Below are 57,671 nucleotides of genomic sequence, written 5' to 3' on the forward strand. Positions count from 1 at the left end.
AAGCGCAGCCAGCGTCTCCTTCACCTCGGGAAACAGCAGGCTGCCGCTATCTACCGTGCGGGCATAGTACTTATCAAACAGCGAACGGGTATCCTGAATCTGCTGGCTCGTTGGCTCTACCCCCGCCCAGCGTAACGCCCGCTCCATCAATACATCGGCACCGTTACCAATCCAGGTGGATACTCGCTCTTCGCCCGCACGTGGCAGCGACAATGCGCCTAATGCCATATCCACCGCTTCGGCCAACCCTGGCGCACTGTTGACCAGCGTACCATCCAGATCAAACGCCAGCCCGCGAATCGCAGCAAAATCAGTCATGCCGTACCGTCTCCAACTCCTGACGCATCTTATCAATCACCGCACGGTAATCCGGCTGGCCAAAAATCGCCGAACCGGCGACGAACATATCCGCACCGGCTGCCGCAATCTGCGCGATGTTATCGACTTTGACGCCACCATCGACCTCAAGACGGATATCATAGCCGCTTTCATCAATCCGCTGACGTACCTGGCGTAATTTATCCAGCGTAGAAGGAATGAATGACTGACCGCCGAAGCCTGGATTCACGGACATCAGCAAAATGATATCCAGCTTATCCATCACATAATCAAGATAACTCAGTGAGGTGGCAGGGTTAAACACCAGACCTGCCTTACAGCCATGACTCTTGATCAGTTGCAGCGTCCGGTCGACATGTTCGGATGCCTCGGGATGAAACGTAATGAAGCTGGCACCCGCCTCGGCAAAATCAGGTATCAGCCTGTCCACCGGTTTTACCATCAGATGCACATCGACCGGTGCGGTAATGCCGTAGTTGCGCAAGGATTTCAACACCAGCGGGCCAATAGTCAAATTGGGGACATAGTGGTTATCCATCACATCAAAGTGGACGACATCGGCTCCGGCAGCCAGAACACGTGCGGTATCCTCGCCAAGACGGGCAAAATCAGCCGACAAAATAGACGGGGCGATTAAAAACGGTTTCATGCGTTTCTCCAAACCATCAAGTCTGCATTCCGCTGCCGGGTACGCCCACTGATGACACACCTTCGCAGCCACTCTGTTAGGGGAACAAGGGTGAGGCTTTTCTCACCGTTATTCCCCCTGCCCACCGCCTCTCGTCACACTCAAGACGCCCGGCAGTACAACGCCAGCAGTTCATTGACCTTACTGCGGCCCGAAATATTGCGGCTGATGGTGCGACGCGCCTTGACCACATACAACGATGACGCATCACGATACCACTCGCGAGTCAGTACCGTATCATGGTTGGAAATCAGCACCGGGATCTGGTTCTGCGATGACAACTGCTGTGCCAACTGCGCCAGATTTTGCTGATCCTGATGGTTAAAGTTGTTGGTGTGGTACGCCGTGAAATTGGCCGTAGCCGACAGCGGCGCATAAGGCGGATCGCAATACACCACCGAGCCTGAGGTCGCATTGGTCAACGTCTGCTGATAATGCTCGCAAACGAACGTGGCATTTCGCGCCTTTTCCGCAAACCAGTAAAGTTCTTCTTCCGGAAAATAGGGCTTTTTATAACGCCCGAACGGCACATTGAATTCACCCCGCATGTTATAGCGGCACAAGCCGTTATAACAATGTCGGTTCAGATACAGAAACAGCAACGCGCGGCGATAATCATCGGTGCAGACGTTAAATTCCGTTCTCAACTGATAAAAAACATCCGAGGTATTCACCTCATCGATAAACAACTCGCGGGCATCGCTAATGAATGTATCGGTCTCAGTTTTGACAATTTTATAAAGATTAATGAGATCGCTGTTAATATCCGCCAGAATATAGCTGTCGTAGTCGGTATTGAGAAACACAGAACCCGCACCCACGAAAGGCTCGATTAATCGCTCTCCCGCTGGCAGATATCGGCGAATCTCCTCCACCAGCGGATATTTCCCACCGGCCCATTTTAAGAACGCGCGGTTTTTCTTCATGCCGTCGTTAGTTACTCACACAGTTCAGAGCCACGGATTGTACTCTGTTAAGACAGCACATCAGGGCCAATTTGGTCTTACTTGGTCGAGTCCTGCTTCACCTGACGGATCGGCCTGACCCATGGTTTTTTCGCCTGAACATCAGCAGGCAGGGACGCAATAGCACGCTTGGCATCTTCCGGTGTGGCGTAAACACCATTCACCAGCACATACCAGGGCCGCCCGTCACGTTTCGTTTCATACACCCAGTAGTTCGCCAGTCGCTGTTCCCGAGCATAAGCCTTGAGAGAATCTTCGCGGGACGCACTGCTGAGCTGCAAGGTAAAGTGGCTGGCAGGCGCACTCTGGATAGCTGTACTGCTCTGGCTTGCGGCTGACGCCGCAGGTTTACCTACTGCAACTGGTCTGCTCGATGGTGCGGGCATCACAGCGGTCGTAGGGGCACGATGTGTATTCGTAGCGGGTTTCGCCGCTTCTTTAGCTTCTGCGACCCTTTTATGGGATGGCGTAGTTTCATGGAATGGCACAGTAGAAGGCTGCTTTTCAGCCTGCACACGCGAAGGCGCCTTCTCTACAAGCTGCGTGCGCCCACCTTTGGTCGTCGGCGAGAATACAGTAGCCGGTTCGGTCGGCAATCCCGCCGACAAGGCATTTACCCTGTCTTGCTGCAGAGGCTGAGACAAGGCATCGGTGATATTACCCGGCAGCTCAATGCGCTGCTGGTTGTTACTCTGTGCGGACAAGGGTGCCTGCGTAGGGGTGCCGGAAACCGGCTGGCCGCTTAACGCCTGCGGAGCACCACTTCTTCCTGCATTCGGGTTATTGCTTACCGGTACAGGGGAAGAAGGCTGAGATACCGCCGGTGATGCACTCTGGGTCTGGCTGGAAGACATCGACGATGACAGATCGATATTCTTACCAGAACCTGCTGCGGGTGACGACGCTGAAGGCGTATTCTGGCTGGGTGACTGCAAGGCAGAGCCGATACCAATGATCAGCAGCACCAATACCACAATACCGATACCAATCATGGTGTGTTGTCTGGATAGCGAAACACTCGGAGCAGATAAACTTTTGCTTCTTCTCTGCTGACGCACGGGGCGTCGATCACTGGCATCCGGTTTCAACTCTTCTTCCGGGTTGAACTCATCCATTTTACCCTCCCACTGAAAGGCTAGCTTTCGCACACATCCGACGCTGCGAAAGTCTAAATCATAAGGCATTGTATTTTAAACGTAAACCACCGCGACTCCACCTGCTGGCTATTCAGCCAGCTCAGTGAAGGGTTTAGGGAAGGCAGTCGGCGATGGATGCCAGCACCAGTTCGTGCGATACACCCGACCGGACTTCAGACTGACCAATTGCCGTAGGCAGAACCAGACGCAACTCTCCGGCCAGAACCTTCTTATCCCTCATCATGTGCGGTAAATACGCTTGCGGGACCATTTCGCGCGGTCCGGTAACAGGCAAACCAGCCCGCAGCAACAGCGCCTTGATACGCTCAACATCGTCAGCGCTCAACTGCCCGAGCCGACGAGCCGCATGAGCCGCCATCACCATTCCAGCCGCTACGGCTTCGCCATGCAGCCAGTTACCGTACCCCATCTCCGCTTCAATGGCATGTCCATAAGTGTGGCCTAAATTCAGCAAGGCGCGCAGCCCGGACTCACGTTCATCTGCGGCCACTACCTCTGCCTTAAGCTCACAACAACGACGGATGCAGTAGGCCAGCGGCACACCCTCCAGTCGACGAATCTCGTCGATATGCGCTTCCAGCCATTCAAAAAAGACGCGATCGAGGATAACGCCATACTTGATCACTTCGGCAAGCCCGGAGGAGAGCTCGCGTGCAGGCAATGTTCGCAGGCAATCCAAATCGACAACCACCGAGGCGGGCTGATAAAACGCGCCAATCATGTTTTTGCCAAGCGGATGATTGACTGCCGTTTTACCACCGACAGAGGAGTCAACCTGTGACAACAGCGTGGTGGGAACCTGAATGAAGCGAACACCGCGTTGATAACAGGCGGCAGCAAAGCCGGTCAAATCACCGATGACACCGCCGCCCAACGCTACCAGCGTGGTATCACGACCATGCGGTTTAGCCAGTAATGCGGAAAAGACCTGCTCCAGCACCGCTAACGACTTGAACTGCTCGCCATCAGGCAAAATAACCTGATCCACCCGCACACCGCTGTTCTCCAGCAGGCTACGTACTCTGTCCAGATACAGCGGAGCCAACGTTTCATTGGTCACCAGCATGGCCTGATCACCAGCCTTCAGCGGCATAAAAGAAGCCGCGTCGTTGAAAAGATCGGCGGCGATCGTAATGGGGTAACTGCGTTCCCCGAGAGTTACGGTGACTCTTTCCATGCTCGTTCCATTGATCTGTCAGAGACCTGCGGTATACAGGAGATTACACAAAATCAGTTGTTTTCCAGCATGCTGATAATCTGGTTGGCAACGACTTTGGCGCTTTGTTCATCGGTGCGAATCGTAACATCGGCGATCTCTTCATACAGCGGATTACGTTCTCTCGCCAATGCCTCCAGCACTTCGCGTGGTGGGGCTTCAACCTGAAGCAACGGACGTTTTTTATCTCGTTGAGTACGGGCCAACTGTTTTTCAATCGTGGTTTCCAGATACACCACCACGCCACGTGCTGACAGGCGATTGCGAGTTTCGCGTGATTTTACCGAACCACCGCCGGTTGCCAGCACAATGCCCTGCTTTTCCGTCAATTCATTAATGACTTTCTCTTCGCGCTCGCGGAAGCCTTCCTCGCCTTCCACATCAAATACCCAGCCCACATCAGCCCCGGTACGACGCTCAATTTCTTGATCGGAGTCGAAGAATTCCATATTGAGCTGCTGAGCTAACTGACGGCCAATAGTGCTTTTGCCGGCACCCATAGGCCCAACCAGAAAGATATTGCGTTTCTCTGCCATTTTTTTGGTATTACTAAGAAATTCGTTAATGATAACCCGCCCCGCCATGTAACCTGCGGCGGAACCTAAACTGAAACCTCATGAGCGATAGTGCGAGAATCAGACAAAAAATTATCTCAATACTCAGGGTGGTTTGGCAACCGAATAAAACGCCACACAAACCAGGTCGTCATAAACCGTGCGTTTTATCTACACTGCTGATGTAACACCACTTCCGTGCTCAAGCCGCTATCCTTGTATGCTAAAACGACGGTATCGTCAAACAATGAAGGACACTATTTCACAAAGCGAGTGTATAAAGCAGGCTGACACATCGCACCCCACCGTTTTGAGATAATCAGGCTGCTGGTGCGCGTTTAGCCGCCTGAATCAGTGTAGGCGTGATAAAGATGACCAGCTCGCGGCGCGTATGCTGCTGACTTGTGGCGCGAAACCACTGACCAATGCCCGGTAACGACCCCAAGCCCGGCACCTGACGCTCCCCTTGATTTTTTTGTTGTTGGAAAATCCCACCCAGCACAATGGTTTCGCCATCCTGCACGGTGACCTGAGTCTGGATCTCCTGTTTATCGATCGCCAGGATTTCGCCCCCTTCCCCCTGCTTGATAGCCCGTCCCGGCATATTCTGGCTAATTAGCAGGTTGAGCGTAATCTGCCCACCATGCAGAATCCTGGGGGTGACTTCCATGCCCAACACCGCTTCCTTGAACTCGATCGATGTCGAACCGCTGGCACCGCTGGATACCTGATACGGGATTTCCGTGCCTTGCTTGATGCTGGCTGTTTGTTGATGCGCAGTAAACAGGCGCGGACTGGCGATAATCTCCACCTCGTTTTCCTGCTCCAGCGCCATTAGTTCCAGGTCAAGCAATCGTCCATTGAGCTTTGCCAGATGAAACCCGGCGTTAACAGCGGGCGATTCAACCGGGAGGCTAACCGTGAAGTTATTCATCTGCATCGCCTGCCCTGCAATGGAAGCGTCCCCCAGCCCCCAGTTAACGCCCAACGCTTTCAAATGCTCGCTGCTGATGGTGACGATGTGCGCTGCCAGTTGCACCTGCGACAATGGCTTATCCAACGCGTCAATCCAGGGCCGAATTTGTTCCAGCGCGGAAGCGACATCCCGAATCAGCAGCGTGTTGGTGCGTTTATCGACGGTGACGTTACCGCGTTCTGTCAGCAACGTACCGCGCTGGCTTTGCAGATTCGCCACCACCTCAGTCGCTTCCGCGTACTGCAAGGTGACGGACAGATTTTGCAACGGCAGTTGCAAACGCTGCTTAGCCGCTTGTTCCTCCTGTTTCTGCTGGCGGTCTTTCACATAGGTATCGGGGTAAACCATCATGACGCTATTTTGCTGTTCAACCGTCAATTGCCCCATTCGCAGAATAATATCCAGCGCCTGCTGCCAGGGAACCTGCTGTAAATTCAGGCTAATGTTACCGGCTACCCCCGGTGCCACCACCAGATTAAGTTGCTGGTGGTCTGCCAGCGCCTGCAAAACTCGCTGCACGGGCACATCGTCAAAGACCAGTGAAACCGGCTCACCACTACCTGCTTTGGCCAGCATGCTGCCGCATAACATCATCAACCAGCCGTACCGGTAAAACCGTCTACCGGGAAAACATCCTGTCTTCATCCTTCATTCCTTGTTGTGATGAAAAGGCGGCCCAAGGCGTATTTCCGCCACTCCACAGATCACTTTCCCACCCGTTTGACGCAACGTTGCACCGCCACGGTCAAGCTGGGTAATCTGCCAGTCACCGGGGGGAATAACATCGCCATCACGAACACGTAGCCAGCCGATTTGCGGCTGCACCAGCCAGGCAATCCACCGCGACGATGACCCCACCATTCCTTTGAGTTGCCATTTCTGCTGATCCTGCCCGCTATTACACGACATCTCCGACAGGGGCTGGAACGGGTCGCGCATAGCGGATTCGCGTATTACTGAATCACGTATTACTGAATCACATAGCGCCGCTGTACTCACCAAGCCAAGCAGCCCTCCGACAAACAGTGCACAACCTTGCCAGTAATTCATTGCCCCACCTTCACTGATGGCGCTTGCGGCAACGAGAGTCGCAGTTCGGTACGCAGCCCAACAGACGCCTTTCGGATAGTAATGTGGTCGATGCGCAGCACCACTGGCAGCGATTGAAAACGCGACAGGAAATTCAGGGTCGCACCGTACTGCGCACTAAAAACCAGTAACCAGGCAGACGGCTCACCATTCGCGCTCTGCGCCGGTAATGGATGCCAGCTTTCAAGTTGAACACTACTATCACGTAGTAGCTCATCCAGTAACGACGCGATGCGATTTACCGACCTGTCTTCAGCCAGAGAAGGCTGCTCAGCAAGCCAGCGTTGTAAGACGTGTAACGCCGGTAACGCGGCCATTTTCTCTCGCCACTGTCTGATGACCTGTTCACTGTCACGGACTTGCTGTTCGAGTTGCGCTAATTGCCGTTGTTGCGTCTGCATCCATATTCCACCGATGACCACCGTCGCCAACATGACCAGCATTGGCGGTGCCAGCAGCCACAACCATAGCGGCGCGGTCAGCCAATGTGCGACCCGGAGATAAAACCAGTGCATCATCCTTTCGCTCCCACGCCGTCTACAGCCTGCCAGTGCAGACGTAACGAAAAACTCAGCCGGGCGCTATTCTTAGGATCGCGATCGGCCTGTTGCACGCTGGCGTGGGCTATTTGTGGTAACGCCGACATCGCCTTCGCCAACGTGACGATAGCCGAATAGTGATTACTCACTCCGGACAGTGATAAGCGCACACCGTTGTCGCCAATTTCTGTCAGCCAGAGTGCGTCGGGCATCAGGGTCGGTAGTTGGGCCAGTAAGGTCTGATAACGCTGGTTCTGTCGCTGGCTCTGCTCTTGTGCCGCCAGTTGTACCAATTGGGCTTCACGTCGCTGCCAGGCAGCGAACGTCTGATGGTAGCGCTGCGCATAGCTCGCCTGTTGCGACTGCGCCAGTCCAACCTGCAACTGCCACCACACCCGTTGTTGACGGTAGTTCACGCAGGTGATAACTGCCGCATAACCGACAGCCACCATGACGATACTGGTCAGCAACAGGCTTAACCGTATACGCCGGTGCAACAGGCGAGGTCGCCATGCCAGAAGATTCACCGTCAGCATGGTGAATCCTCCGGGCGAATCGCCAACCCACCCGCAATAGCAAAAGCGGCCGGAAACCCCGGTAATGGCGGTTGTTGTTGAGCAAATGCGGTCAGAGGCGACCAGGAAATCAGCCCGGCAGACGTTTGCTGCAGCGTCACAGGAACAGATGCACTGAGGTAGGCAGCAGGCGGGATCTCTTTTTGATAGCAAGTGCTCACGTACTTTAATAGTTCGTGCTCGGCTCCTGTACCCGTCGGGTCGTCTGCTATCTCATCCGGATGAAACGTACCGAATGCCAAAGGCGCGTCCAGCGGTGACACCCACAGCCAGTGATCATCAAACCGGTGCAACAGCAGACGATCGCCAGCCAACCCGGCCCGTGCCGCCATACACCGCAATGCGCAAGGGGTAATATCCACCACATCGGGTTGCAGGCCGGCATCACGCAGGCAATGCAGCCAGACATCCAGCTCCGTCTGACGCGCCGCGGTAACCAGCAACTTATTGGGGGTCTGCGGATCAGGACGATAATCCAGCGCCAGATCGTCGCCACTCACCGGCAGCACTTTGGCCGCCATTTTACGAATATATTCGCCACGTTGCGGTTCACGCAGACGATAGTCTGGCATCGGCAGCCGTTGTTGCAGTACACGCGGGGCGGGGAACCCCAACCGTAGTGAAACAAATCGTGGCAATTCATGCCGCCATTGACGAAGAACCGTACAAAGTGCAGCGGGATGATGTAGACTACCGCCGCGTAATATGTCGTCTGGTAACGGCAATTGCCACCAATGGCGTAATTGCCAGCTATGTCGGCGACGTTGTACGGCCAGAGCGCGCATTACGCCGTTCTGAATGTCCAACCCAACCTGCCAGATGGGATAAGCCATGAATGTTCGATCTCCTTATCGTTTCATACAGAACAGATACCCGATGGACATCGCGGTGCAGGTAAGGCGGTCATAGAGTCATACCCGGTTTACGGCGCCCCGCAAGGGAAGAGGACCATAAAAAAGCCGGGTACAGCGGGTCGCCATGCGCCTGTAACCTGAAAGACGACGGGTATATCCACCTTGCTGGCTTCCCTTTATACTAGCGCCCGTCTGTTTATAAACTATTCAATTGCTACTGAATGGAAAATCTCCGGTGAAGTTCGTAAAGTATCTATTCATCCTTGCAGTGAGTTGCATTCTGCTGGGAGTCGCTTCGCTCTATGGCCTCTATCGCTATATCGAGCCACAGTTACCCGATGTCGCTACGCTGAAAGACGTCCGCCTGCAAACGCCGATGCAGGTTTACAGTGCTGACGGCGAGTTGATCGCCCAGTTTGGCGAGAAGCGTCGTATCCCGCTGAAGCTGGACCAGATCCCGCCGATGCTGGTTAACGCGTTTATCGCCACGGAAGACAGCCGCTTCTTTGAACACCACGGTGTTGACCCACAGGGGATCGTCCGCGCGGCGGTCATTGCCCTGACATCAGGTCATGCATCGCAGGGGGCCAGTACCATCACCCAGCAGCTGGCGCGTAATTTCTTCCTGAGTCCTGAGCGCACGCTGTTGCGTAAGATTAAGGAAGTGTTTCTGGCTATCCGCATCGAACAAACACTGACCAAAGACGAAATCCTGGAACTGTATCTGAACAAGATCTACCTGGGGTACCGTGCTTACGGCGTGGGTGCCGCCGCTCAGGTCTATTTCGGACAACCGGTCGACCAGTTGACGCTGGCGCAAATGGCAATGATTGCCGGCCTGCCGAAAGCACCGTCCACCTTTAACCCGCTTTACTCTTACGATCGCGCCGTGGCGCGCCGTAACGTGGTGCTGTCGCGCATGCTGGACGAGAACTACATTACGCGGGCGCAGTACGATCAGGCCCGTAACGAAAAGCTGGTGGCGGACTATCACGCACCGGAAATCGCCTTCTCCGCCCCTTATCTGGCTGAAATGGTTCGCCAGGAAATGGTGAAACGCTATGGTGAAGATGCGTATAGCGATGGTTATCAGGTCTACACCACTATCACCCGCAAACTGCAGTTAGCAGCGGAAGACGCGGTACACAACAATGTCATCGCCTATGATATGCGCCACGGCTACCGCGGCCCGGACCAGGTGCTTTGGAAAGTCGGCACCCCAGCGTTGACGCAGGACAAGATTGTCGAGGCATTGAAAAAACTACCGGTTTACGGGCCGTTGTTCCCGGCGGTTGTTACCGATGCCAGCGCCGATAAAGCCCACGCCGTGATGGCTAACGGCGATAAGATAGAACTGCCAATGCTGGGGGTACGCTGGGCGCGCGCCTATCGTTCAGATGACCAGCAAGGCCCCACGCCAAAACGCGTCACCGATGTGCTGGCTGCCGGTCAACAAATTTGGGTACGCAAAGTCGACAACGACTGGTGGCTGGCTCAGGTCCCTGACGTCAACTCGGCGCTGGTATCCCTCAATCCGCAAAACGGCGCGATACTGGCGCTGGTTGGCGGGTTCGATTTCAATCAGAGCAAGTTCAACCGTGCTACGCAGGCGCTGCGGCAGGTAGGGTCAAATATCAAGCCATTCCTGTACACCGCCGCGATGGATAAAGGTCTGACGCTCGCGACTATCCTCAACGATGCCCCGATTACACGCTGGGACCCCGGTGCCGGTTCCGACTGGAGCCCGAAAAACTCACCGCCGGTGTACGACGGCCCAATCCGTTTACGTCAGGGTCTGGGGCAGTCGAAAAACGTGGTGATGGTGCGGGCAATGCGTGCAATGGGTGTGGATTACGCCGCTAATTATCTGGAACGCTTCGGCTTCCCGGAACAGAACATCGTACATACAGAATCACTGGCATTGGGTGCAGCATCGTTTACGCCGTTGCAGGTGGTGCGTGGTTACTCGGTAATGGCTAACGGCGGCTATCTGGTCGACCCTTACTTCATCACCAAAATCGACAATGCCGCCGGTAACACCGTTTTCAGTGCTACACCGAAAATCGTGTGCGATACCTGCAATCTGCCCGTCATTTACGGCGATACCCAACGTTCCGCCGTCTTGTCGGATGACAGCATGGAAAACGTGGCGACATCGCAGGAAAATCCGGTGCAGGCTGCCCCGCAGGTTGACCCGATTACACCGTCGGAAGTCGCTAAACAGGCCGCCGCTCAACCGTACGCCCCGCATGTTATCAGCACGCCATTGGCCTTCCTGATCAAAGATGCACTTAACAGTAACGTGTTTGGCGAACCGGGCTGGATGGGTACCGGCTGGCGCGCGGGTAAAGTACTGCAACGCCATGATATTGGTGGTAAAACTGGTACTACCAACAACTCGAAAGACGCCTGGTTCTCCGGTTATGGCGCGAATATTGTTGCTTCGGTGTGGATTGGTTTTGACGATCACCGCCGTGACCTTGGCCGTACGTCAGCATCCGGTGTCATTCGCGACCAGATTTCCGGTTATGAAGGCGGAGCGAAAAGTGCTGAACCTGCCTGGGATGACTATATGAAGGTGGCGCTGGCAGGCGTACCAGAACAACCGAAGACACCGCCACAGGGTGTCGTGACAGTTACTATCGATCGCAGCACCGGCAAACTGTCGGATGGCGGCGGGAATAGTCGTCAGGAGTATTTCATCGACGGTACGCAACCCACCGAGCGGGCAGTACATGACGCCGGTACCACGCTGTACAACACCAGTAGCGGTCAGGCAGAAGAGTTATTCTGATGCGAACATGCGGTGCAGCACTGATTGGGGCTGCACCACGACTGCGATAACAACGCAGCAAAAAGGCGCGATATTCGCGCCTTTTTCTTTATCTGGATCGACTGCTTTATCTGGGCTGTGATAAAGCGATTGTTTTGACAAGTCGTGTTTTGATCATTAGCCCTGCTGCGCTAAAAACTGTTGTGCTAAGAACTGTTGCGCTAAGAACAACGCACTCACATTACGCGCCTCACGAAAATCCGGCTCCTTCAGTAGCGACATCATGTCTGCCTGCGGCCAGCGCACCAACTGCAATGGTTCTGGCTCGTCGCCTTGTAAGTGTTTCGGATAGAGACCACTCGCCACCACAATATTCATGCTACTGGAAAAATACGACGGTGCCATCGTCAGGGTGGATAACAACTCAAACCGTTCCGCGCCAAACCCGACCTCTTCCATCAGTTCACGGTTAGCCGCTTCAAACACGGTCTCGCCCGAATCAATCAGCCCTTTGGGGAACCCCAATTCATACTGCTCAATCCCCACCGCATATTCACGAATCAGCAACAGTTCATCGCCGATGACCGGCACTATCATCACCGCTTCACGGCCTGACGGACGCATACGTTCATAGATGCGGCGCTCACCGTTGCTAAACTCCAGATCAACGGCCTCCACATTGAACAAATGTGAACGTGCTACGGTCTCAACCTTGAGGATTTTAGGTTTTTGCAGGTTATTATCCATCGTGGCCTCGATGAGGAAACCGCAACCGGCTTTCCCCGTTCAGGCCAGTGTCGGCACGGAACACAAACTGGTAGAGCCGCGATTTCCTGCAGAATATTCAGTAAGTCATATTGTGCGTTAACATTAACAGTCGCTGCAACTCCATCATGGTGAATTTACATATTCGCAACAATATTTACACATTAATTTTTTTTATACAAGAACGACCGTATGAAGATGTCTCTCCACCCTAACCCCACCAGAAAAAATTCAGATTTTCCTCATTTTCGCGCCCACATTCGCTTGCTACCATGCACTGTTAAACAAGTAATAGTTGGTTAATTCAGTTATTAACTGTACGACGTGGGTTAACATCGTTCGTGTAGTTTTGTTACTATCCGGGAATAACAGGGGGAACCTTACGCTGTTGGCTGGAGATAATATGCGCACAATACTCATCATATTGGCTGTATTGTTTGCCTGTCTAATTGTCGTGGGGGGGATCATTGGCTATCTCATGTATCGTCGTCTTCTATTCGCCAAACGTTTGCCGGTTACACCATCGGGACATCGCCAGCTGACAGCGTCGGAACGTATTGCCGTCGAACGCTATCTGGCTATGGCCCGTATAGACAGTCCGGTTTCTGCGTCTGTTCCGGCCACCTTGACCCGTCTGCTACCGGGCAATCGGGTGTATCCCATAACCCATAGCATTACCCGCTATGGGCTGAGTACTGACGCGCCCAACAAATGGCGCTATTACATCGATACTCAGGAAATCCACCTGCCCGCACGCTGGGAACAATACATTACTCAGAACAATGAAATCGAACTGATCAAAACCCGTTCGATCCCTCTGGTGATTTCGTTGAATGGCCATTCATTGACGGAAGTGGTTACCGAAATGGATTCGTTCGCCGGTTCAGACATCCCTGGCGAACAGGCATACATTCGCCCGGAAAGCCATGAACACACCGAACTGGTCGCTATCCGCAAGGAAACGCCGGAAGAACATGCCGTACACCGTTCACGCGGTCTGCGTGAAACCGGAGTGCTGAGTCTGGCATTTCTGCTGCTGGTGTTTAGCCTGACCAGCCCGCTGACGATGCTGCCCTGGCTGGCCGGTGCCGCTTGCCTGCTGTCTGCCTGGGGATGCTGGCAACTGTTTCGACCTCCATCGCAAAAAGAGTTGCGCGAAGTGCATTGTCTGCACGGCACACCACAGTGCATGGGGTTATTCAGCGACACCACACAAAGCCAGATCAGCAATGTCTCGCTTGGCAATATCGACCTTCTCTATCCCCTTCACTGGCAACCTTATATTGGTTACGACCTCGGCAAAAAAACCGATGTGGATATTTATCTGACCCGTCAGGTCGTGCGCCAGGGCAACTATCTGTCCTTACATAACGAAGTCAAATTCTTCCCGCTACAGCAATGGGGCAAAAACGCCATACTGGCTGCCGGTACCCTGCTCAGCCTTATCCTACTGTTGACCTCGGTACCGCTTGATCTCCCCTTAAAGCTCAGCCTGGCCTGGGTTCAGGGTGCCAGCAGCATCAAAGTAAACCAGGTTGAAGAGCTGGAGCGCATGCCGCTGCACATTGGCGATAAACTACAGGTTCGCGGCAGCGGGATGTGTTACATGCCGCCGATTAGTCTCAACCCAACAGCATCCAAAGCCTCACCTTTCGCCCCGTTTGATTGCGCCGCCATTTACTGGAATAAAGCGGCACCGCTGCCATTACCTGAATCAGATACCATCGAGAAAACCGCCGCCTTACAAAAAACGGTGAACGAACAGTTGCACCCTGCTGCCAGCGACAATCAGGTCAGCTCCCAGTTGGCAGATGCTATTCAGAAATCCGGCATGATTCTGTTAAATAACTTCTCCGATATCGTGCTGAAAACCGATGCCTTATGTGAGAAAGAAGAAGATTGTATCCGGCTCAAAAATGCGCTGATCAATTTGGGTAATGCCAAAAACTGGGATCTGTTGGTTAAACGAGCACGCTCCGGGGCGCTAAAAGGCATGAGCGTGGTATTACGTCCGGTCAGTGCTGAATCACTGGATGGATTGGTGAAAAACGCTACCGACGAGTTCTACAGCCGCGAAATCATTACCGCCTCCAATTCACTGAATAGCCCGCCACCGGGCGGTTTTCTGATTCGCAGTGACGAAGGCCGGCAATTCGTTAATCATCAGGCACCGGTCGCGCCGCTACGCGATCTCCCGCCGCAGGAGCAATGGCAGGAACTTGAACGCCTGTCCTCGCAGTTGCTGCATACGCCGTTTGAAGCCAGCGGCGTGATAACCCAGATCAGTATCGACGCCAATGGTACCCGCCATATTTCGCTGCATAGCGAACCTGATGCCGTTACCATGTGGCGCTCACTGGGTGCCTGCCTGTTGTTGCTGACCTTTAGCGTCATTCTGGTGCTGAATCTGGTGCTGCTGCTGGTCAAACGCCGCCGGAGCCAGCAGCGTATCGCCAATATTCAGCAGTACTATGCGCGCCATCTGGTGCCGGAAGCGCCGACCACCAGTACCTTGTACGGCAATGCGGTTCACTCCTAACCCTCCTCAATCGATACGTGCTATCAGCCGCGTTTAGCGGTTATGCTACGCGAATAATATCGACTACCTTGTTTCCGGTTGAACCGGAAACAAGGCATTGTCCTGGAGTATGTATGAATCCCGAACTGAACTGGAATGAGATCGATACCGTCCTGCTGGATATGGACGGTACGCTGCTCGACCTTGCGTTCGATAGTTATTTCTGGCTGCAATTGGTACCGGAATCCCTGAGTCGTCAGCGTGATATCAGCCTGGATCAGGCACAGCAGTTGATCGCGGTGGAATACCAGGCGGTACGTCATACCCTGAACTGGTACTGCTTCGATTACTGGAGTGAACGGCTGGGGCTGGATATTTACCAGATGACCAGTGACATCGGTTACCGCGCCCGCTTGCGGGATGACACCACGCCATTTTTGCACGCACTGCGTAAAAGCGGTCGCCGGTCGGTTTTGCTGACCAACGCCCACCCGCATAGCCTGTCAGTCAAGGTGGCCCATACCGGGCTGGATAGACACCTTGATTTATTGCTTTCCACCCATACTTATGGGTATCCCAAGGAAGATCAGCGATTATGGCAGGCGGTGCAGGAAGACATCGGGTTTAACCCGGAACGAACCCTGTTTGTGGATGACAGCGAGCCAATACTGGATGCCGCCAGAACCTTCGGTATCCGCTACTGTCTGGGTGTCCGCAATCCTGACTCGACCAGCCAGCAGGAAAACCGCTTCCGGCAACACCCATCGATGAACGACTATCTGGCCTTTCTGTCGGACATTCATCAGTCGATTCGCGTCGGCAATCAGGAGTGTTCATGAGTAAAGACTATCAACACGATGACAACAACGCCGTCCGGTTAGATAAGTGGCTATGGGCTGCGCGTTTTTACAAAACCCGAGCCATGGCGCGTGAGATGATAGACGGCGGCAAAGTGCACTATAACGGCCAGCGCAGTAAACCGGGCAAACTGGTGGAATTAGATGCCGAAATTACGCTGCGCCAGGGCAACGATACGCGCACGGTGATGGTTCGCGCCATCAGCGATCAGCGCCGCCCGGCTGCACAAGCGCAGGCGTTATATGAAGAAACGCCGCAGAGCATTGAAAAACGCGAAAAACTGGCCCAAGCCAGAAAGCTGAATGCCCTGTCGATGCCGCATCCGGACCGGCGACCGGATAAAAAAGAGCGTCGGGATTTAATCAAATTCAAATATAGTGACGCGGAATAAGCCGTCGTCACCACGAGAGAACATTATGGCCAATCATGACCAATTGCATCGTTACCTGTTCGAGAATCACGCTGTTCGCGGCGAACTGGTCACGGTAAGCGACACTTTCCAGCACATGCTGGCAAATCACGACTACCCGGTGCCGGTAAAAAACCTGCTGGGCGAGATGCTGGTAGCGACCAGCCTGTTGACCGCAACGCTGAAATTCAGCGGCGATATCACGGTTCAGTTACAGGGCGACGGCCCACTGAAACTGGCGGTAATTAACGGCAACCATCAGCAGCAAATGCGTGGCGTAGCGCGTTTGCAGGGCGACATTGCCGCCGACAGTTCACTGCGCGACATGGTCGGCAACGGTTATGTGGTGATAACCATAACCCCGACGGAAGGGGAACGCTATCAGGGCGTAGTGGGGCTGGATGGCGACGACGTGGCCGCCTGTCTGGAAAATTACTTCCAGCAATCCGAGCAGTTACCGACGCGCCTGTTCATTCGCACCGGTGAGCATGATGGTCGCCAGTGCGCTGCCGGTATGCTGCTACAGGTGCTACCCGCACAGCACGGTAACCGCGAGGACTTTGACCATCTCACACAGTTAACCGCCACGGTGAAAGCGGAAGAACTGTTTGGTCTGCCGGCCAACGATGTGTTGTATCGTTTATACCATCAGGAAAACGTCACGCTGTATGAGCCACAGCCGGTCGAGTTCCAATGCCACTGTTCACGGGAACGTTGTGCTGACGCGCTGATGACGCTGCCAGCGGATGAGGTTAGCGATATTCTGGCGCAAGACGGGCAAATCGATATGCACTGCGACTATTGTGGCAGCCATTATCTGTTTAATGCTCAGGACATCGATAACATTCGCCAGTCCAGCGCCACCCCAACCTTACATTAATCACGCTAATTATTTGCGCGCCATCTCACGGCGTGTCAATCCATTCATAGATAGCCCGCTTGCGGGCTATCTGTGCTTTTCAGATTCATCAGTAGATAAACAGGTCAGTACATAAGAGATCAGTACATAAACAGGCCGCTGGTGTTTTTATCACACCATTCTGCTTACATACCAACCATTCGCTTACTTTTCATTCACATGAATAAGCAAAGTTATTAATGAATTTATTTAATTTTTTGATTGGTATCGCGGTTAAAATAAGCTCAGCTTCTAGACTTACTATGTAGTACAACTATAACGATCTAGGAGTAGCAACATGCAGATGAAAGGCATTACGCCAGAGGCACTGACGGCTTATGGTATTCATGATGTCCACGAAATTATCTACAACCCAAGCTACGATTTACTGTTTACTGAAGAGACATCCCCTACCCTGCAAGGCTATGAGCGCGGTATCGAAACCCAACTGGGGGCCGTTGCTGTGGATACTGGCATTTTCACTGGCCGTTCGCCGAAGGATAAGTACATCGTCCGCGATGATGTGACCCGTAATACCGTCTGGTGGTCAGATCAAGGCAAAGGCAAAAACGACAACCATCCGCTTAGCCAGGAAACCTGGCAGCACCTGAAACAGCTGGTCACCAACCAGTTGTCAGGCAAACGCGTGTTTGTCGTTGATGCTTTCTGTGGTGCTAATGCCGATACTCGCCTGAAGGTCCGTTTTGTCACCGAGGTGGCCTGGCAGGCTCACTTCGTGAAAAACATGTTTATTCGCCCCAGCGAGGAAGAGTTGCAGGGTTTCGAGCCTGATTTCATCGTGATGAACGGTGCAAAATGCACGAACCCACAGTGGCAGGAACAGGGGCTGAACTCAGAGAACTTCGTGGCATTCAACCTGACGGAGCGCATCCAGCTCATCGGCGGTACCTGGTACGGTGGAGAGATGAAGAAAGGGTTGTTCTCCATCATGAACTACCTGCTGCCACTCAAAGGCATCGCCTCCATGCATTGCTCGGCCAACGTTGGCGAGAAAGGCGATGTCGCGGTGTTCTTCGGCTTGTCCGGTACCGGCAAAACCACACTGTCCACCGACCCGAAACGCCAGTTGATCGGCGATGACGAGCACGGCTGGGATGATGACGGCGTGTTCAACTTCGAGGGCGGTTGCTATGCGAAAACCATCAACCTCTCCGCCGAAGCCGAACCGGACATTTACCACGCTATCCGGCGCGATGCGCTGCTGGAAAACGTGACGGTGCTGGCTGATGGCAGCGTTGATTTCAGCGACGGTTCTAAAACCGAAAACACCCGCGTGTCTTACCCTATCTATCACATCGATAATATCGTGAAGCCGGTGTCCAAAGCCGGGCACGCCACCAAGGTGATATTCCTGACGGCGGATGCTTTCGGCGTGCTGCCGCCGGTCTCCCGCCTGACAGCGGACCAGACCCAGTACCACTTCCTGTCCGGTTTTACCGCCAAACTGGCGGGAACCGAGCGCGGCGTCACCGAACCGACCCCCACCTTCTCCGCCTGCTTTGGCGCAGCGTTCCTGACGCTGCACCCGACGCAGTACGCTGAAGTTCTGGTGAAACGCATGCAGGCAGCAGGTGCAAAAGCCTATCTGGTCAACACCGGCTGGAACGGCACCGGCAAGCGTATCTCTATTAAGGACACACGCGGCATTATCGACGCGATCCTCAATGGCAGCATCGATGACGCCGAAACCCAGACGTTGCCGATCTTCGATCTGGCGATCCCGACGGCTCTGCCGGGTGTCGATCCGGCGATTCTGGATCCTCGCGACACCTACGCTTCTGTCGAACAGTGGGAAGAGAAAGCGCACGATCTGGCGCAGCGTTTTATCACCAACTTCGATAAATACACCGACACCCCAGCCGGTGCGGCACTGGTATCCGCTGGGCCGAAACGCTAACCAAACAACCGCCGCCGCTCACCCGGCGGCGTTGTCCCGACAGCAGTTTTCTCGACAGCAAAAAGGCGCAGATAACCGCGCCTTTTCTTTGCTATTTTGACCACTTTCACCGATTTCACCTCGGTGGGTCGACATTATTCTTTGTCTTGCCGGTTGCGACCTGCCTGCGTCGGGCTACGTCGATGGCCCTCACGCGCACGGACTGAAGCTGTGCCGGATGGGTTCGGGAACGCCAGTGGCAAATAAGCCCGCACGCGCAGTCCACCGCGTTCACTGCTCCCCACATCCAACGATCCGTTGTGTGCGTCAATGATACGCTGCACGATCGCCAGGCCTAACCCGGTACCGCTGGTGCTGCGAGCGCTATCACCGCGAACAAACGGCTGAAACAGGTGCGCCAACTGTGATGGATCGATACCCGGGCCATCATCTTCCACCTGGAACCAGGCACGCTGTAATTCCCGGCCGCTACTGACACGAATCCAGCCATTACCATAACGCGCGGCGTTCACGACCAGATTCGCTACCGCCCGTTTAATCGACAAGGGGCTGACCTTCATGGGCAGTTCGCCCAGAGTCAGTTCACTGTCGATTTCCCGCTCATAACCGCTTTCAGACGCAACCACTTCACCCAGAATCGCATTGAGGTCAGCGACCTCCATCTGCATTTCCTGACCAGTACGCAGGTAGTCGATGAACTGCTCGATGATGGCGTTACACTCTTCAATATCTTTATTGATAGATTCCGCCAGATATTCGTCTTCCTGGCCCATCATCTCGGTTGCCAGACGAATGCGGGTCAACGGCGTGCGCAAATCATGGCTGACGCCAGCCATCAGCAACGTTCGGTCGTCCGCCAGTAGCTTGACCCCGGATGCCATCTGGTTGAAGGCACGTGTCACCGAACGCACCTCCGAGGCACCATATTCACGTAACGGTGGCGGAATAATGCCTTTCCCCACCTGAATGGCGGCATGCTCCAGTTCCACCAAGGGTCGATTCTGCACCCGAATAAATAACCAGGCGCCACCTATCACCAGCAGCATGATAGCCAGGGTATAGCGAAACAGTGGCGAGAAGTCGCCCTGATGGATTTCCGTTAGCGGCACCCGTACCCAGATATCGGGCGATAACCAGGTTTTCAGCCACACCACCGGCGTATTCTTGCTGACCTCAACCCGCACTTCGGTCGGCCCACCCAGTTGCTGAGCCATCTGTTGGCTCAGAAACTTGTAGTGCTGCGCCCAGCGCAGACCGCTCTCTTCGGCTGCGGCGTTGGTGTAGAGCGAAATACCCAGCTCGCGATAAATCTCACGCCGGAACGCCGGGGGGACGTCCAGCGTGGAACCATCTTCCAGTTGCAGCTTGTCCGTCATCAACATTCTGACCTCATAGGCCAGAACTTTGTTGAACTGTTGCAGACTGGGCAGAATCGCGAAGTTAAGCACCACCAGATAGGTGGTGACAAGGCTAACGAATAGCAGAGTAACAATCAGCAACAGCGTGCGGGCGAAGGCGCTGCGTGGTGAGAAGCGCCATCGAATCATGCTTTACTGCCGTCCGGCACAAAAACGTAACCCAGTCCCCACACGGTCTGGATATAACGCGGATGAGCCGGGTCCTCCTCAACCATGCGGCGCAAGCGGGAAATCTGCACGTCAATGGAACGTTCCATGGCACTGTACTCACGGCCACGAGCCAGATTCATCAGTTTGTCGCGGGACAGCGGCTCACGCGGGTGGCTCACCAGCGCTTTGAGTACCGCAAACTCGCCACTGGTCAGCGGCATGGGCTCATCGTCACGGAACATCTCGCGTGTGCCCAGATTCAGTTTAAATTTGCCGAACGCGATGACAGCTTCTTCCTGCGACGGCGCACCGGGTAATTCATTCGCCTGACGGCGCAGTACCGCACGAATACGGGCCAGCAGTTCGCGTGGGTTAAACGGTTTGGGAATATAATCGTCGGCACCGATTTCCAGCCCGACGATCCTGTCCACTTCTTCGCCTTTCGCCGTCACCATGATGATCGGCATCGGGTTGCTTTGACTACGCAGACGACGGCAGATGGACAACCCATCCTCGCCCGGCAACATCAAATCCAACACCATCAGATGGAAAGATTCGCGTGTCAGCAAGCGATCCATCTGTTCGGCATTGGCAACACTGCGTACCTGAAAACCCTGTTCGGTCAGATAGCGTTCCAATAACGCTCGCAGGCGCATATCGTCATCCACAACCAGAATTTTATAATTCTCTTGCATCTCTCTTCTCCAAAGACATGATAGCCGCCAGCGCTTGGTTCCATCACGAAACACAATCTAGTATTGTTCAGAAACCCGCAACGAACTGATAGCCGTTTCTGGTATACATTCTAGGCAAAATTGTTACAAAGGATATAAAAATACGTTGTAATCAAGCCGTTCCCGCCATAATTCACCGTAAGCCACGCACAAATGACGATTTATCCGCTATGTTATCCCACAGTCGTCGATTATAACGATTTTATGATCTTCACATTTTAGAAAAGCGTATGAAAACCGATCTGATCACTCGCGAAGGCTATGAAGCCCTGCATCAGGAACTGAACTATCTGTGGAAAGAGCGTCGCCCGGAAATCACAGAGAAGGTGGCCTGGGCGGCCAGTTTGGGCGATCGCAGCGAAAACGCCGATTACCTCTACAACAAACGCCTGCTGCGTGAAATAGACCGCCGGGTACGTTATTTGCGCAAACGCCTGCAGGTGGTGCGGGTGGTAGATTACTCCCCCCAGCAGGACGGTAAGGTCTTTTTTGGTGCCTGGGTCGAGGTGGAAAACGAAGAAGGTGAGGTGAAACGCTTTCGTATCGTCGGGCCAGATGAAATCTATGGTCGTAAGGATTACATCTCGATTGACGCGCCAATGGCCCGCGCCTTGCTGAAAAAAGCGGTGGACGAAGAAGCCGTGGTCACGACACCCGCTGGTCCCAGGGTCTGGTACGTCAATAAAATTGACTATCAGCACCCGATTGACTGATGGTGAAACAGGCAACACCGAACACAACGGCAGACCCCGATCTGCCGCTCATACTTTCTTTCATCTTCCTGACATGTTCCTGAGATTTTTCTGCAATAACTCCGTATCATTCCCGCACTAATAACATCCCAAGAATAAAAATGGATAACTACCAACAGCATGCCCGCACCCTGTTGAAAACCCTGTGGTGCCAGATTCTATTATTGAGCCTGTTGTTGTCCGGCGCCCGTCTGACCATGTTTGCCGTGTTTGCCGACACTCAGCAATTACACTATTACGACGCAGCCGTGAGGCTAATGTGGCTAACCGGGCTACGTTACGATTTACGTGCAGTGTCCATCCTGCTGGCGCCACTGCTGGTCATCGGCCTGGTGATGAGCCTGCATCGCACCGGCTGGCGCTGGGTGCAACGTATCACACCTTGGTATCTGGGGGGATGCGCGTTTCTGGTCAGCACTATCGCCACCATCAACTATTTTTATTACCAGACCTACCATACCTACATCGATATTTTCGCTTTCGGGCTCATTGACGATGGCCCGCTCGCTGTCATGACCACCATCTGGCAGGACTATCCGGTTGTCAGATCACTACTGCTGGTGGTGCTGTTTGTTTGGCTGAGCAACCGACTGGGCAGGAAAGTTCTCTTTCCACAGACTCAACAGACACTGTTTTCACAAACAAGGTGGTCAACACGTCGGCCACGTTTGCTACCCAACCCGGTGTTTGTGGTGTACCTGCTGATTAGCCTGCTGGTGTTTTTCACCATGATCCGCGGCAGCCTGAGCACCTTCCCGTTGCGGCGTAACGATTCACAAATATCCACCGTCACTATCCTCAATAAGCTGGTACCTAATGGTTTAATGGCATCGGCCTGGGCAATGGGCGACAGGGATGACGATATCCACTTCGAGCCGGTAACACGCACAGCGGGAGAGCAGTTGCGAACCCAAAGTGGGTTGGCCACATTGGAAAGCCGTACACCGGCTAGCACCTGGCTGGCACAGCATCGTCCCAACGTGGTGGTGGCGCTGATGGAAAGCATGGGGAGTAATATGCTGGTATATGACCACCTGCCAGATAACGACATGCTGGGCGCACTGCGGCCTCATTTCGCGTCGGATTTCGTTTTCCGTCGCTTCGTATCAGAAGGCAATGGTACGGCACCGTCGTTCGCTGCCCTGTTTTTCCAAAGCCCTATCCAGAACCTCAGCCATTCATCCGCACAATATAAATCGCTGGATGACACTCCTTATGCCACGTACAAAAAAGCGGGCTACAAAGTGATATTCATCACGTCAGGAAGCCGTATGTGGCGTAACTTAGGCAACTATTTGCCACGACTTGGTGTGGATGAGATTTACGACCAAAGCTCCCTGATGGAACGCTACCCCGAATCACGCGCTATGCTGACCGACTGGGGCGTACCGGATGAGTTTGCGTTTCGCCTGGCGCAACGTTTGCTGAAAGAAGCGCACCAGCCGCTCTTCATCAGTATTCTGACCGTCACCAACCATCCTCCTTATAAGGTTCCTGCCAGCTATCGCCCACAACCGGTGCATGCCGGGCCGGAAATGATGGCGCATGCCGAAGTAAGTCAGCAGGAACAAGAATCCATCGCGGCCACCTACCAGTACGCCACCAACGCGCTGGGAGAATTTATCGCTGCGGTAAAATCCTCCCCGGTGGGAGAATCCACCCTGATTGCAGCAACCGGCGACCACCAGATGCGCCGTTTGAAGGCACAGTATCCGCATGAGCAATTCCTGGATCGGGCTGTCCCTTTTTATCTGTACGTGCCAAAAACCATTCTGGCGAACACCGCCTGGCGTTTTGACCCATCACGCCCCGGTTCGCACAAGGATATATTCCCAACGCTCTACACTTACAGCCTCGCCGATACCCCCTATTACGCACTCGGCGGGCGCAATATGCTGGCGGAACAGGACGATACCTCGCGTGCGTTTGGCTACAATCAGGCTTTGTGGATCGACGAACAAGGCGTGACTCCTGTCGGTAGTACCGGACGTTATTCCTGGGATGCCGCCAACCCGATGCTCACCCAGACAACCGCTCACCCCCTCAGCACCGAGCAGCAACAACGAATCGCGGCTTTCCCTGCCTTGCTACATTGGCAGATTAACGCCCGCGAGCAGGGCTTCACCGAGAAGTGACCACTTACGATGCCTGCAGCCGCAGGCATCGTTACGCTCACTTGCTTTTGCTTTACCTCAATTACATTAAGAAAAATTTATTCTAAGGCTGAAATAAAGATGTCATTTCCCTCCCTTACCGTGACAACGGTGATTACGGAGGCCAATCTATGTTCAGCCTGGATACCATTCTGCAAGATCTTGCACCGCATCGTCCCACGCCGAAGTGGCAGCGCTCCATTCTGCGCACGATGTTATTCGAAACCGAAATACAGGATTTTGCCCAGCGCTACCCACACCTGAAAGGGTTGGATCTGGTAGAGCAGATCCTGGATCACTTCAGCCTTAACTGCGAAATGGTAGAGGGCGACCTGGAAAACATCCCCAGCCAGGGGCCGGTGGTACTGGTGGCTAACCACCCAATCGGTTCGCTGGATGGGCTCGCCTTACTGCGTACCGTTGCCAGCGTGCGCCCTGATGTCCGTGTCGTCGCCAGTCAATTACTGTCCTATATCGGGCCACTGAAAAACCTGTTTTTCTCGGTAGATAACTTCAGCAACCGAACCCGACGCAACCAGCTCGCTGCCATTCAGGAACATCTGGCCGCTGAGGGTGCGATCATTATGTTCCCGGCCGGTGAAGTCTCCCGCATGAGCCTGAAAGGCATCCGCGATGGTCACTGGCATAGTGGCTTTATTCGCATGGCAGCCAAAGCGCGTGCGCCGATAGTCCCGATTCACATCAGTGGCCGTAACAGCAACCTGTTCTATCTCTCCTCGCTGATTTACCGCCCGTTATCCACCCTGTTGCTGGTGCGGGAAATGTTCCGCCAGCACGGCAACCGACTGCGCTTTCGCATTGGTGCGCAGATCCCCTACTCGACCTGGAGTCAGGGCGAGTGGCAGCCCAATGACCTGGCCGCCCGTTTCCGTCGTCATGTCTACCGCCTGGGCCACGGTAAGCCCGGCTGTTTCTCTGGTGAAAAGCCGATTGCGCTTCCCGAAGAGCGCTCGCTGCTTAAACGCGCGTTAGAAAGCTGCGAAACGCTCGGTACCACGCCGGACGGCAAGAAAATTTATCTCTACCGTCGCGGCAGTGAAGATTATGTGCCTATCTTGCGTGAGCTGGGACGCCTGCGGGAAATCGCCTTTCGCGCCGTGGGTGAAGGTACCGGCAAACGCCGTGATCTCGATAGCTTCGATGACGACTACCTGCATCTGGTGCTATGGGATGAGCGTGAGCTGGAAATCGTTGGCGCTTACCGGTTCACGCCAACCGCACGTCTGCTGGCGGAAAAAGACATCGGTAGCCTGTACAGTCACAGCCTGTTCCACTATGGCGAAGAGATGGCACCGGTGTTAGCCAGCGGTATCGAACTGGGCCGCAGCTTTATCCAACCCAAGTACTGGGGAAAACGCGGTCTGGATTATCTGTGGCTGGGCATAGGCGCCTATCTGGCCCGCTACCCGGAATACCGTTATCTGTTTGGCCCGGTTTCCTTGTCCAGCACCTTGCCGTCTACCGCGCGCGACCTGCTGATTGCCTTCTACCGCCTGCATTTCGCGCCCAGTCAGATGCTGGCCCGTTCGCGTCGGCCTTACCCGGCGTCGTTGCCGGACGTATTGCGACAGTTCGAAGGGGAAGACTACCAGCAGGATCTGACCCGGCTCAAAAGCATGCTCAGCAACATGGGATGTTCCATTCCTACCTTGTACAAACAGTACTCGGAAGTGTGCGAGCCAGGCGGCGTACAGTTTATCGACTTTGGTGTCGACCCCGATTTCAACAACTGTGTTGATGGCCTGGTACTGGTGGACTTACAGCAACTGAAACCTTCACGCTATCAGCGCTATATCGCACCGTTTCGCGACAACGCGTAACCCGTTTGCGGGTCGGCATCCGTCGACCCGCCACAAACCCTCCATTTGTCTGACTGGCATTTTATGCCGTCAATCCGTATAACTGTCCCCCAGTTGTCTATCCTTACAACATTCATTATCTCGCTAATTACACTATCTTGTTGATAACACTATTTTGTTGATAACACTATGACGAATGCATTAAGCCAGATTATTGCCAGCGAATTGCAGGCGCGTACCGAGCAGGTGAGCGCGGCCATTCAACTGCTGGACGAGGGCAACACAGTCCCGTTTATCGCTCGCTACCGTAAAGAAGTAACCGGCGGGCTGGATGACACCCAACTGCGTCAGTTGGAAAGCCGCCTGTCTTACTTGCGCGAGCTGGAAGAACGCCGCCAGACTATCCTCAAATCGATTGAAGAACAGGGCAAGCTGACCGATGCGCTGGCCGCCTCCATCAACGGTACGCTGAGCAAAACCGAGCTGGAAGACCTCTACCTGCCTTACAAACCGAAACGCCGTACCCGTGGACAAATCGCCATTGAGGCCGGGCTGGAGCCGCTGGCAGACACCCTGTGGAACGACCCAACGCAAACACCGGAACAGGTGGCAGAGGCTTACATCAACGCCGAAAACGGGGTAGCTGACGTCAAAGCGGCGCTCGACGGTGCACGTTACATTCTGATGGAACGCTTTGCCGAGGACGCCGCGCTGCTGGCCAAGGTGCGTGATTATTTGTGGAAAAACGCCCATCTGGTGTCTCGTGTGGTGGAAGGCAAAGAGGAAGACGGTGCCAAATTCCGCGACTATTTCGACCACCATGAGCCGCTATCGCAAGTGCCGTCGCACCGTGCGCTGGCGATGTTCCGTGGCCGCAACGAGGGGGTGTTGCAACTCGCATTGAATGCCGACCCGCAGTTTGACGAGCCACCCAAAGAGAGCCACTGCGAGCAGATCATCATCGACCACCTGGGTCTACGCCTTGGTCATGCACCGGCAGACAGTTGGCGACGTGCCGTGGTGAACTGGACCTGGCGTATCAAGGTGCTGCTGCATCTGGAAACCGAATTGATGGGCAGCGTGCGTGAGAAAGCCGAAGACGAAGCCATTAACGTCTTCGCCCGCAACCTGCACGACCTGCTGATGGCAGCACCTGCCGGTATGCGCGCCACGATGGGGCTGGACCCCGGTCTTCGCACCGGTGTGAAAGTAGCCGTGGTGGATGCGACCGGTAAACTGGTAGCCACCGACACTATCTATCCGCACACCGGTCAGGCAGCCAAAGCCGCCGCCATCGTCGCCGCGTTATGCATCAAGCATCAGGTCGAGCTGGTTGCTATCGGCAATGGCACCGCATCGCGTGAAACCGAACGCTTCTTCCTTGATACCCAGAAGCAGTTCCCGGAAGTGAAAGCGCAGAAGGTAATCGTCAGCGAAGCGGGGGCTTCTGTCTATTCGGCCTCGGAACTGGCGGCGCTGGAGTTCCCGGGTCTGGACGTATCGCTGCGCGGCGCGGTATCTATCGCTCGCCGCCTGCAAGACCCGTTGTCCGAACTGGTTAAGATCGACCCGAAATCCATCGGTGTCGGCCAGTACCAGCATGACGTCAGCCAGACTCAACTGGCGAAAAAACTCGATGCGGTGGTGGAAGACTGCGTGAACGCCGTCGGCGTCGATCTGAACACCGCCTCAGTGCCGCTGTTGACCCGTGTGGCGGGCCTCACCCGGATGATGGCGCAAAACATCGTCAATTGGCGTGATGAAAATGGCCGTTTCAACAACCGTGCGCAGTTGCTGAAAGTCAGCCGCCTCGGCCCGAAAGCCTTCGAGCAATGCGCTGGCTTCCTGCGTATCAACCACGGCGATAACCCGCTCGATGCCTCCACCGTCCACCCGGAAGCCTACCCGGTGGTGGAGCGTATTCTGGCGGCAACCGAGCAGAAATTGCAGGATCTGATGGGCAACGCCAGCGCGCTGCGTAGCCTGAAACCGGCCAGCTTCACCGACGATCGCTTCGGTGTGCCGACGGTGACCGACATCATCAAAGAGCTGGAAAAACCGGGTCGCGACCCGCGCCCGGAATTCAAAACCGCCAGCTTCGCCGACGGGGTGGAAACCCTCAACGACCTGACGCCGGGCATGATTCTGGAAGGTGCTGTCACCAACGTCACCAACTTTGGTGCGTTTGTGGATATCGGCGTACATCAGGATGGGTTGGTGCACATCTCTTCACTGTCGGATCGCTTCGTGGAAGACCCGCATCAGGTGGTGAAAGCCGGTGACATCGTTAAGGTGAAAGTGCTGGAGGTCGACCTGCAACGCAAGCGCATTGCGCTGACCATGCGGCTGGACGAACAACCGGGCGAAGGCAATAGCCGTCGTGGCGGCGGACGCGAGCGTGACAACGCGAATACCACCCGCCCATCGTCGCAGGCGGGCAACAAGGCACGCCCACGCCAGACCAGCAGCACCCCAGCCGGTAACAGCGCCATGAGCGACGCACTGGCGGCGGCGTTTAAGAAACGGTGATCGCCCTTGTCAGGGTTCAGGCTAGCGGGCCTGAACCCTGTGCACCCACCCTGTGCACGTAGAAGCGACGATTGACGTAGTCAGTGCTTCACATTAGCGACCTTACTTCACCGTTACTTCAACACGCTATCCCCCACAAACCCCACCACATGCTCCACAAACGCCTCCGGGTGGGAAATAAACGGGGCGTGGGAGGCTTTCGGTATCACGACCGAAGTGGAGTGCGGGTACAGTTCGTCCATCAGCGCAGCAACTTTACGCGGCACCAGCCCATCGAGTGCGCCATACACGCGCAGGAATGGCGTCGTCAGCCCGGCCAGTTCCTGGCGTAAATCCACCCGACGTAGAATCTCCAGCCCGCCATCCAGCACTTCCACGGTGGGTGACGGTTGCGTCGTGACGACCGCCTTCAATAGACGCGCGTCTTTTCTGGCGCTTTCGGTACCCAGCGTTTGCAACGCCAGAAACCGCTCGATAGTGCCGGAAAAATCCTCGTTCAGTAGTTGCTGGAAACCAGACAGCACCAGCGGTTTGATTCCGGGCCATTCATCTGCGGCCTCAAAACGGGGTGAAGAGGCCACGGTAATCAACGCGCTGACCCGCTCAGGCGCGCGGATCGCCGCCAGACTTGCGACCAGTCCGCCCAGCGACCACCCCAGCCAGACAGCTCGCGCGGGTGCGCCTGCCAGTACCGTCTCGGTCATCTCCTCCAGCGACATCGCGGGGAACCGCTGACTCTGACCATAACCCGGTAAATCCACACAATGCAGGCGAAAATGCGGAGCCAGCCGCACAACGATGTTGTTCCACACTTTAGAATTCATTCCCCAGCCATGCAGCATCACAAGTTCGCATGCGCCTTCTCCTTGCGTGTACCAGTGCAATGATTCCATGAGTTATTGTGTCCTCCGTCAGAAGTAGAGTAGAGCGTTCAGGCCATGCTGCCCGCGGCCTGATAACTCAGGGAACGAGACAATGTTGACGATCATGGCCCAGTGCTGGCTTTGCCAGCAGCCGCTCTATCATAGTCATCACGGAATTTGCAGTCACTGCCGCTGTCATCTGCCCCAACCACTTGTCTGTTGCCCACGATGCGGATTGCCTTCGGCCTCAGATATCCTGCCGTGTGGACGTTGTCTGCAACAGCCGCCACCATGGCAGTCGCTCCTGTTTGTCAGCGACTACCAGCCACCGCTCAGCCGCCTGATTACACGGTTCAAATTTCAGGGACGTATTGAGCTGGCTCCAACGCTGGCACGGCTGGTACTGCTGCGCTGGCAGGGATGTCGCCGGGCCACGGCTCTGCGCCTTCCCGACGCTTACCCCCGCCCTGACGCTATCGTCACCGTTCCGCTACACCGACGGCGTCACTGGCGTCGGGGGTTCAACCAAACCGACCTGATCGCGCGCTGGCTGGCACACTGGCTGGGGTGTGCCTATGACCCTGATACCTTGATTCGCGTGCGCTATACCGTTCCCCAGCAATCGCTGGGAGCCCGTTCACGGCGTCGCAACCTACGCGGCGCGTTTCGATGCCGACAGGATGTCATCAGCCAGCGCGTCGCTGGCAAACGGTTAGTGTTACTGGACGATGTGGTGACCACCGGCAGCACGGTGGCAGAGGTCAGCCGCACGCTATTGCGTGCCGGTGCGCAACACGTTCAGGTATGGTGTGTATGTCGCACCTTGTCGTAACCGCCGGGATGGGCGTATTATAACCAACTAGCGTAGTCAACTATTGAGTTAACATTATGATTCGTATTACCGACGCTGCTCAGGAGCATTTTGCCAAACTGCTGGCAAAACAGGAGGAAGGCACCCAGATTCGTGTCTTCGTTATCAATCCCGGTACACCTAATGCCGAGTGTGGGGTGTCTTACTGCCCGCCCGATGCCGTCGAGCCGAACGATACCGTGCTGAAGTTTGAGAAATTGTCCGCGTATGTGGATGAACTCAGTGCGCCGTATCTGGAAGACGCCGAGATCGACTTTGTGACCGATCAGTTGGGTTCGCAACTGACCTTAAAAGCGCCGAACGCCAAGATGCGCAAAGTCGGTGATGATGCTCCGCTGATGGAACGGGTGGAATATGTGTTGCAGTCTCAGATTAACCCACAGTTGGCAGGACACGGCGGCCGCGTATCACTGATGGAAATCACCGAAGAAGGCTACGCCATTTTGCAGTTCGGTGGCGGTTGCAACGGCTGTTCGATGGTGGATTACACGCTGAAAGAAGGCATCGAGAAAGAGTTGCTGGAAAAATTCCCGGAACTGAAAGGGGTTCGCGACCTGACCGAGCATCAGCGCGGCGAGCACTCCTATTATTAAGCTATTAAGCGGGTGTCATTGACACGAATACCGTTTACGCGAATATCGTTTTGAATGTCACGAGCGGTCAGTCACCTGGCCGCTCGTTGTTTGTGGTTATCCCGTCGACACGAACTCGCGTCACTCAGGCTTTTTTGCCTCTTTCGGCTTTCCCTGCTTTGCATTATCCACCGGTTGATCCGCTGCTTTGGTCGTCTTTTTGGTTCGAGATGGCACGGGGCCGCCCCGGCGCAAATCAATATCCCGAATCAGCCGTTCCAGATAGCGGTCAGTAAAAATAGAATCCAGCGGACGACTCAGCTTACGTCGCCAGTTGGGGTATTCCTGATCGGTACCCGGTACATTCACCGGCGTTGCCATGTCCAGCCAGTCTTCAAGCTGCAAGCCCAACAACGCGCTGGCGCTGTCTGCCAGATAACGCTGCACCCCCCGGTTAAGCTGAGCGCTCATGGTGGTCAGCGACGCATTACGCCCGACGCGTTGGGGCAGCAACCCCTGTTCATGTAGCGCATCCAGCAGCCCTTGCTTGGCGCGTTCACGTGCATCGTACTGCTGCTTCAACAACGCCTCTGACGGGTACAACCCAAGATCTTTGCCCAGCGTCAGATCGACCCCCTGCCAGTAGCCGCGTAACGTCGCCAGGTCGTGTGTGGTGATGGTTGCCATCGAACGGGCCGGGTACTCATCCGGGGTGCGAAAACGATCGTGCTGATCCTTTTCAAAAAACAAGACTTTATAAGAGTAGATACTGTTGTCAGGCAACTTGTCGACGATCTCCTCCGGTACTGTACCCAGATCTTCGCCGATCACCAGACAGCGGTGGCGATGGCTTTCCAACGCCAGGATCCCCAGCAAGTCATCCACCGGATAAAGCACGTAGGCACCACAGTTCGCCGTGCCGCCATTGAGGATCCACCACAGACGCAGCAACCCCATTACGTGGTCGATACGCAATGCGCCACTGTGCGCCATATTGCTGCGCAGCAAATCGATAAACGGCTGATACCCACGCTGGCGCAGCCGTGCCGGGTGCATCGGCGTGAGGTTCCAGTTTTGCCCGCCGGGCCCCAGCGGATCAGGCGGTGCACCGATGGTTACCGACAGGCAATGCAACTGCTGGTCGCCCCAGGTATCGACGCCCCCCTGCGCGACGCCCACCGCCAAATCACGATAGAGTCCTATCGGCATACCTAGCTGTTTACTATGGGAAAAACAGGCGGCCAGTTGTTCATGTGCCAGCCACTGCAACCAGCAATAGAACTGCACATCATCGGCGTGTTCCTGCCGAAAGCGCAGCGTCGCATCGCTGTGGGCATCATGGTATTCCTGCGGCCACTGCAGCCAGTCAGCAGCCGGTTTGCCCTGCAATTTCATCCACGCCTGCAACGCATCATAGGTGGCCTGCTGTAGCAGACTTTCATCGTGAGTTTTCAGGAACTGTAGAAAAGCGGTTTTGCGCGGGTCCAGCGCGCTACGACCAGTGAAGTGACCAAATGCCAGGCGTAATGCCGTCAGTTTCAGGTGGGTCACCGCGGTGTAATCCACCCATCGACTGGCGCGGGCCGCCGTCAGTTGTCGTTGGATGTCGTCTTGCATCCACCAGGCCTGAGCCGCCTGACTCTGATGAAAATCATCCACCTGATTCACATCAATATAGATAATATTCAGCCAGTTACGTGAAGAGGGGCTATACGGGCTGGCCGCTTCCGGCTCTGCCGGATACAGCGCATGCAGCGGGTTAAGGCCGACAAAAGCGCCCCCACGGCGCGCTACCTGTTCCACCAGCGTCTTCAGATCGCCAAAGTCGCCAACCCCCCAGTTATCCGACGAGCGCAGGGTATACAGTTGTACCATGACGCCCCACCAACGCTTCCCCTGTGTCAGCGGGTCCGGTTCGTAGCAACGTGTCGGCGCGACAATCACCCGGCAAGACCACTGTTGCTCACCCTGCGTGAGCATTAACTGGTGGTAGCCGAGCGGCAGATTGTCAGGCAATAGCAACGTTGCCTGACCACCTGAACGGCCTTCGATAACGCCGCCTTTTTCAAACATGAGCGTCCAGATATAGTCGCCCTCGCCATGTAACGGCAGCCTGTGCTGCTGCCCCTGACGAAACACATAGACTGAAGGCAAGGGGGCTGCAGCCGGTTCCGCCACATCCAGCAATTGCAGCAACGCTTTACGGGTGTCGCTATCGATTGCCTGTTCATTACCGTAAGCATCTTTATAGGTATCAGCGATCCCCTGATGGTGGGGTACAGATTTTTTTGCTTTCAACGCCATGGTATTGATTCCTTAATCACGCATCGTCCAGATGCGTTTCTGATAATCATGAATTGCCCGATCAGCACTGAACATGCCCATATGAGCCGTGTTCAGAATGCAGCGACGCGTCCATTCATCAGGTTCACGATACAGTTCATCCACACGCTGTTGAGCCTGGCAGTAAGGGGCGAAATCAGCCAACACCAGATAAGGATCCCCCAGTTTTAGCAGGCTATCGAGCAAAGGGGCGAACGCCGTTTTATCTCCATGACTGAACTTTCCTTTTCCCAGTTCAGTCAGGATTTCCTTTAATAGTGGATTCTCGGCAATGTAACGGGTGGGTTTATAGCCGTCGGCAATCAACGTTTTTACCTGCTCGACGGTATGACCGAAGATGAACAGATTCTCCGCACCGACTTCCTGCGCCATCTCCACATTGGCGCCATCCAGCGTCCCCACCGTCAAGGCGCCATTCAACGCCAGTTTCATATTCCCCGTCCCAGACGCTTCCTTGCCTGCGGTGGAAATCTGCTCTGATACATCGGCTGCCGGAATAATCCGCTCCGCCAGCGAGACGCGGTAATCCGGTAAAAAAACCACTTTCAGGCGATCGTTGACCCGTTTGTCCCGGTTGATGTGTTCCGCCACACAGTTGATGGCGTAAATAATATTTTTGGCCAGAACATAGCCCGGTGCCGCCTTGGCACCAAACAGGAAAAGGCGCGGCACGATATCCAATCCAGGGTCGGTAAGCAATCGCTTATATAACGATAAAATATGCAGTAAATTCAGATGTTGCCGCTTATATTCATGCAACCGTTTGATTTGCACATCAAACAACGCGTTCGGATCGATATGGATGCCGTAATCGCGCCGTAAAAATTGAGCCAGTTGCGTTTTATTGTCCTGCTTGATGCGGCGATAGCGCGCCTGAAACCCACTATCCTGCGCGTAGGGAGCCAGCCCTTCCAATAACGTGAGCCGGTTACCCCATTCGGTTCGCAAGGTGTCATCTATCAATGAAGACAGCGCCGGATTGCACTGCCTGAGCCAACGGCGCGGCGTAATACCGTTGGTGACGTTATGAAATTTCGTCGGCCACAACTGGTGATATTCCGGGAACAAGTCGCGTACCACCAGATCCGAGTGCATCTGGGCGACGCCGTTCACCGCAAAACACGCCACCACGCACAGGTTCGCCATTCTCACCTGACGGCGATACACCACCGCCAGCCGCGCCCAGACACCCTTATCACCCGGCCAGCGAGCATCCACCTGCTGGCGCAGATGCGCATTAATGGTTTTGATTATCGACAGATGACGCGGTAATAACCGACCGAACAGCCGTTCATCCCAGCACTCCAGCGCTTCCGGCATCAGAGTATGGTTGGTGTAGGCAAATAAGCGCCCGGTCAGTTGCCAGGCTTGCTCCCACGGTAATTCATAGTCGTCCAGTAACAGGCGCAGGGTTTCGGGAATCGCCAGCGTCGGGTGGGTATCGTTTAGTTGCACCACCTCATAATCGGGTAATGTCGCCAGCGGCCGTCCGGCACGTTCATGCCGCCGGAAGATATCCGCGACCGCGCAGGCACATTGGAAATATTGCTGCATCAAACGCAGTCTTTTACCTGCCGCATGATTGTCGTTCGGGTAAAGCACTTTGGTCAGGCTGGCAGCAGCGATACCCTGCTGCTCGGCTTTCAGATAATGGCCCGCATTAAACTGTTCAAGATCAAATGGCTCGCTGTGGGTAGCCTGCCATAGCCGCAATGGCTGTACACGACCATTGAGATAGCCGATAACCGGGATATCGGTGGCTTCGCCGATGACAACCTGATCCGGAATCCAACGCTCGCGGCCATCCGGCTGGATGACCAACTCACCGCCGAAACCGACTTCTACCGCCAGTTCCGGGCGGGGACGCGCCCAGGGGTAAACATCGCGCAACCAGTCATCCGGGGTTTCACGCTGGAAACCGGCGTCAAAATGCTGGCGGAACAAGCCGTACTGGTAATGCAGGCCGTAGCCTATCGCTGGTTGTCCCACTGTCGCCATCGCGTCCAGATAACAAGAGGCCAATCGCCCCAACCCACCATTACCCAGCGCCGGGTCCGTTTCCTGCTCCAGCACGTCACTCAACACCAGTCCGTGCCCGGCCAGCACCTCCGCCACTGCGTCATACCACCCCAGATTGAGCAGATTGTTGCCAGTCAGGCGACCCGGCAGGAACTCCATCGACAGGTAGTTCACATGCCGCGATACCGACGTGGCGTCATCAGGTGGAGACGACTCGGCAGCTGTCAACACATCCAGTTGCTCCGTCAGCGCCGCACTCACCAACTGCCAGCACTGGCGTAACGACAGCGCCTGTAACGACGGCTGAGCGAGAGCCTGCAACTGGCGTTGCAACGCCACAGTAAACTGGGAAGGATTGAATAAGGGTGACATCGTGCCTCTCTCCTTTGCGGGTGATGGAAAAAGGCACGTCGGGATCAGCACAACTCCAACTGTACCTTATGTTGTTCGATGATTTTCAGCACACTGGGTGGCGGTAACTGATCGGTAAAAAGATAGTCGATCAAATCCATGTTGCCCAAATTGACCATCGCATTGCGGCCAAACTTGGAATGGTCCGTCACCAGCATCACGCAACGGGAGTTTTCGATGATTGCACGCTTGGTGCGAACCTCGTGGTAGTCAAACTCCAGCAACGAGCCATCCATATCAATGCCACTGATACCCAAAATGCCGAAATCGAGCCTGAACTGAGAAATAAAATCCAGCGTGGCCTCGCCAATGATGCCACCATCGCGGCTGCGCACCTCGCCTCCCGCCAGTATCAGGCGGAAGTCTTCTTTGGCGGTCAGTAACGTTGCCACATTCAGGTTATTGGTGACCACGCGTAAATCCTTATGATTCATCAGCGCATGAGCCACCGCTTCCGGTGTCGTACCGATATCTATAAAAAGCGTAGCACCATCCGGAATTTGACTGGCGACCTGCCTCGCAATCCTGGCTTTTTCATCAGACCACATCATTTTTCGATCATGGTAAGCCGTATTCACTGAACTGGAGGGCAACGCTGCGCCACCGTGGTGACGATGGATCTTGTTTTGTTCCGCCAGATCGTTCAGATCACGGCGAATGGTCTGTGGGCTGACTGCAAAATGTTCCACCAGCTCTTCGGTACTGACGTATCCCTGCCGACGCACCAGATCGATAATGGCGTCGTGCCGCTGTGTTTGCTTCACATTAATCCCCTCAAACGCCGACATGACCTCATGTCGGCCAACTAAGAAACCGCGCTCATTGTAAAATGCACACGGCAGTAGCCACGCGGCTCTACACCACGTATCAGGCTGCGATAACGGTATGATAGCGTTAACGGCGGTGCTGGCGCGTATCCCACCATGCCATCAACACGCCAATGACTAACCCCGAGACATGCGCTGCATTCGCGATAGACATGCCCAAAATATCGAAATACCCGGCCACCAGCCACACCAGCGCAAACGCCATCAGGCCGCGTTGAAGGTGCAGCGGCCCGCCCGGCTCACGCTCGCCACGTAACCAGACATACCCCATCAGGGCGTATACCACGCCGGACAAACCGCCAAAATAGACGCCGCTAAACCAGGACTGCACCCACCCGCTAATCGCGGATGACAGCAGTAAAATCACACACAATCGCCGGGTACCCAAGACACGTTCCACCGGACCGCCGAGATACCACCACCACATCAGATTAAACAGCAGGTGCAACAGCGAAAAATGCAACAACGCATGGCTGAACCAGCGCCAGAGCTGCAGGGTCTGGGTGCTGTCCGGAAAGGCCAGCAGCGTCATCATGCGATTAACACCATACACCTGCATCAACAGGTAAACCGCAATGGCGACCACCAGCACGCCCAGTGTCAGTGGCCCGGCACGCTGACGTAAGGTTTGCAGATAGGAATACGACGGGTAACGCAGCCCGCTGTTGGTGGTGCCGCTCTGCCAGCTGGCGGCCTGATAGCGTTCATGCCACGGCTCTTGCAGGAAGCGCTCCAGCTCCTGCTTTACCCGCGCTTGCTGGCTTTCGTCCGGCAGCCAGATATCCACTTCGTTCCCGTTAATACGGGCCACCAGCCGGATCTGCTGCGTGTGCATATAGTCGACAAACGCCTGCGCCAGACGCGGATTGGATAGCGCAACAATTCGAATCATGACAATAGCCCAACGCTTCCCGCCAATGAATTTATGTTTTCGATTCTAAAACATTTGCAACCCGGAACGCAGCGTAATAACCGCTGATTATCTTGCCTATTTCAATATCAGTGTGACGGCTTTCACATCTCGCCACCCTGCGTACTGACAGCCTCCCGTGCTGCCCGGTAGATGTAGTGAGGATTTTTGTTTACTTCCGTTTTATCCGACATCCTATGATCACGGTCACTTTTCAACCAGGGCAGCTCCATTACTCTCATTCAAGAGGTGTTAACGGTATGTTTCTTGAAGAACGCAGAAACAAGATTCTGGACTATCTGGATCAACATGATCGCGTCAGCGTGGAGTATCTGGCCGAGTTTTTTTCTGTCACCAGAGAAACCATCCGCAGTGATCTGAATGCGCTGGCCCGACAGCGATTAGTTCAACGCTGTCACGGTGGTGCCATTATGATTCGGCGCAGTTTGCAATCTCAGCTGATTACCGAAACCGGGAAAGACTTCGAAGTCCTGTTAAAAAAAATAAAGAATCAGGTCAGAAATAGAAGTACCCGCAAAAAGGATAAAACCATGAAAGGTAAAGTCTGTATTCTTGGTTCGTTTAATGTGGATATTGTTGCCAGGGTTGCCCGTTTTCCTAAAGGCGGAGAGTCATTACTGGCGCAAGGCAGTGCATTGGGGCCGGGTGGGAAAGGCGCGAATCAGGCGATGGCAGCCAGCATGGCCGGTGCAAAAGTGCATTTCGTATCTAAAGTGGGAAAAGACCAATTCAGTCACTTCGCCTATGAGCATTTGTCAAAATCCCCTATTCACTCCTTTAAATTATACCAGTCAGAAACAGAACCTACCGGTAATGCGATTATTTATGTCTCGCAACAAAACGGCGAAAATATGATTGCCATTTATTCCGGGGCGAATAAAACACTGACCGATGAAGAAATCGCTGAGATTATGCCCGACCTGGAAGACGCAGATGTGTTATTGCTGCAAATGGAAAATAACTTCCCGGCGACCTTGAGCGCCATGAAATTAGCTAAAGCGCTCGACACCCGAATTATCCTCAATCCAGCACCCTATTCCGATGACGTCGTCTCCTGTCTCGATTATGTGGATATCATCACCCCAAATGAAACGGAAGCGTCGCTCTTATCCGGTATTGAAATCAGTAACCTTGAGAGCGCCAGACAAGCCGCGCAAAAAATCCATGCGCTTGGTGCGGCGAGGGTGATAATCACCATGGGTGCCAATGGCGCCCTGCTATTTGACGGCCAGCAATTTCAGCATATCCCGGCCTTTCCTGCTGTCAGCGTGGATACCACCGGCGCTGGCGATGCGTTCAACGGCGCCTTCGCGGCTGCCGTCGCCGCCGGTCAGAGCGTGGCGCAGGCCGCCACGTACGCAAATGCGTTTGCCTCTCTGGCGGTCGAACGGGAAGGTGCGGCCAATATGCCAACGCATCAGCAAGTGACGAACCGGCTGGCACAACGCTAATCCCCCCCCCTATTTTAAACACCCCGAAGCGGTTTTCGGGCAAGGAGAAAGAGAATGAAAAGCATCGAAGGCATCGTTCCCGTCATGCTGACCCCGTTTAACACCAGAAACGAAATAGACTACCCCGGTCTGGCAACGCTTATCGACTGGTATCTGGACAAAGGCGTGGACGCACTGTTCGCCGTCTGTCAGTCCAGCGAAATGCTGTTTCTCAGCCTGGAGGAGCGCGTGAATCTGGCGCGTTTCGTGGTAGAACAGGTTGCAGGGCGCATACCGGTTATCGCATCCGGTCACATCAGCGACGACATCAATGACCAGATAGCCGAATTACAGGCGATGGCGGACACCGGCATCGACGCACTGGTGTTGGTCACCAACCATCTGGACCCGAAAAACCAGGGTTCAGAGACGTTCTTTGAGACGCTGGAGACCTTGCTGGCATCCCTGCCTGCGACGTTGCCGCTCGGCCTGTACGAATGCCCGGCACCGTATCGCCGCCTGTTAACCGATGACGAGTTGATGCACTGCGCCAACAGCGGCCGTTTTGTGGTACTCAAAGACGTGAGCTGCGACCTGCCAACGGTAGAACGTCGGGTGAAACTCACGGCTGGCACACCGCTGAACATCATCAACGCCAACGCCGCCATCGCGTTTCCGGCAATGCGCGCTGGTTCCAAGGGCTTTAGCGGCGTGTTCACCAATTTCCACCCGGAGCTCTATCAGTGGCTTTATTCCCAAAGCCAGCAGCAACCAGAACTGGCGCAGGAACTGGCGACGTTCCTGTCACTGGCGGCCGTGACCGAAACGTTGGGCTACCCCAAAAACGCCAAGATTTACCACCAGCGTCTGGGGACTTTCGAGCACGATAACTGCCGGGTCACCAGCGATAATGTGCTGGAAAAATTCTGGGCCTTGTCGGTGATCCTCGATCAGATCCGCCAGGGAACCGAGCATTACCAACAAAAAATCCAATAACGATAACGTCACTTTTTTTACCGGCGTATTGTCCGGCAGGTGGAAATATTCCCCCTGCCGGTTTAATGACACAACCTTGTCGCTCACCAGGAATAACCCACTATGATTATTTGCGATCAACAAGACTGGGCTCTGGAAAAATACGCGTTACATCCGATTATTCACCAGGCCATCGATTATATCTCTACCACCGACTTCGCCGTTATGGCGACCGGTAAATATGACATTATCCCCGGAAAGATGTTCTGTCTATTACAGGAGTTCACCACCGAACCAGCCGCGGACAGGCTGGCAGAATCGCATTTCCAGTATGTCGATATTCAATATTTATTACAGGGAGAAGAAACTATCGGCGTTGCGCGAGGTAGCCATCGTAATAGCGTGATTGAAGATAAACGCGAGCAGCATGATATTTTTTTTTATCGTGATACTCAAAACGAAAGTTTTATTTCACTAACACCCGGCATGTTTGCCATTTTCTTTCCAGAAGATCTACATCGGCCATGTTGCCAAAGCAATGGCCCCTCTTTTATTCGAAAAGCAGTTATTAAAATTCACATCAGTTTATTTACGGATTGCTGATTATTATGAAAAATACCACTTCTGCCTTACAAGACAATAGGGTTATCCCTGCCTCGCCGATTACCCGCTTACGCTGGGGGATCATTTTCATTCTGTTGATGGCGGCGGTTATCAATTACCTCGACCGCGCCAACTTAAGTATTGCCAATACCACCATCGCCAAAGAATTCGGTTTTAGCGCCACCCAGATGGGGATGCTGCTGTCCGCCTTCCTGTGGCCTTACGCACTGGCTAACCTGCCGGCCGGCTGGTTGGTGGATAAACTGGGGCCGAAAAAGATGTTCTCCGGCGCGGTAGGGTTATGGTCAGCCTTTACCGTACTGGCCGGGTTCATCAACGGCTATTCCATGTTTTATGGACTGCGCATGTTGCTGGGGATAGCCGAGTCGCCCTTCTTTACCTCAGGCATTAAAATCACCCATCGCTGGTTTTCCGCCCGCGAACGCGGCCTGCCGACCGCCATCATCAATACCGGCTCGCAAATTGCCAACGCCATTGCACCGCCGATCCTGACTGTACTGCTACTGACACTGGGTTGGCGTGGCATGTTTATCGCCATTGGTCTGGCTGGCATTCCGTTACTGTTGGTCTGGCTGAAGTTTTATCGCGAACCGACCGCGGCCGAAGAGCGCGACATCCACGCCGACACCGCAGCGACAGCCGCATCCAGCCATGAAGTGGCAAAAAACCAGCAAGGCTGGGGTGCCCTGTTCCGCCATAAAACCACCTGGTTCATGATTCTGGGTAATTTCTCCATCATGTTCACCATTTGGGTTTACCTGACCTGGCTGCCGGGTTATCTGGAAAAATCCCTTGGCTTTACGCTGAAACAAACCGGTTGGATCGCCTCGATTCCGTTCCTCGCCGGTATTCTCGGTGTGCTGTGCGGCGGGGCTATCTCTGATCGTCTGATTCGTCGCGGCGTCAACACCATTACCGCCCGTAAAATTCCGATCGTCATGGGGGCGGCACTGGCGGCCTGCTTTGTTGCACCGATCCCGTTTGTCAGCAACACCTCGCTGTCTATCCTGCTGCTGTCATTGGGGTATTTCTGCTCGCAGTTGCCTTCCGGCGTTATCTGGACACTGGCGACCGACATCGCGCCTAAAGAGCAGGTGGCATCACTCGGGGCCATTCAGAACTTCGGCGGTTTTCTCGGCGCGGCCAGTGCTCCCATCATCACCGGCGTGATTTTGGATGCCACAGGGGTGTTCACCAATGTTTTCTTCCTCGGTGCAGGCTTGCTGATGCTGGGTGCGTTGAGCTACGGCTTGTTCGTTAAGAAACCGATAACCGTTTGAAACCTGAAAGTTTATAGACCGTCGGGTTTATAAACCGATGACAACAACCGGTATGGCGCGTCAGGCGCCATACCGGTTCAGGATTACCCTGCCGCGACATCCTGCGGGAAGCGTTTTTGCCAGGCATCGAAACCACCATCCACGCTGTATACCGCCTCAAAACCCAGGCTTATCAGGTAATTCGCCGCATTACGGCTACTGATGCCGTGATAGCACATCACCATCACCGGCTGTTCAAAATCCGCACCGCTCACAAAATCTGACAAGGTTTCATTGGTCAGGTGGGTTGACCCCGGTACATGCGCTGCACCGAAACTCTGCGGATCACGAATATCAACCAACGACTGGCCTTGCTGCCAGCGCTGATACGCCTGCTCAATATCGATTGCCTCAAACTGCTCCATTGCCTGCCTCATCGTTCGTGGTGAAAATTCGTGGTTAAAAAAAGGTTATCAACGGCTTTGCCTGACATTATCGGCATTGTAACCCACCCACCACACGGATAGACCGGACAAAACACAGGGATATAACACGCTCACGCAGGTATCGTGACGGCATAAGCCGACGCAGAAGGACTATTCTCAATGAAATCAGGCGCGAAACTGTTAGCTGTATCACGCGCAAATGTTTTTAATTGGTTAACGCTTGGCTAACATGTTTGTTTTCGATTAATATCGTGAGCGAAAACGAACATTTTAACTTTCAACGGCCGACCATGGCGGCGTTTGACGTAGCGGAGGAGAAAACGTGGAAACCCAAGATCTGATCGTGATCGGCGGAGGCATTAACGGCACGGGCATCGCAGCAGATGCCGCCGGGCGCGGGCTGTCCGTCCTGCTGCTCGAAGCGCAGGATCTGGCCTGTGCGACCTCTTCCGCCAGTTCCAAGCTGATTCACGGCGGCCTGCGCTATCTGGAGCACTATGAGTTCCGGCTGGTGGGGGAAGCGTTGTCCGAACGCGAAGTGTTGCTGAAAATGGCACCGCACATCATTTTCCCGATGCGTTTTCGCCTGCCGCACCAGCCGCATTTGCGCCCAGCCTGGATGATCCGCGCCGGTCTGTTCATGTATGACCATCTGGGCAAACGTGTCAGCCTGCCGTCCAGCCACGGGCTGCGATTCGGCCGTGAATCGGTGTTAAAACCCGAGCTGACGCGCGGTTTCGAATATTCCGATTGCTGGGTGGACGATGCCCGTCTGGTGGTGCTGAACGCGCAGGAAGTGGTGCGCCGTGGCGGCGAGGTGAAAACCCGCATGAAAGTCACCCGCGCTCATCGCGAAAACGGCCTGTGGATCGTCGAAGCCGAAGATGCCCTCAGTGGTGAAACCCACCGCTGGCAGGCGAAAGGCCTGGTTAACGCAACCGGCCCGTGGGTACGCCAGTTCTTCGATGACGGTCTGGCGCTGCCATCACCGTATGGCATTCGTTTGATTAAAGGCAGTCATATCGTTGTGCCGCGCGTCCATCAGGAAGAGCAGGCCTACATTCTACAAAATAAAGACAACCGTATTGTGTTTGTGATTCCGTGGCAGGATGAATTCTCCATCATCGGCACCACCGATGTGGAATACCACGGCGATCCGCATCAGGTGAAGATCGATGACAACGAAATTCGTTACCTGCTGGATGTGTATAACGACCATTTCAAAAAGCAGCTGACACGTGACGATATCGTCTGGACGTATTCGGGTGTACGCCCGTTGTGCGACGACGAATCCGATTCGCCGCAGGCTATCACCCGCGACTACACCTTGTCGGTTGCCGATGAAAACGGTAAGGCACCGCTGCTGTCCGTATTCGGCGGCAAGCTGACCACCTACCGTAAGTTAGCGGAACACGCACTGGAAAAGCTGGTGAAATACTACCCGCAAGCCGGACAAGCGTGGACCCGTAACGCCATTCTGCCCGGTGGTGATATCAGCGGCAGCCGCGAAGATTACGCCGCGACATTGCGCCGCCGTTACAATCTGCCGGAAGCGCTGGCACGTCGTTACAGCCGCACTTACGGTAGCCAGAGCGAGAAAATCCTCGGCAACGCCCAATCCTTAAGCGACCTGGGCGAACATTTCGGCCATAACCTGTACGAAGCCGAGTTACGTTATCTGGTAGAGCATGAGTGGGTTGTCACGCTGGAAGACGCTATCTGGCGTCGTACCAAGCTCGGCATGTGGCTGGACGACGCACAACGCCAGCGTGTCGCCGACTGGCTGGTCAGCTACCGCAGCCAATTAGCCAAAGCGGGTTAATACTAAAAGTTGGTTAATACTAAAAGCTGGCTAATCTAAAGAAAAACGGCTTCCGTGAGGAAGCCGTTTTACTGTCACTGCCTATCCCATTTGGATAAGCGACCTACAACCGTATTGGCTTGATGTGCCAAATCTCGTCGGCGTACTCCTGAATCGTACGATCGGAAGAGAAATAGCCCATATTGGCGATATTGTGCAATGTGCGACGCGTCCATTCATCTTCATCGCAATATATCTCATCCACTTTATCCTGGCTGTCCACATAACTGCGGTAATCCGCCAGCAACTGATAGTGATCGCCGAAATTGACCAGTGAGTCGAACAGGTCAGCATAACGACGGGGATCATCCGGGCTGAATACCCCGGTCGCTATCTGCGTCAGTACCCGGTGCAACTCCTCATCCTGATTATAGAACTCGCGTGGGTTGTAACCGTTGCGACGTAATTCCTCTACCTGCTCCGTCGTATTACCGAAGATAAAGATATTCTCTTCCCCAACCCGCTCACGCATTTCGACGTTGGCACCATCCAGCGTACCGATGGTCAGTGCACCGTTGAGCGCAAACTTCATGTTACTGGTGCCAGAGGCCTCGGTACCGGCCAGCGAGATCTGCTCCGACAGGTCTGCCGCCGGAATAATGATTTGCGCCAGGCTAACGCCGTAATTCGGGATGAACACAATCTTCAGTTTGTCTTTTACCGCCGGATCGTTGTTAACCACGCTAGCCACATCATTGATCAAATGAATAATGTGTTTAGCCATGTAGTACGCGGAGGCTGCCTTACCGGCGAAAATGGCGACGCGCGGTACGCGGTCCAAATCCGGGTCATCCTTGATGCGGTTATAGAGCGTTATCAGGTGCAAGACGTTGAGTAGCTGGCGTTTATACTCATGAATACGCTTGATCTGCACATCAAACAGCGCGTTAGGATCAACCACAATATCCAGATGCTGGGCAATGTAGACCGCCAGCCGTAATTTATTTTCCTGCTTGGCTTTACGCACTTTCTGCAGGAAAGCCGGGTAATCGATGTGCGGTTTCAGGTCGGCCAGTTGGCTCAAATCGGTACGCCAGGTCTTACCGATGGTTTCATCCAGCACCTTCGACAGTGGGCGGTTTGCCAGCGCCAGCCAGCGCCGTGGCGTCACGCCGTTGGTTTTGTTGCAAAAGCGCTCCGGATAAACCCGGGCGAAATCAGCGAACAGCGACTGCACCATCAGGTCGGTGTGCAACTGGGACACCCCATTCACCTTGTGGCTACAGATCACCGCCAGCCACGCCATGCGCACTTTACGCCCGTGCTCTTCATCGATGATCGATACCCGCTTGAGCAGGTCGACATCATTGGGAAAACGCTCTTGCACCTCGTCCAGGAAACGGTCATTGATTTCGAAAATCAGTTGCAGATGGCGCGGCAGGATTTTGCCCATCATGTCGACCGGCCAGGTTTCCAGCGCTTCCCCCATCAGGGTATGGTTGGTGTAGGAGAACACCTTGGTGACCACATCCCAGGCGACATCCCACTTGAACTTGTGCTCATCGATCAACAGCCGCATTAACTCAGGGATCGCCAACACCGGATGGGTATCGTTAAGGTGAATGGCAAATTTCTCCGCCAGATTGGCGTAGGTTTTATGCATCGTCCAGTGACGGCTGAGGATATCCTGTACCGTGGCAGACACCAAAAAGTATTCCTGACGTAAACGCAGTTCGCGGCCGGAATAGGTGGAATCATCAGGGTAAAGCACGCGCGACACGTTTTCGGAGTGGTTTTTATCTTCTACCGCCGCGAAATAGTCGCCCTGATTAAATTTACCGAGATTGATTTCGTTACTGGCCTGCGCCGCCCACAGCCGCAAGGTGTTGGTGGCGTCGGTATCAAAGCCAGGGATTATCTGGTCATAGGCGCAGGCGATGATTTCTTCCGTTTCCAGCCAGCGGGTTTTGCTCCCCTCTTGCTGGATACGGCCGCCAAACCGCACCTTATAGCGAGTGCTGTGACGCACAAATTCCCACGGATTACCGTATTCCAGCCAGTAATCCGGCGACTCCGCCTGCTTGCCATCGACGATATTTTGCCGGAACATACCGTATTCATAACGAATACCGTAACCCCGGCCCGGCAGCGCCATGGTGGCGAGCGAGTCGAGGAAACAGGCGGCCAGACGACCAAGCCCCCCGTTGCCCAATGCCGGGTCGTCTTCTTCTTCCAGCAATTCGTTCAGGTCCAGCCCCATCGCTTCCAGCGCATCACGCAGGTCATCAAACATACCCATCGCCAGCAACGCGTTGGACAGTGTGCGCCCCAGCAGGAATTCCATCGACAGGTAATAAACCTGTCGGACATCCTGTGATAACTGTGCACGATTAGAACGCAGCCAGCGCTCGACCATACGGTCCCGCACCGCCAGTACCGCGGCATTCAGCCAGTCATGTTTGCTGGCGATGCTGGGATCCTTGCCGACGGTAAACATCAGCTTATAAGCGATGGAGTGTTTCAACGCGTCTACGCTGAGCGTAGGTGAGTTGTAGATAAATGGAGAGTTCATAATGTCATTCCCACTGATGCGTACTACCAAAGACGTTGATAAAGCGCACGATAGGCCTGGGCAGCGACCTGCCAACTAAAATCCATTGCCATTGCCTGACGTTGTACATAACGCCAAAGCGAAGGGCGCGACCACAACACAAAGACCCGACGAATCGCCCGCGACAGCGACGCGGTATTACAATCGCTGAACACAAAACCGCTCGCCAGGCCATCAGCCAGATTTTCCAGCGAGCAATCTGCCACGGTATCCGCCAGTCCACCGGTGCGTCTGACCAGCGGTAACGTGCCGTATTTCAGGCCGTACAACTGGGTCAACCCGCAGGGTTCGAACCGACTAGGAACCATAATCACATCCGCGCCGCCAATGATGCGGTGCGAAAACGCTTCGTGATAACCAATCTGAACGCCGACGCGGCCGTGATACTCCGCCGCCGCCGCCAGAAAACCTTCCTGTAAGGTGGCATCGCCTGCTCCCAACACCACCAGTTGTCCACCTTGCTCCAGCAAATCCGGCACGGCTTGCAAGGCGATATCCAGCCCTTTCTGGCTGGTCAGGCGACTGACGATGGCGAACACCGGCACACGGTCATCCACCTTAAGTCCCATCGCCGTTTGCAAATGCCGCTTGTTTTCCGCTTTGCGCGCCAGCTCATCGCGGCTATAGGTGGCGGTCAGCAAGGCATCGTGTGACGGGTTCCAGATCTCATCATCCACCCCGTTGAGGATGCCAGACAAACGCCCCTGTTCTTCACGCGACTTGAGCAGCCCCTCCAGCCCATAACCATACTCAGCCTGTGTAATTTCATGGGCATAGGTCGGGCTGACGGTGGTGACATGATCCGCATAATACAGCCCGGCCTTGAGGTACGAGATTTGGCCGTAAAACTCCAGCCCGTACATGTGGAAGTACTCCGGCGGCAGGCGCAACTCCGACATGTGACGGGCATCAAATAATCCCTGATAAGCCAGATTATGGACGGTAAATACCGATTTTGCCGGTCGACCTTTCGCCGCCAGATACGCACAGGCAAGACCGGCATGCCAGTCATGGGCATGAACGATGTCTGGCCGCCAGAACGGATCCACGCCGTTGGCCATTTCCGCCCCCATCCAGCCCAGCAAGCCAAAGCGCAATACGTTATCCGTATAGGCGAATAACGACGTATCGTGATACGGGCTGCCTGCCCGCTCATACAGGTGTGGGACATCGATCAGATAGATGCCCACCCCGTTGTAATGGCCGTAACGCAGCGTGACATGGCCGCCAAACGTATCCAGCTCCCTCACTACCTGCGCGTCCGGGATACCTTTTTTCAGGTCGGGAAATGCCGGCAACAGCACGCGGACATCCATCCCCGCCGCTATCTGCGCACCGGGCAACGCGCCCACCACATCCGCCAGTCCCCCGGTTTTCAGCAAAGGGAATAGCTCTGAACACACGTGTAATACCCGCATCTTGTCTCCCATTCCACCACCCACGCCCCACACGTGGGCAGCATCAATCCGCCAGCCCATTACGGCCGGGTACACAATCAGGTCAGGACGTAAGCTTCGCCAACATGGCTCGCGTCACCAGCACAATGCCTTCTTCGGAACGATAAAAACGACGGCTGTCATCCTCAGCGTTCTCGCCAATCACCATGCCTTCCGGAATGTCGCAGGCGCGATCGACAATGCAACGATGCAAGCGGCATGAGCGTCCGACGTTGACATCCGGTAACAACACCGATGAATCGATGCTGCAAAAGGAGTTGATACGTACCCGAGGGAACAGCACCGAATGCGTGACCACTGAGCCGGATACAATACTTCCACCGGACACCAGCGAATTCATGGTTAAGCCATGACTGCCGGAGCGGTCCTGGACGAACTTGGCGGGCGGTAACGCCGCCATCGCCGAGCGAATCGGCCAGTTATGGTCGTACATGTCCAGTTCCGGCATCACCGAGGCCAGGTCGAGGTTGGCGCGCCAGTAGGCTTCCAGCGTGCCCACATCGCGCCAGTACGGCGGCGCATTTTCCGAAGACGTCACGCAGGAGAGGGTGAAGGGATGCGCCCAGGCATTCCCTTCCGCCACGATTTTTGGGATCAAGTCCTTGCCGAAATCATGGCTGGAATCCGAGGTGCACACATCCTCCTCCAGCCGCCGGTACAGGTATTTGGCGTTGAAGACGTAGATCCCCATACTGGCCAGCGCCATATCGGGGTTATCCGGCATCGGTGACGGGTTGTCGGGCTTCTCGTCGAAACTGATAATGCGGTTGTCTTTATCCACGCTCATCACGCCAAAGGCGTGTGCTTCTTTGATAGGCACCGGAATACACGCGACCGAACACTCCGCGCCATTCTCCACGTGGTCCAGCAGCATGCGGGAATAGTCCATTTTATAGATATGGTCACCGGCCAGAATCACCACGTATTCCGCCCCGTAGCGCCGGATGATATCCAGGTTGTGGCATACGGCATCGGCAGTGCCGCGATACCAGTGATCATTTTCATCATGCCGTTGCTGGGCTGGCAGCAAATCGACAAATTCATTCATCTCAATATTCAGGAATGACCAGCCGCGCTGGATATGTTGCACCAGTGTGTGCGACTGATACTGGGTAATCACGCCAATACGACGGATGCCGGAATTCAGGCAATTAGACAGGGCAAAATCGATAATTCGGTATTTACCGCCAAAGTGCACCGCGGGTTTGGCACGGTGCGCCGTTAAGTCTTTCAGCCGGGTCCCACGCCCGCCCGCCAAAATCAGTGCGACAGATTTCAAGGGCAATTGTCTGGCCAGCATCAAGGGATCATGTTTGTCAGTACTCACCATGTCAGACTCCTTTTTTATTGTTTTACCAGTACGCACACCGCATTCGCCTGCCCATACCAAACCCGTCCGTTGAGCGGATGGTCAGCCGCGCTAAAGGGGGGCGAAACCCGCCACGCCCCTGCGGGAAGCGAAAACTCACTCGTCTGCGTCGTGGCGTTGAGCAATAGCAACCAGCGATCGGAAAGCTGGATTTGTAACTGATGTGCCCCCTGCTCCCATTCATATGGCGTCAGCGGCTCTCCTTGCGCATTCAGCCACCGAACATCGTTTCCGTCGTCACGCCACCACGCGGCTTTGCGTAACGCGGGAATAGCACGGCGCAGACGGATCAGACCTGCGGTAAACGCAAGCAAATCGGTATCCATCTCATCCCAGTGCAACCAGGCCAGCGCGTTATCCTGGCAATACGCGTTATTGTTGCCTTGCTGACTGTTACCAAATTCATCGCCAGCCAGCAGCATCGGCGTGCCCTGCGACAACAGCAGTGTCGTCAGCAACGCCTGTTGGCTGGCGCGTCGCCGCGCCTGTGTGGCCTCATCTGCTTCCAGCCCTTCCGTCCCGTGGTTGAAGCTGAAATTGCTGTTGGTGCCATCACGGTTTTGTTCCCCGTTGGCCTGGTTATGCTTGTGGTTAAAGCACACCAGATCACGCAGCGTAAAACCGTCATGGGAGGTCAACATGTTGACCGACGCCCAGGGCAAGCGCCCGTTACGCTCGAACACCTCGCTGGAGGCGGCGAAACGGCGGGCAAATACCCCGACGGGCAGATCGCCGAGTAACCAGAAACGGCGTATGTCGTCGCGAAAACGGTCGTTCCACTCAACAAACGGTGCCGGAAACTGGCCCAGTTGGTAGCCGCCAGGACCAATATCCCAGGGCTCAGCGATCAACTTGCAGTCGCGCAACGTGCGGTGGTTACGCAGCGCGGTAAAGAACGGAGCTGAAGAGGAAAAATCTGGTGTGCGCCCCAAAATTGTCGCCAGATCAAAACGGAAGCCATCCACATGGCAGGTTTCATGCCAGAACTTCAGGCACTCAATCACCCACTGCAACACCGCCGGGTTATCCAGCCGCAACACGTTGCCGCATCCCGCCCAGTTGTAATAATCGCCCTCCCCGGTCAGCCAGTAGTAACTGGTGTTATCAATGCCGCGCAGCGACAGCGTAGGGCCGTCCACGTCCAGCTCTGCGCTGTGATTGAACACCACATCCAAAATCACCTCGATGCCCGCTTTATGCAGCGCCCGCACCGCGTCGCGGAATTCGTTGAGCGGGTCATCCCCCGCCGCCAGGCTGCTGTCCACCGCGAACGGCAGCAGCGTGTTGTACCCCCAGTAATTGCGCAATCCCATCGACTGCAACCGGGGCTCGTCGGCATGCTGCTGGACAGGCATCAACTCCAGTGTGGTCACACCCAATTGCGTCAGGTACTCCAGCATCACAGGATGCGCCAGCGCAGCGTAGGTGCCACGTATCGATGCCGGAATGCGCGGGTGGCGTCGGGTCAAGCCGCGTACATGCGCTTCGTACAACACGGTGTGATGCCAGGGCGTGCGCGGAAAGGCATCGCCCTGCCAGTCGTAGCGTTCATCCACCACCACGCTGCGTGGCATCACTTCCGCGCTGTCCTCGGCATCGGGGTAGTCGTAACCGCCGTGCAGCCGCTCGTCATCCACCACCCAGCCATCCATCTGGCGAGCACAGGGGTCAAGCAACAGTTTCCTGGCATTGAAACGCAGGCCACGTTTCGGGTCGAACACACCATCGACGCGGTAGCCGTAACACAAGCCCGGCTGGGCATCCGGCAAATAGCCATGCCAGATATCACCGGTACGGGCCGTCAGTGGCAGGCGTTGTTCCCGCAGACCGTCAAAAATACACAATTCCACCTTCGTGGCTCCAGAAGAGAACAACGCAAAGTTCACCCCTTCGCCATCGAAGTAAGAGCCTAACGGTCGGGGGCGACCCGCCAGCAGTTCAACCATTACGCCTCCCTCACCAAATACAGGGTGGAGAGCGGTGGCAGTGTTAATACCAGCGATTGTGGCCGGGAATGGCTGCCGACCGCTTCGCTGCGTACCAGTCCCTGATTGCCAATATTGCTGCCGTGATAATACATGGAGTCGGTATTCAGCACTTCGCGCCAGTACCCCGGCTGATTGATACCGACGCGATATTCGTCCCTCGGTACCGGCGTAAAGTTGCTGATAACCAGCATTTCATTGCCGTCGGCATCGCGCCGGATAAAGGCGAATACCGAATTTTCGCGATCGTCTACCACCACCCATTCGAATCCCTGATGCAGGTAATCGCATTGATAAAGCGGCGGGTGTTGGCGATAGCAATGGTTGAGGTCACGCACCAGTTGCTGTACACCAGCATGCCAGCCTTCAGGCTCATCCAGCAGATGCCAGTCGAGGCTGGTGTCGTGATTCCATTCCCGTCCTTGCGCAAACTCGCTGCCCATAAACAGCAGTTTCTTGCCGGGGTAAGCCCACATGAAACCGTAATAGGCGCGCAGGTTGGCAAACTTCTGCCAGGCATCACCCGGCATCCTGTCGAGCAAAGAGCGTTTGCCGTGCACCACTTCATCGTGCGACAGCGGCAGGACGAAGTTCTCGCTATAGGCATACAACATACCGAAGGTCAGCAGGTCGTGGTGGTATTTGCGATGCACCGGGTCTTGTTGCATGTAGGCCAGCGAGTCATGCATCCAGCCCATGTTCCATTTGTAGTGAAACCCCAAACCACTATGTTCCGGCGGCAGCGTCACTCCGGCATAGTCGGTAGATTCTTCGGCGATGGTAACCGCACCGGCACGGTGCTGGCCCAGCATCTGGTTGGTGTAACGCAGAAAACCGATCGCCTCCAGGTTCTCTTTGCCACCGTAGTGGTTCGGCACCCATTCGCCGTCACGGCGGCTGTAGTCCCGGTAAATCATCGACGCCACTGCGTCCACCCGCAGCCCGTCGACGCCAAACCGTTCGGTCCAGTACAACGCATTACCCGCCAGATAGTTACGCACTTCGTGGCGGTCAAAGTTATAAATCAGCGTGTTCCAGTCCTGGTGGTAGCCCTCCTTCGGGTCGGCATATTCGTACAAAGCGGTACCATCAAACCGCGCCAGACCGTAACTGTCGGTCGGGAAATGGCCGGATACCCAATCCAGCAGCACATTGATGCCCGCCTCATGAAACGCATTGACCAGATAACGGAAGTCCTCCGGTGAGCCGAAACGACGGGTCGGCGCATACAGCCCCAATGGCTGATAACCCCAACTGGCATCAAACGGGTGTTCATGCACCGGCATCAGCTCAACATGGGTAAACCCCATTTCTTTCACGTAAGGCACCAGTTGGTCCGCCAGTTCGCGGTAGCTGAGCCAGAAATTGTTGTCGGTATGCCGCCGCCATGACCCCAGATGCACCTCGTAGATGGAAATCGGCGACTGCAAATCGTTGGCGGATTGCCGCGCCTCATCCACCGGCAGCACAGGCGGCAGCCCATTCACCACCGAGGCGGTATCCGGGCGCATCTGTGAGGCAAAGGCATACGGGTCGGATTTCACCAGCACATTGCCGTAGCAATCGATAATTTCGAATTTGTACAACTGCCCGATCCCAACGCCCGGGATAAACAGCTCCCACACACCGTTCTCACGCCGCAAACGCATCGGATGGCGACGCCCATCCCAAAAATTGAAATCTCCCACCACCGAGACCCGCTGAGCGTTCGGTGCCCAGACGGCAAAACAGGTGCCCTCAACGCCATCCAACGTGGACGGATGTGCACCCAGTGTTTCAAACGGCCGTAAATGACGCCCCTCCGCCAGCAACCAGATATCCAACTCCTGCAATAACGGGCCAAACCGATAAGGGTCATCAATGACATAGGTATCCTGCTGCCAGGTGACCGCCAGCCGATAGCTGAATGGCTTTTTGCGACGAGGAATCACTGAAGCGAAAAAACCGCGTGCGTCCTGACACGCTAAGTGCGCCACTTTGCGTCCGCTGTGTGCATCCACCACGTGAACCTCACTGGCGTCTGGAAGCAGTGCGCGGACTTCCAGCCCTGACGATGTGACGTGCATACCCAATACTGCAAAAGGATCGGCGTAATGGCCGGAAAATAGGAGATTAATGATGTTCCGATCGGAAAATCCTGACATGGCATCCGTCCTCTGAATTAACCATCTGAATAAAGTAAAGATGTTAAAGAGACAGGTCACTTCTTCAGCACTCTTATTGGTATGCGAATGCCCTGAGTCAATAACAGAAAAGGAACCAGCCTGACCCCCATAAAAAGAGAGCCGACCTGAAAAGGTGCAACAGCACCGTAATAGTTGATGCTGCGAAGTATTCTTCAGGTAAGCCTAAGATTCAGCTTAGTCAAGAAAAGAGAAAATATTTGAGATATTGGATAAATTTTTACTTCTAACAACCATAAGAAAAAATAATTAATCATAGCGTTAGCGAATATTGATCTTGTTCGGGTTACCTTGGTGTACAACACGTAGAATTGCTTGATCCAACAAGGAGGTGTATGGAGATGGTCAGCCAGGTCGATTTGATTCTGTCATTGCTACAACAAACGTGCGTCTATCTGGTTATCGCGTATTTGCTGAGCAAAACGCCGCTGTTCATTCCGCTGACGCAGGTCACCCTTCATCTGCCGCATAAGCTGATCTGCTACCTGACGTTTTCCATGTTTTGCATCCTCGGCACCTATTTCGGCCTGCATATTGACGACTCCATCGCGAATACCCGCGCCATCGGCGCGCTGTTGGGCGGTGCGCTGGGAGGACCGACGGTCGGCGTACTGGTTGGCCTGACCGGCGGCCTGCACCGCTATTCATTAGGCGGCATGACCGCACTGGCGTGTATGGTATCCACCATCATGGAAGGATTGGCCGGTGGCCTGCTACACCGTTATATGCTGCGCCGCCACCGTATCGACCTGTTGTTTCAGCCGTTGGTTATCGCGGCTGTCACTCTGCTGATGGAAATAGTGCAGATGAGCATCATCCTGCTGTTGTCGCGCCCGTTTGGCGAGGCACTGACGCTGGTTAAAAACATCGCCTTACCGATGATCATCACCAACAGTATCGGGGCAGCCATGTTCATGCGGATCCTGTTGGACCGCCGGGCTATGTTTGAGAAATACACGTCGGCGTTTTCTGCGCGTGCTTTGCAGATTGCGGCAAGGGCGGAAGGGGTATTACGGGAAGGATTTAATCCGGATACCAGCCTGCAGGTAGCGCGTATCTTGTATGAAGAATTGGGTGTTGGCGCTGTCGCCATCACCGATCGGGAGAAGCTGCTGGCTTTTGTCGGCACCGGTGACGATCACCACACCGCCGGTTCGCTGATTACGTCGTCCTATACCCATCAGGCTATCGACAACAATCAGGTGGTGTATGCTGACGGTAACGAAGTACCGTTTTGCTGCCCGCTGTCATCACACTGTAAGTTGGGGTCTACGCTGGTTATCCCACTGCGTGGCGAAGAGCAGCGGGTTATCGGCACCATCAAGCTGTATGAACCGAAAAACAAGTTATTCTCCAGCATAAACCGCACGCTGGGGGAAGGTATCGGCCATTTGCTGTCGGCTCAAATTTTCGCGGGTCGTTTCGAGCAGCAAAAGCAGTTACTGGCACAATCCGAAATCAAGCTCCTGCATGCGCAGGTGAACCCCCATTTCCTGTTTAACGCCCTCAATACCCTATCGTCGATTATCCGCCGCAATCCGGATCAGGCCCGTCAGTTGGTGTTATCGCTCTCAACCTTTTTTCGTAAAAACCTCAAACGCAGCGGTGATGAAGTCGCGCTCAGTGATGAACTGGAGCACATCAACGCCTATCTTGATATTGAAAAGGCCCGTTTCGCCAATCTGCTGACGGTGGACATCGCCGTTCCAACATCGCTCAGGGCCGCCAGATTACCCGCCTTTTCCCTGCAACCACTGGTGGAAAACGCCATCAAGCACGGCATCGCCCACATGCTGGATAACGGCTATCTGCGCATTGGTGCACGTACTCACGCCAATATGCTGGAGCTCACGATAGAGGATAACGCCGGGGCTTATTACCCCCGCAACGGTAGCGATGGGCTGGGGATGAATCTGGTAGACCGGCGCATCAAAGCGCGCTACGGCCATCATTACGGCATCACGGTTACCAGCGAGCCGGAACGCTTTACCCGCGTTCGGGTACGAGTGCCGCTGAGAGTGGGATAAGAACGTGTCAGGCGGGCACAGTCATACTCATACCCGAAATAAAACGCATACCTGAAATAAAGAACGGCTTCCCCTGGGGGAAGCCGTTCTTAGGCTGATCTCGGCATCACATCACGTCACTGCTCCGGCTAACGCCATCTTCGCTATCGTCGGTGAGGATGACCCGGGAAATTACAGCCCTACTACGTTCTCAGCAGAAGGACCTTTCGGACCGTTGCCGATAACGAATTCTACTTTCTGGCCTTCGTACAGCGTTTTGAAGCTGTCACTCTGGATTGCAGAGAAATGTACGAATACATCTTTGCTGCCATCAGCCGGGCTGATAAAGCCAAAACCTTTAGATTCGTTAAACCATTTTACTGAACCAGTCATTTTATTAGACATCATATTACCTCGTAATTTTTTTCCAGCCCGTTTAAGGGCAACAGGGGTCTGCAATGCAGGAAATACTTATGAGCAAGAAAAAAAGAGATTCAGGGGAAGTGATATCTAGGGATAACGCTTGGACTGAGGACTACTTTAGTAAAATGCCTGACATAAATAGGTCTGACTAACAAACCGTACGGCTATTAACGCATTCATCAGGCATGAAAGCAAGCACTATGTATTGTTGCGGCAGGAAAATATTTTATATTTTTTATAATTCATACGGTTAATGGGTTGGCCCCGGTACGTTCTCGCCACGACCACAACCGTCACTGACGCCCGTCTGGCCCGCAAACCGGCTGATAATAATACCGGTGTTGCTGCCTCTATACCTTAGCAGCCTGCTCCATCGGGATCAGATTCAGCTGTCCGTGACGCACGCCGGTCTGAGCGATGACCGACGCGGCAAACTGCTCTACACGCTCGGTAGGGCCACGCAAAATCACGGTTTCCACACATTCGTCGTGGCTGAGGTGGGTGTGCATGGTGGACACGGTCAGGTGATGGTGTTCATGTTGCATACCGGCCAGTCGGCTCGACAGCTGACGCTCGTGATGGTCATACACATAGCTCAGCACCGCCACACACTCGGCGTTTTTATCCTGTGCTACCGTCATTTCGCCCAATTCACGCCGCAACATGTCGCGAAACGCTTCCGACCGGTTGGCATAGCCTTTTCGCAGCATCAGCGCATCCAACGCCTCAGCCAGCGGGTCATCCAGAGAAATCGTCAATCGTTGCATCTCAGCCTCACAAAAAAGCGCAAAAAGTCCTCCGGCGTGGTGCCACGCAGGTCGTCCCATTATGCCGGGGTTCATCATGATGATCGTGATTCAGCGCAAAACGGCGCTCAAATCCCTGACGGACAAACAAGAATGGACAATACCGCGAACCATTGCCAGAAAAAGATCACCCTCTACCGAGGAGAGGATATGGGAATAAGGAGAACGCTAAAACGCGCCCAACAGGCGCGTTTTAGCGGGAACGGGATTACAACAGGATGCGCAGCATGCGGCGCAGCGGTTCAGCCGCGCCCCACAGCAGCTGGTCACCAACAGTGAAAGCGGACAGGTACTGCGGCCCCATGTTCAGTTTACGCAGACGGCCCACCGGGGTAGACAACGTACCGGTCACCGCTGCCGGGGTCAGTTCACGCATGGTGATTTCGCGGTCGTTCGGCACCACTTTCACCCAATCATTGTGGGTCGCCAGCATCTGCTCGATTTCCGCAATCGACACATCTTTTTTCAGCTTCAGCGTGAACGCCTGGCTGTGGCAGCGCAGCGCGCCGATACGCACACACAAACCATCCACCGGAATGGTGCTGGCGGTATTCAGAATCTTGTTGGTTTCCGCCTGGCCTTTCCACTCTTCACGGCTCTGGCCGTTTTCCAGTTGTTTGTCGATCCACGGGATCAGGCTGCCCGCCAACGGCACACCGAAGTTTTCCACATCCAGACCACCGCGTGACAATGCCGTCACTTTGCGCTCGATATCCAGAATGGCGGAAGCCGGGTCGCTCAGTTCAGCGGCGACTTCGGCGTTCAACTGGCCCATCTGAATCAGCAACTCACGCATATTGCGCGCGCCCGCA

46 protein-coding genes (2 of these 46 cut by a window edge) are annotated in these 57,671 nt (G+C 54.8%); 18 read left to right on the plus strand and 28 right to left on the minus strand.

The genetic code is table 11. The features are described 5' to 3' along the window. The 11 genes from FAZ14_RS16340 to pilM form a co-directional block, all read right to left on the minus strand. Window positions 1-318, minus strand: partial view of a phosphoglycolate phosphatase gene (locus FAZ14_RS16340; protein WP_016942960.1) — the beginning only. Its footprint begins 381 nt before the window's first position; the window shows 318 of its 699 coding nt (coding positions 1-318); its start codon is at window positions 316-318; its stop codon lies off the left edge, out of view. Next, window positions 311-988 carry a ribulose-phosphate 3-epimerase gene (rpe, locus tag FAZ14_RS16345; protein WP_016942959.1) on the minus strand — a complete coding sequence of 226 codons (678 nt, stop codon included), beginning with the start codon at window positions 986-988 and terminating at the stop codon, window positions 311-313. The genes FAZ14_RS16340 and rpe overlap by 8 nt, the downstream gene beginning before the upstream one ends. Before the next feature lie 140 nt (window positions 989-1,128). Further along, window positions 1,129-1,953: an adenine-specific DNA-methyltransferase gene (gene dam / locus FAZ14_RS16350; RefSeq protein ID WP_016942958.1), complete on the minus strand. Its 825-nt coding sequence runs from the start codon at window positions 1,951-1,953 to the stop codon at window positions 1,129-1,131. Window positions 1,954-2,030: 77 nt separating this feature from the next. Beyond that, complete coding sequence (locus FAZ14_RS16355) at window positions 2,031-3,107, minus strand: SPOR domain-containing protein (protein ID WP_016942957.1); 1,077 nt, start codon at window positions 3,105-3,107, stop codon at window positions 2,031-2,033. A 133-nt stretch (window positions 3,108-3,240) separates the two neighbouring features. Beyond that, on the minus strand, window positions 3,241-4,326 hold the full coding sequence (gene aroB, locus FAZ14_RS16360) for a 3-dehydroquinate synthase (protein WP_153508878.1): 1,086 nt from the start codon (window positions 4,324-4,326) through the stop codon (window positions 3,241-3,243). Window positions 4,327-4,379: 53 nt separating this feature from the next. After that, entirely contained in the window at window positions 4,380-4,901 is a 522-nt protein-coding gene (gene aroK, locus FAZ14_RS16365; protein WP_029456528.1) for a shikimate kinase AroK, read from the minus strand. Between the two features lie 337 nt (window positions 4,902-5,238). Further along, entirely contained in the window at window positions 5,239-6,540 is a 1,302-nt protein-coding gene (hofQ, locus tag FAZ14_RS16370) for a DNA uptake porin HofQ (protein WP_016942954.1), read from the minus strand. A 3-nt stretch (window positions 6,541-6,543) separates the two neighbouring features. After that, window positions 6,544-6,945 carry a HofP DNA utilization family protein gene (locus FAZ14_RS16375; protein WP_153508879.1) on the minus strand — a complete coding sequence of 134 codons (402 nt, stop codon included), beginning with the start codon at window positions 6,943-6,945 and terminating at the stop codon, window positions 6,544-6,546. Further along, on the minus strand, window positions 6,942-7,502 hold the full coding sequence (locus tag FAZ14_RS16380; protein ID WP_235914601.1) for a hypothetical protein: 561 nt from the start codon (window positions 7,500-7,502) through the stop codon (window positions 6,942-6,944). Before FAZ14_RS16380 ends, FAZ14_RS16375 begins: the two co-directional genes overlap by 4 nt. Then, window positions 7,499-8,059 carry a PilN domain-containing protein gene (locus FAZ14_RS16385; protein ID WP_016942951.1) on the minus strand — a complete coding sequence of 187 codons (561 nt, stop codon included), beginning with the start codon at window positions 8,057-8,059 and terminating at the stop codon, window positions 7,499-7,501. Before FAZ14_RS16385 ends, FAZ14_RS16380 begins: the two co-directional genes overlap by 4 nt. Further along, window positions 8,053-8,931 (minus strand): type IV pilus biogenesis protein PilM, encoded by an 879-nt coding sequence (gene pilM, locus FAZ14_RS16390; RefSeq protein ID WP_153508880.1) that lies wholly within the window; start codon window positions 8,929-8,931, stop codon window positions 8,053-8,055. The genes FAZ14_RS16385 and pilM overlap by 7 nt, the downstream gene beginning before the upstream one ends. Before the next feature lie 256 nt (window positions 8,932-9,187). Here pilM and mrcA point away from each other — a divergent pair, with 256 nt between their 5' ends. Beyond that, a complete protein-coding gene (gene mrcA / locus FAZ14_RS16395) occupies window positions 9,188-11,746 on the plus strand; it encodes a peptidoglycan glycosyltransferase/peptidoglycan DD-transpeptidase MrcA (protein ID WP_153508881.1) in 2,559 nt (852 codons plus the stop codon). Window positions 11,747-11,902: 156 nt separating this feature from the next. Here mrcA and nudE read toward each other — a convergent pair whose 3' ends face one another. After that, window positions 11,903-12,472: an ADP compounds hydrolase NudE gene (gene nudE, locus FAZ14_RS16400; RefSeq protein ID WP_016942948.1), complete on the minus strand. Its 570-nt coding sequence runs from the start codon at window positions 12,470-12,472 to the stop codon at window positions 11,903-11,905. Between the two features lie 421 nt (window positions 12,473-12,893). On the opposite strand from nudE, the gene FAZ14_RS16405 reads away from it, so the two are divergent. The 5 genes from FAZ14_RS16405 to pckA all read left to right on the plus strand — a co-directional run bounded on the left by FAZ14_RS16405 (window position 12,894) and on the right by pckA (window position 19,091). Continuing rightward, window positions 12,894-15,029, plus strand: a complete 2,136-nt coding sequence (locus tag FAZ14_RS16405; protein ID WP_038925428.1) for an intracellular growth attenuator family protein — start codon at window positions 12,894-12,896, stop codon at window positions 15,027-15,029. 113 nt (window positions 15,030-15,142) lie between these two features. After that, a complete protein-coding gene (yrfG, locus tag FAZ14_RS16410; protein WP_153508882.1) occupies window positions 15,143-15,847 on the plus strand; it encodes a GMP/IMP nucleotidase in 705 nt (234 codons plus the stop codon). Next, window positions 15,844-16,257, plus strand: a complete 414-nt coding sequence (hslR, locus tag FAZ14_RS16415) for a ribosome-associated heat shock protein Hsp15 (RefSeq protein ID WP_153508883.1) — start codon at window positions 15,844-15,846, stop codon at window positions 16,255-16,257. Before yrfG ends, hslR begins: the two co-directional genes overlap by 4 nt. A 25-nt stretch (window positions 16,258-16,282) precedes the next feature. Next, window positions 16,283-17,155, plus strand: coding sequence for an Hsp33 family molecular chaperone HslO (hslO, locus tag FAZ14_RS16420; protein ID WP_153508884.1), 873 nt, complete (start codon window positions 16,283-16,285; stop codon window positions 17,153-17,155). Between the two features lie 316 nt (window positions 17,156-17,471). After that, the gene (pckA, locus tag FAZ14_RS16425; protein ID WP_038925424.1) at window positions 17,472-19,091 is read left to right on the plus strand and encodes a phosphoenolpyruvate carboxykinase (ATP); all 1,620 of its coding nucleotides are present in this window, start codon (window positions 17,472-17,474) and stop codon (window positions 19,089-19,091) included. 134 nt (window positions 19,092-19,225) lie between these two features. Here pckA and envZ read toward each other — a convergent pair whose 3' ends face one another. Next, complete coding sequence (gene envZ, locus FAZ14_RS16430; RefSeq protein ID WP_016942942.1) at window positions 19,226-20,638, minus strand: two-component system sensor histidine kinase EnvZ; 1,413 nt, start codon at window positions 20,636-20,638, stop codon at window positions 19,226-19,228. Beyond that, window positions 20,635-21,354: an osmolarity response regulator transcription factor OmpR gene (gene ompR, locus FAZ14_RS16435; protein WP_001157747.1), complete on the minus strand. Its 720-nt coding sequence runs from the start codon at window positions 21,352-21,354 to the stop codon at window positions 20,635-20,637. The genes envZ and ompR overlap by 4 nt, the downstream gene beginning before the upstream one ends. Before the next feature lie 269 nt (window positions 21,355-21,623). Here ompR and greB point away from each other — a divergent pair, with 269 nt between their 5' ends. The 4 genes from greB to FAZ14_RS16455 all read left to right on the plus strand — a co-directional run bounded on the left by greB (window position 21,624) and on the right by FAZ14_RS16455 (window position 28,647). After that, a complete protein-coding gene (gene greB / locus FAZ14_RS16440; protein ID WP_016942941.1) occupies window positions 21,624-22,106 on the plus strand; it encodes a transcription elongation factor GreB in 483 nt (160 codons plus the stop codon). Window positions 22,107-22,246: 140 nt separating this feature from the next. Further along, on the plus strand, window positions 22,247-24,280 hold the full coding sequence (locus tag FAZ14_RS16445) for an LTA synthase family protein (RefSeq protein WP_038925422.1): 2,034 nt from the start codon (window positions 22,247-22,249) through the stop codon (window positions 24,278-24,280). Between the two features lie 149 nt (window positions 24,281-24,429). Beyond that, window positions 24,430-26,139: a bifunctional ornithine lipid synthase OlsF gene (olsF, locus tag FAZ14_RS16450; RefSeq protein WP_153508885.1), complete on the plus strand. Its 1,710-nt coding sequence runs from the start codon at window positions 24,430-24,432 to the stop codon at window positions 26,137-26,139. Window positions 26,140-26,307: 168 nt separating this feature from the next. Further along, window positions 26,308-28,647 (plus strand): Tex family protein, encoded by a 2,340-nt coding sequence (locus tag FAZ14_RS16455; RefSeq protein ID WP_016942938.1) that lies wholly within the window; start codon window positions 26,308-26,310, stop codon window positions 28,645-28,647. Window positions 28,648-28,760: 113 nt separating this feature from the next. Here the strand turns inward: FAZ14_RS16455 and bioH are convergent, their stop codons facing one another. Further along, window positions 28,761-29,540 carry a pimeloyl-ACP methyl ester esterase BioH gene (gene bioH, locus FAZ14_RS16460; RefSeq protein ID WP_153508886.1) on the minus strand — a complete coding sequence of 260 codons (780 nt, stop codon included), beginning with the start codon at window positions 29,538-29,540 and terminating at the stop codon, window positions 28,761-28,763. A gap of 82 nt (window positions 29,541-29,622) precedes the next feature. Between bioH and gntX the strand changes: the two genes are divergently transcribed. Beyond that, on the plus strand, window positions 29,623-30,342 hold the full coding sequence (gene gntX, locus FAZ14_RS16465; protein ID WP_153508887.1) for a DNA utilization protein GntX: 720 nt from the start codon (window positions 29,623-29,625) through the stop codon (window positions 30,340-30,342). A 56-nt stretch (window positions 30,343-30,398) separates the two neighbouring features. Further along, window positions 30,399-30,974 (plus strand): Fe-S biogenesis protein NfuA, encoded by a 576-nt coding sequence (gene nfuA / locus FAZ14_RS16470; RefSeq protein WP_016942932.1) that lies wholly within the window; start codon window positions 30,399-30,401, stop codon window positions 30,972-30,974. A gap of 120 nt (window positions 30,975-31,094) precedes the next feature. Here the strand turns inward: nfuA and malQ are convergent, their stop codons facing one another. The 4 genes from malQ to glpG form a co-directional block, all read right to left on the minus strand. After that, window positions 31,095-33,257, minus strand: a complete 2,163-nt coding sequence (malQ, locus tag FAZ14_RS16475; RefSeq protein WP_153508888.1) for a 4-alpha-glucanotransferase — start codon at window positions 33,255-33,257, stop codon at window positions 31,095-31,097. Window positions 33,258-33,269: 12 nt separating this feature from the next. Further along, window positions 33,270-35,687, minus strand: a complete 2,418-nt coding sequence (gene malP, locus FAZ14_RS16480) for a maltodextrin phosphorylase (protein ID WP_153508889.1) — start codon at window positions 35,685-35,687, stop codon at window positions 33,270-33,272. A 44-nt stretch (window positions 35,688-35,731) separates the two neighbouring features. Then, complete coding sequence (locus tag FAZ14_RS16485) at window positions 35,732-36,490, minus strand: DeoR/GlpR family transcriptional regulator (RefSeq protein ID WP_012768014.1); 759 nt, start codon at window positions 36,488-36,490, stop codon at window positions 35,732-35,734. Between the two features lie 130 nt (window positions 36,491-36,620). After that, window positions 36,621-37,445, minus strand: coding sequence for a rhomboid family intramembrane serine protease GlpG (gene glpG, locus FAZ14_RS16490; RefSeq protein WP_016942929.1), 825 nt, complete (start codon window positions 37,443-37,445; stop codon window positions 36,621-36,623). Window positions 37,446-37,723: 278 nt separating this feature from the next. On the opposite strand from glpG, the gene rbsK reads away from it, so the two are divergent. The 4 genes from rbsK (at window position 37,724) to FAZ14_RS16510 (ending at window position 41,793) form a co-directional block, all read left to right on the plus strand. Continuing rightward, window positions 37,724-38,935, plus strand: coding sequence for a ribokinase (gene rbsK, locus FAZ14_RS16495; RefSeq protein ID WP_016942927.1), 1,212 nt, complete (start codon window positions 37,724-37,726; stop codon window positions 38,933-38,935). 54 nt (window positions 38,936-38,989) lie between these two features. Further along, window positions 38,990-39,910, plus strand: coding sequence for a dihydrodipicolinate synthase family protein (locus FAZ14_RS16500; RefSeq protein ID WP_016942926.1), 921 nt, complete (start codon window positions 38,990-38,992; stop codon window positions 39,908-39,910). 102 nt (window positions 39,911-40,012) lie between these two features. Beyond that, on the plus strand, window positions 40,013-40,492 hold the full coding sequence (locus FAZ14_RS16505) for a NanQ anomerase/TabA/YiaL family protein (RefSeq protein WP_016942925.1): 480 nt from the start codon (window positions 40,013-40,015) through the stop codon (window positions 40,490-40,492). A 5-nt stretch (window positions 40,493-40,497) separates the two neighbouring features. Next, window positions 40,498-41,793, plus strand: a complete 1,296-nt coding sequence (locus tag FAZ14_RS16510; RefSeq protein WP_153508890.1) for an MFS transporter — start codon at window positions 40,498-40,500, stop codon at window positions 41,791-41,793. Between the two features lie 83 nt (window positions 41,794-41,876). Here FAZ14_RS16510 and glpE read toward each other — a convergent pair whose 3' ends face one another. After that, complete coding sequence (gene glpE / locus FAZ14_RS16515) at window positions 41,877-42,197, minus strand: thiosulfate sulfurtransferase GlpE (protein ID WP_016942923.1); 321 nt, start codon at window positions 42,195-42,197, stop codon at window positions 41,877-41,879. 343 nt (window positions 42,198-42,540) lie between these two features. Between glpE and glpD the strand changes: the two genes are divergently transcribed. Next, window positions 42,541-44,040 carry a glycerol-3-phosphate dehydrogenase gene (gene glpD, locus FAZ14_RS16520; protein WP_038925412.1) on the plus strand — a complete coding sequence of 500 codons (1,500 nt, stop codon included), beginning with the start codon at window positions 42,541-42,543 and terminating at the stop codon, window positions 44,038-44,040. Window positions 44,041-44,143: 103 nt separating this feature from the next. Here glpD and glgP read toward each other — a convergent pair whose 3' ends face one another. The 5 genes from glgP to glgB form a co-directional block, all read right to left on the minus strand. Continuing rightward, on the minus strand, window positions 44,144-46,591 hold the full coding sequence (gene glgP / locus FAZ14_RS16525) for a glycogen phosphorylase (RefSeq protein WP_016942921.1): 2,448 nt from the start codon (window positions 46,589-46,591) through the stop codon (window positions 44,144-44,146). A 23-nt stretch (window positions 46,592-46,614) separates the two neighbouring features. Further along, window positions 46,615-48,048, minus strand: a complete 1,434-nt coding sequence (glgA, locus tag FAZ14_RS16530) for a glycogen synthase GlgA (RefSeq protein ID WP_016942920.1) — start codon at window positions 48,046-48,048, stop codon at window positions 46,615-46,617. Between the two features lie 82 nt (window positions 48,049-48,130). Then, window positions 48,131-49,417 (minus strand): glucose-1-phosphate adenylyltransferase, encoded by a 1,287-nt coding sequence (glgC, locus tag FAZ14_RS16535; RefSeq protein ID WP_038925411.1) that lies wholly within the window; start codon window positions 49,415-49,417, stop codon window positions 48,131-48,133. Window positions 49,418-49,431: 14 nt separating this feature from the next. After that, on the minus strand, window positions 49,432-51,402 hold the full coding sequence (glgX, locus tag FAZ14_RS16540; protein WP_038925410.1) for a glycogen debranching protein GlgX: 1,971 nt from the start codon (window positions 51,400-51,402) through the stop codon (window positions 49,432-49,434). Continuing rightward, window positions 51,402-53,585 (minus strand): 1,4-alpha-glucan branching protein GlgB, encoded by a 2,184-nt coding sequence (gene glgB, locus FAZ14_RS16545; protein WP_038925409.1) that lies wholly within the window; start codon window positions 53,583-53,585, stop codon window positions 51,402-51,404. Before glgB ends, glgX begins: the two co-directional genes overlap by 1 nt. A gap of 380 nt (window positions 53,586-53,965) precedes the next feature. Here glgB and FAZ14_RS16550 point away from each other — a divergent pair, with 380 nt between their 5' ends. Beyond that, complete coding sequence (locus FAZ14_RS16550; protein WP_153508919.1) at window positions 53,966-55,651, plus strand: sensor histidine kinase; 1,686 nt, start codon at window positions 53,966-53,968, stop codon at window positions 55,649-55,651. Window positions 55,652-55,822: 171 nt separating this feature from the next. Here FAZ14_RS16550 and cspE read toward each other — a convergent pair whose 3' ends face one another. The 3 genes from cspE to asd all read right to left on the minus strand — a co-directional run. Then, the gene (gene cspE, locus FAZ14_RS16555; RefSeq protein WP_012768004.1) at window positions 55,823-56,035 is read right to left on the minus strand and encodes a transcription antiterminator/RNA stability regulator CspE; all 213 of its coding nucleotides are present in this window, start codon (window positions 56,033-56,035) and stop codon (window positions 55,823-55,825) included. A gap of 368 nt (window positions 56,036-56,403) precedes the next feature. After that, window positions 56,404-56,820: a nickel-responsive transcriptional regulator NikR gene (gene nikR / locus FAZ14_RS16560; RefSeq protein WP_016942914.1), complete on the minus strand. Its 417-nt coding sequence runs from the start codon at window positions 56,818-56,820 to the stop codon at window positions 56,404-56,406. A 247-nt stretch (window positions 56,821-57,067) separates the two neighbouring features. Further along, window positions 57,068-57,671, minus strand: partial view of an aspartate-semialdehyde dehydrogenase gene (gene asd, locus FAZ14_RS16565; protein ID WP_016942913.1) — the 3' portion only. It continues 497 nt past the right edge of the window; only the last 604 of its 1,101 coding nucleotides appear in the window; the start codon falls outside the window, past its right edge; its stop codon occupies window positions 57,068-57,070.

Origin of the sequence: Dickeya oryzae (genome assembly GCF_009372235.1) — a bacterium.
GTDB classification, from domain to species: Bacteria; Pseudomonadota; Gammaproteobacteria; order Enterobacterales; family Enterobacteriaceae; genus Dickeya; species Dickeya oryzae.

Excerpts from the sequence above, each read along its gene's own strand:
- rpe (WP_016942959.1), bottom strand. The coding sequence starts at position 988 with ATGAAACCGTTTTTAATCGCCCCGTCTATTTTGTCGGCTGATTTTGCC.
- dam (WP_016942958.1), bottom strand. The coding sequence starts at position 1,953 with ATGAAGAAAAACCGCGCGTTCTTAAAATGGGCCGGTGGGAAATATCCG.
- FAZ14_RS16355 (WP_016942957.1), bottom strand. The coding sequence starts at position 3,107 with ATGGATGAGTTCAACCCGGAAGAAGAGTTGAAACCGGATGCCAGTGAT.
- aroB (WP_153508878.1), bottom strand. The coding sequence starts at position 4,326 with ATGGAAAGAGTCACCGTAACTCTCGGGGAACGCAGTTACCCCATTACG.
- aroK (WP_029456528.1), bottom strand. The coding sequence starts at position 4,901 with ATGGCAGAGAAACGCAATATCTTTCTGGTTGGGCCTATGGGTGCCGGC.
- hofQ (WP_016942954.1), bottom strand. The coding sequence starts at position 6,540 with ATGAAGACAGGATGTTTTCCCGGTAGACGGTTTTACCGGTACGGCTGG.
- FAZ14_RS16375 (WP_153508879.1), bottom strand. The coding sequence starts at position 6,945 with ATGAATTACTGGCAAGGTTGTGCACTGTTTGTCGGAGGGCTGCTTGGC.
- FAZ14_RS16380 (WP_235914601.1), bottom strand. The coding sequence starts at position 7,502 with ATGATGCACTGGTTTTATCTCCGGGTCGCACATTGGCTGACCGCGCCG.
- FAZ14_RS16385 (WP_016942951.1), bottom strand. The coding sequence starts at position 8,059 with ATGCTGACGGTGAATCTTCTGGCATGGCGACCTCGCCTGTTGCACCGG.
- pilM (WP_153508880.1), bottom strand. The coding sequence starts at position 8,931 with ATGGCTTATCCCATCTGGCAGGTTGGGTTGGACATTCAGAACGGCGTA.
- nudE (WP_016942948.1), bottom strand. The coding sequence starts at position 12,472 with ATGGATAATAACCTGCAAAAACCTAAAATCCTCAAGGTTGAGACCGTA.
- FAZ14_RS16405 (WP_038925428.1), top strand. The coding sequence starts at position 12,894 with ATGCGCACAATACTCATCATATTGGCTGTATTGTTTGCCTGTCTAATT.
- yrfG (WP_153508882.1), top strand. The coding sequence starts at position 15,143 with ATGAATCCCGAACTGAACTGGAATGAGATCGATACCGTCCTGCTGGAT.
- hslR (WP_153508883.1), top strand. The coding sequence starts at position 15,844 with ATGAGTAAAGACTATCAACACGATGACAACAACGCCGTCCGGTTAGAT.
- hslO (WP_153508884.1), top strand. The coding sequence starts at position 16,283 with ATGGCCAATCATGACCAATTGCATCGTTACCTGTTCGAGAATCACGCT.
- pckA (WP_038925424.1), top strand. The coding sequence starts at position 17,472 with ATGCAGATGAAAGGCATTACGCCAGAGGCACTGACGGCTTATGGTATT.
- envZ (WP_016942942.1), bottom strand. The coding sequence starts at position 20,638 with ATGATTCGATGGCGCTTCTCACCACGCAGCGCCTTCGCCCGCACGCTG.
- ompR (WP_001157747.1), bottom strand. The coding sequence starts at position 21,354 with ATGCAAGAGAATTATAAAATTCTGGTTGTGGATGACGATATGCGCCTG.
- greB (WP_016942941.1), top strand. The coding sequence starts at position 21,624 with ATGAAAACCGATCTGATCACTCGCGAAGGCTATGAAGCCCTGCATCAG.
- FAZ14_RS16445 (WP_038925422.1), top strand. The coding sequence starts at position 22,247 with ATGGATAACTACCAACAGCATGCCCGCACCCTGTTGAAAACCCTGTGG.
- olsF (WP_153508885.1), top strand. The coding sequence starts at position 24,430 with ATGTTCAGCCTGGATACCATTCTGCAAGATCTTGCACCGCATCGTCCC.
- FAZ14_RS16455 (WP_016942938.1), top strand. The coding sequence starts at position 26,308 with ATGACGAATGCATTAAGCCAGATTATTGCCAGCGAATTGCAGGCGCGT.
- bioH (WP_153508886.1), bottom strand. The coding sequence starts at position 29,540 with ATGGAATCATTGCACTGGTACACGCAAGGAGAAGGCGCATGCGAACTT.
- gntX (WP_153508887.1), top strand. The coding sequence starts at position 29,623 with ATGTTGACGATCATGGCCCAGTGCTGGCTTTGCCAGCAGCCGCTCTAT.
- nfuA (WP_016942932.1), top strand. The coding sequence starts at position 30,399 with ATGATTCGTATTACCGACGCTGCTCAGGAGCATTTTGCCAAACTGCTG.
- malQ (WP_153508888.1), bottom strand. The coding sequence starts at position 33,257 with ATGGCGTTGAAAGCAAAAAAATCTGTACCCCACCATCAGGGGATCGCT.
- malP (WP_153508889.1), bottom strand. The coding sequence starts at position 35,687 with ATGTCACCCTTATTCAATCCTTCCCAGTTTACTGTGGCGTTGCAACGC.
- glpG (WP_016942929.1), bottom strand. The coding sequence starts at position 37,445 with ATGATTCGAATTGTTGCGCTATCCAATCCGCGTCTGGCGCAGGCGTTT.
- rbsK (WP_016942927.1), top strand. The coding sequence starts at position 37,724 with ATGTTTCTTGAAGAACGCAGAAACAAGATTCTGGACTATCTGGATCAA.
- FAZ14_RS16500 (WP_016942926.1), top strand. The coding sequence starts at position 38,990 with ATGAAAAGCATCGAAGGCATCGTTCCCGTCATGCTGACCCCGTTTAAC.
- FAZ14_RS16505 (WP_016942925.1), top strand. The coding sequence starts at position 40,013 with ATGATTATTTGCGATCAACAAGACTGGGCTCTGGAAAAATACGCGTTA.
- FAZ14_RS16510 (WP_153508890.1), top strand. The coding sequence starts at position 40,498 with ATGAAAAATACCACTTCTGCCTTACAAGACAATAGGGTTATCCCTGCC.
- glpE (WP_016942923.1), bottom strand. The coding sequence starts at position 42,197 with ATGGAGCAGTTTGAGGCAATCGATATTGAGCAGGCGTATCAGCGCTGG.
- glgP (WP_016942921.1), bottom strand. The coding sequence starts at position 46,591 with ATGAACTCTCCATTTATCTACAACTCACCTACGCTCAGCGTAGACGCG.
- glgA (WP_016942920.1), bottom strand. The coding sequence starts at position 48,048 with ATGCGGGTATTACACGTGTGTTCAGAGCTATTCCCTTTGCTGAAAACC.
- glgC (WP_038925411.1), bottom strand. The coding sequence starts at position 49,417 with ATGGTGAGTACTGACAAACATGATCCCTTGATGCTGGCCAGACAATTG.
- glgX (WP_038925410.1), bottom strand. The coding sequence starts at position 51,402 with ATGGTTGAACTGCTGGCGGGTCGCCCCCGACCGTTAGGCTCTTACTTC.
- glgB (WP_038925409.1), bottom strand. The coding sequence starts at position 53,585 with ATGTCAGGATTTTCCGATCGGAACATCATTAATCTCCTATTTTCCGGC.
- FAZ14_RS16550 (WP_153508919.1), top strand. The coding sequence starts at position 53,966 with ATGGTCAGCCAGGTCGATTTGATTCTGTCATTGCTACAACAAACGTGC.
- cspE (WP_012768004.1), bottom strand. The coding sequence starts at position 56,035 with ATGTCTAATAAAATGACTGGTTCAGTAAAATGGTTTAACGAATCTAAA.
- nikR (WP_016942914.1), bottom strand. The coding sequence starts at position 56,820 with ATGCAACGATTGACGATTTCTCTGGATGACCCGCTGGCTGAGGCGTTG.